Here is a 57,404-nt window from a genome sequence, read left to right as displayed (position 1 = left end):
GGGACGTGGCGCTCGACCTCGATCACGTCGACGCGCATCCAGGCGGGCTCGGGCTCGGCCGCCAGAGCGAGGTCGGCGGGGTCGAGCGGGAGCTCGACGACGATGCCCTCGCCGGGTTCGAGCAGCGAGCCGTGCTGGTCGATCACGAGGCCGGCGATCGTCTCGTAGTCGCCTCGCGGCAGGTCGCGGCCGATCGCGCGCTCGACCTCGTCGATGTGGGTGTCGCCGGGCATGACCCAGATCCCGTCGTCGTCGCGCGGGGCGATGGTCGGTGTCGCAGGGTCGTGCTCGTCGGTGATCTCCCCGACGAGCTCCTCGGCCAGGTCCTCGGCCGTCAGGACGCCCGCGAAGCCGCCGTACTCGTCGATCACGCACGCGAGCTGGTTGTGCGTCTCGGTGAGCTCGCGCAGGGCGTCGGGCAGGCTCATCGCGGTCGGGATCACGACGACGGGGCGCATGAAGTCCTGGGCGCGGACGTCGTCGCCGTGCGTCGTCGTCAGGACGTCGACGAGGTGGACGACGCCGACGACCTGGTCGTCGTCGGCCAGCACCGGGTAGCGCGAGTGGCCGGCCGCCATCCGCGCCCGCACCTCTCCGAGGGTGTCGTCGACGTGCACGACGTCCACGTGGGCGCGGGGGATCATCGCGTGCTCGACGTCACGTTCGGGGAAGTCGAGGATGCGGTCGAGGAGCACCGAGAGCTCGCCCGGCAGGTCGCCGCTCTGGCGCGAGTCGGCGACGATGTGCTCGAGGTCGCGCGCCGTCGCCGAGTGCTCGACGTCGTGCACCGGCTCGATCCGCAGCGCCTTGAGCAGGAGGTTCGAGGCCTGGTCGAAGACCTTGATGAGCCAGCCGAACACGGCCAGGTAGATGGTCGTCGAGCGGGCGAGCCACAGGGCGACCGGCTCGGGCCGTGCGATCGCGAGGTTCTTGGGGAACAGCTCGCCGAAGATCATCTGGACGAACGTCGAGAACACGAGCGCAAGGACGGTTCCCACGGCGATGCCGACGCCGGTCGGGACGCCGACCCCGCCCAGGGCCGTGCCCAGGGACTCACCGACGAGCGGCTCGGCGACGTAGCCGACCAGCAGCCCGGTCACGGTGATGCCGAGCTGGGCGCCCGAGAGCATGAAGGACGTGCGCTTGGTGACGGCCAGGGCACGCTTGGCGCCCGCGTCCCCCGTGCCGGCGCGCGCGCTCAGGCGCGACCGGTCCACGGCCATGTACGCGAACTCCTGGGCGACGAAGTAGCCGGTCACGGCCGTGATCGCGACGATCACGACGACGCCGAGCAGCAGTGTCAACACCCACATCAGATTCTGCACCCCCTCGTCGCAGCATCGGTGGCCGGCACAAGGGGGTTCGTACTGTCTGCGTCCATGTCTCTCTCAGATCGCGGGTGGATTCCGTCAGGTCAACGCGGAAGCGCGCCTGGACGTTCCCGGAATCCCGCACCGATTCTCGCAGCGTCCGGCCCGTGGTTCCAGCAGGGGACTCCCAGGGGACCCCCAGGGGACCACCGGGGGACCACCGTGGCGATCGCCACGGGGACGGGGCGGGCGACGGGACGCGCGACGTAGGGTGGGATCGACGCGCGACGACCAGACCGACGAGACCGACCAGACCGACGAGCAGAGGAGACCGACGTGGCGACGACAGGCGTGGCCGAGGCGACCGTCGACGACGTGCTGGCCGAGCTGGCGGCCCTCGAGGACCCGAAGATCCGAGCGGTCAACGAGCGCCACGGGGACGACCACGGCGTCAACCTCACCAGGCTGCGTGCGGTCGCGAAGTCCCTGAAGACGCAGCACGAGCTCGCGGGGCAGCTCTGGGGGACGGGCGACACTGCGGCGCGCCTCGTCGCGATACTGATCTGCCGCCCCAAGGCCTGGTCGGCCGACGAGCTCGACGCGATGCTGCGTGGCGCGCGCGTCCCCAAGGTGCACGGCTGGCTCGTCAGCTATGTCGTCAAGAAGAACCCGCACGTCGAGGAGCTGCGCGTCGCGTGGTTCGCGGACCCCGACCCGGTCGTCGCGAGCGCCGGGTGGGCCCTGACGACCGACCGGGTCGCGAAGTCCCCTGAGGGCCTCGACCTGCCCGGGCTCCTCGATCGCGTCGAGGCCGACATGAAGGACGCTCCCGAGCGTCTCCAGTGGGCCATGAACGAGTGCCTCGCGAACATCGGCATCCACCACCCCGACCTCCGCGCCCGCGCGGTCGAGATCGGCGAGCGGCTCGAGGTCCTCAAGGACTACCCGACGCCCCCGGGCTGCACGTCGCCGTTCGCGCCGACGTGGATCGCGGAGATCGTCCGGCGCCAGGCCCAGGCGTAGCGGTTCCCGCCCCCGGCCCGACGGCGGAGCGCCCCCCCGCACGAGGTCGCGGTCCGCCGTCGGGCACGGTGGGCGAAGAACCTGACCCGACGAGGAGCTCGAGCGAGGCACCCATGGCGACGACAGCCGACCACGACGCCTACATCGCCGCAGCGTCCGAGGCGTTTCAGCCCGCGCTGAGGCGGTTGCACGCGCTCCTCTCCGGCGCCCTGCCGGACGCCGACGAGATCGTGGCGTACGACATGCCGGGGTTCGCGATCGGCGGCTCGGTCGTCGCGAGCTATGCGGCGTTCAGCAAGCAGTGCGGGCTGTACGTGCTGCCGGGCGCCATCTCCGGGCACGCCGAGGAGATCGCGGCCGCGGGCCTCAAGGTGACCAAGACCGGCATCACCTTCTCGCCCCGCAAGCCGATCCCGGACGACCTCGTCGAACGCCTTGCGCGAGCGTCGCGCGAGGAGGTCGGCACCTGACGCCGCGAGCCGCCTGACACCGCTAACCTGTCCGGTCCGCGTGCCCGACGGCGGAGCGCACCCGCCACACGAGGCCGCGGTCATCCGTCGGGCGTCACGCGACCGGCACGACCTCCCCGGTCACGGTGTCCGCGCGGAACGCCCGCTCGAACCGCTCCGTGCCCGCCTGGACCGCGCACCTGACGACCGCGAAGCCGGCGGCCACGTCCTGCGCGGTCACGGTGTAGGTCGGCGTGAAGTACAGGGTGCCCTCACCGGGCGCGAGGTGCACGGCCGGGAACCCGGCCGCCACGTCGCCGTCGAAGCTGCCGCTCAGCGCGGCCGTGACGGGCTCCGTGCCACGGTGCCGGAAGCGTCCGGTGAACGCGAGGATGTCGCCCGCCCGCAGCCCCGGCGCGGGCGGACCGTAGTTGACGTCCTGCGCCTCGCGCGTGCCGAGGACCTGGTCGCCGTCGTACCCCTGCCCGATCTCCTTCCAGGTGTGCACGCCCCACCCGCCGCCCTCGGCCGAGATGACGTGCGACGCGCCCACCGTGACCCATTCGGCGGGGCGCCCCGGGGTGATCGAGCGCAGCACCATGGTGAAGGCGCCGCCGTCGTCGTCGACGAACGTCTCGGCGGCCTCGGCGAGCGCCGCGGGGGACAGCGCCTCGGCCTCGATGCGGGCGAACACGATCTCGCGGTACCCGTCGCGTTCGTAGAGCACGCCGAGCGACCCGTCGGCGAGCACGGCTCCCGTCGAGTAGGCGCTCGATCCTGCGCAGATCGTGAGCGCGGGCCGCCACGTCGTGCCCTCGTCGTGCGAGACGCTCAGCACGGTGTTGCGGCGCAGGTCGGTGTCGCGGTTGTTGGTCACGAGCAGAGGAGCCGCCGCGTCGGTGACGTCCCCGAGCCGCAGGATGCTGCCGTTGTCGCTCGGGTCGGGCAGGTCCGGCACGGGCGTCAGCGGCCCGTAGGAGTGGCCGCCGTCGGTCGAGACGGCCTGCACCCGGGCGCCCGTGGCGCGCGAGCTCAGCAGGACGCGGCCGTCGCTCAGCTCGACGACCTTGTTCTCGTTGGCCCCGGGCCCCGTGGGCTCACCGAGGGTCCACGTGTCGCCGTGGTCGTCCGAGTAGGCCGACGCCGCGCGGATCTCGCCGTGCAGGAGCAGCACCATCTGCTGGAGCAGGCGCCCCGCGAACGGGCCGGTCTCGAGCTGGATCCCTGCGCCGGCCGCGGCGAAGAGCCCGGTGACGCCCTGCGGCTTGAGCGCGGCCGTCACGCGCCGGTGGGTCCAGGTCAGGCCGTCGTCGTCGGAGAACGACAGGTCGACGTGCTGGACGTCGTCCTCGGGCTCGAGGCCCGGGCCCGCCTCGAAGAACCCCGCGTGGGTCCCCGCGGCGTGGAAGCAGAAGATGCGCCCGGTGACGCGGTCGACGAGCAGGCTCGGGTCGCCGAACCCCTGGAGACCCGTGCCGACGCGCACGTCCTGCTGCGGGCCCCACGTGCGGCCGTGGTCGAGGCTGCGCCGGACCAGGAGGTCGATCGTGTTCGGCAGGTCGTCGAGGTTGGGGCGTCCGTCGTACGCCGCGAGGACCGTTCCGCGCGTCGAGACGGCCAGGGCGGGGATGCGGTACTGGCGGTGCCCGCCGACGCCGCGGGCGGCCAGGACCTGGTGGGTGATTTCGTGGGGGTTCGTGCGCATCCCCTAGATGTACCCCGGCGCGTGCCCGGGACCAAGCTCCCTCGGGCGGCGAGTCCGCGCGCCCGCTCCACGGACCGTGCCCGACGGCGGGGCGCACCTTCGCACGGAAGGCGCGCCCCGCCGTCGGGCAGGTCAGGTGGACCGGGACTTGCTCGCTGCCGTCCACGGGACCGCGCGACCCGCGGCGAGCGAGGCCGGGACCGACAGCACGCGCTGGTTCGTGCTCCCGCGGAACGGGAGCGTGAGGTCGCGGTGCGCGATCTCGAACCGGCCGTCGACCAGGACGTCGACCTCGGCGAGGAGCTCCTGCTTGTCGCCCGAACCGGCGGCCAGCTCCTCGAACGTGTAGCCGGTCCAGCACCACACGTCCTTGCCCCGTCCGTGCTGCTCACGCAGGCGCCGCACGAGGCGCAGGCACACGCCCGTGTTGAGGAACGGCTCGCCGCCGAGCAGCGAGAGCCCCTGCACGGACTCGTGCGCGAGGTCCGCGAGGATCCGCTCCTCGAGCTCGTCGGTGTACGGGGACCCGTAGCGAAAGCTCCACGTCGCCTCGTTGAAGCAGCCCTCGCACGCGAACAGGCACCCGCTCACGTACAGGCTGCAGCGCACGCCCTCGCCGTCGACGAACACGAACGGCTTGTAGTCCGCGACGTGACCCTGGCTGAAACGCTCCGCGAGCCAGTCGGGCTGCGGGTCCCTGGACACGACGCCCTCAGGATTCCGCGGGGCCGACGTCGACCGAGGCGCTCGCGGACCCGGTGCCTTGCGGTGCGCTCAGGCTCACGGACCCCGCCATGTGCTTGACGCGCGAGGAGATCTCGACGTGCCTCCCGTGCACCATGGGGCGCTGCTGCGGGTTCCCGAGGTACCCGCACGTGCGCTTGACGACGTCGCACGTCCGCGGGTCGGTGTTCCCGCACCCCGGGCACGCGAAGCCGCGCGCCGTCGGGGTGAAGTCGCCGGCGTAGCCGCACGCGTAGCACCGGTCGATCGGGGTGTTCGTGCCGAGGTACCCCACCCGGTCGTAGGCGTAGTCCCACACGGCCTCGAGCGCCTTCGGGTTCTGCTGGAGCACCGGGTACTCGCAGTAGTGGATGAAACCGCCCGAGGCGTACTGCGGGTAGTCCATCTCGAAGTCGAGCTTCTCGAACGGCGTCGGGTCCTTGCGCACGTCGTAGTGGAAGCTGTTCGTGTAGTACTCCTTGTCGGTGATGTCGGCCACCACCCCGAACTTCTCCCGGTCGAGCCGCGCGAACCGGTCCGTGAGGCTCTCGCTCGGCGTCGAGTAGACGCTGAACTGGTAGCCGTGCTCGGCCGTCCACGCGGACGTGTGCTCCTTGAGGGTCCGCAGCACGCACAGCGTCATCTCCTTGGCCTCGGGGTCGGTCTCCCACGCGCCGCCGAAGAACGCGGCCGCGACCTCGTAGAGCCCGATGTACCCGAGCGAGACGGTCGCGCGCCCGTCGCGGAAGAGCTGGTCGACGTCGTCGTCCGGGGCCAGGCGCTCGCCGAACGCGCCGTGCACGTACAGGATCGGTGCGTTGCCCGGGACGGCTTCCTTGCAGCGTTCGACGCGGTAGACGAGCGCGTCGTGGACCGTGGCCAGACGTTCCGTCAGCAGGTCCCAGAACACCTCCTGGCTGCCACGGGCCTCCAGGGCGATGCGGGGCAGGTTGAGCGTCACGACGCCGAGGTTCATGCGGCCTTCGACCACGTCGTTGCCGTCCGCGTCTCGCCACCCCTGGAGGAACGAGCGGCAGCCCATGGGCATCTTGAAGCTGCCCGTGAGCTCGACGATCTTGTCGTAGCTCAGCACGTCGGGGTACATGCGCTTGGTCGCGCACTCCACGGCGAGCTCCTTGACGTCGTAGTTCTCGTCACCCGGCTCGAGGTTGACCCCGCGGCGCAGCGTGTAGATGAGCTTGGGGAAGATCGCGGTGCGGCCCTCCGCGCCCAGGCCCTTGATGCGGATCTGCAGGATCGCGCGCTGGATCTCGCGTTCGAGCCAGTGCGTGCCCAGCCCGAAGCCGACCGACGTGAACGGCGTCTGCCCGTTGGACGTGAAGAGCGTGTTGATCTCGTACTCGAGGCTCTGCATCGCGTCGTAGATGTCCTTGGCCGTCTTGGCCCGCGCGTACGCGTCGTGGGCCCGGGCGTCGGGGAGCCAGTGCCCGGCCTCGACCAGGTGCTTGGCGTAGTTGAGCTCGGCGTACGGGGCCAGGAGCTCGTCGATCCGGTTGACCGAGCAGCCGCCGTACTGGCTGGATGCGACGTTCGCGATGATCTGCGTGATCTGCGCGGCCGCGGTCTGGATCGAGCGGGGCGGCTCGACCTGCGCGTTGCCGATGCGGAACCCCTCGGAGAGCATCGTCCGGAAGTCGATCAGGCAGCAGTTCGTCATGGGCGCGTACGGGTGGTAGTCGAGGTCGTGGTAGTGGATGTCGCCCTTCTGGTGGGCGTTCGCGACGTGCGGGGGCAGCATGCGCAGGCCGACCGCCTTGCCGACCGCGCCGGCCGTCAGGTCGCGCTGGGTGTTGAAGACGTCCGAGTCCTTGTTCGCGTTCTCGTTGACGACGGCCGAGTCCTTGCTGATCAGCCCCACGATCGAGTGGTTGAGGTCGGTCGAGCGGCTGCGTGCGAAGTCCCGCTGGACGCGGTAGTCGATGTAGGCGCGTGCCACGTCGTACTCGCGCGAGGCGAGCAGCTCGTGCTCGACCACGGCCTGGATCTCGTAGATCTGCACGACGTCCGTGAAGCGCACCGAGATCTCTGCGACCACCCGCTCGAGCACCGCGTCGAGAGCGCGTTCGTGGAACGGCGTCGCGACCCCGTGGACCTCCTCGTACGCCTTGCTCAGCGCGGCGCGGATCCGTGAGTCGTCGAACGCGAGCGCTCGCCCGTCACGCTTGAGCACCGTGAGGCCGCTCACCGCCCCCGACGTGACGTCCTCGCTCTGCTCGACCCCGACCGGACCCATGCGACCACGACCTCTCTGCGTGACGCCCCGAGCCTGCCGCGAAGGGCAAGCCGGGGCGTCGATGAAGAACTAGATGTAGTAGCAATTACACCCGCGTGGCCCACATGTAGTGGCCAAACTCGGGCGCGCCGGGACCTTCCTCCCTGAGGTCGGGACGTTGGTCACTCCGCCGACGGACCTTCGGGCCCGGCGTGGCGCGACGAGCTCCTGCGGGGGGTGTGTCCGTCCGCCGTCCGCCGCCCGCCGCCCGCCGCCCGCCGCCGGGCGGCGGGCGTGGAGCCGGGTGCACGTCCGCGCCTGCGTCGGGGAAGGCTGGCCAAACATATGTCCTAGGACATATGTTTGCTGCCGAGTCGTCCGCGCGACGCGGGCGCCGTCGCAGGGGCAGGGAGGGGAGCATGGCCGCGATCGACAGGATCCACGGGGCGAGCGCTGACGAGGTGGTCGCGTCCGTCCGTGCGCTCGTGGACACAGGAGTGCTGGCCGCCGGGGAGTCGCTCCCGCCCATCCGGGCGCTCGCGGTCGACCTCGGGGTGAACCGCAACACCGTGGCCGCCGCGTACGCCCAGCTGGTGGCCGCCGGCGTCGTCGAGAGCCGCCGGCGTGGGGGCACGGTCGTGCTCGGCGTCCCTGTCCTCGACCGCGAAGGCCTGGTGCCCACCGACCTCGTGGACCTGTCGAGCGGGAACCCCGACCCGACCCTGCTCCCAGACCTGTCGGGAGCCCTCGACGCGGGCTACGTCCCCTCGCTGTACGGCGGGTCCCCGGTCGACACCGACCTCGCACGGTGGGCGCTCGAGCACCTCGCGCCGGACGTCGACCGCGAGCACCGCGTGGTCCTCGCGCACGGGGCCGTCGACGCGGTCGAGCGCCTCCTCGCCGCACACCTGACGCATGGAGACCTGGTCGCGGTCGAGGACCCGTGCTTCCTGTCGAGCATCGGCACGCTCCGGCTCGGTGGGTACCGCGGAGCTCCCGTCCCCGTCGACGACGAGGGCATGACCGTCGCCGCCCTGCGCCACGCGCTCGCGTCGGGCGCACGTGCCGTGGTGTGCACGCCCCGCGCGCACAACCCCACCGGGGTGAGCCTGACGCCCCGGCGTGCCGCTGCGCTGCGCGAGGTCCTGGCGGAGCACCCGGACGTGCTGGTCGTCGAGGACGACCACTTCTCGGCGGTGTCCACCCGTCCCTACGTGCGGATCACCCCGCCGGGGGCGCCCCGGTGGGCGCTCGTGCGGTCGGTGTCGAAGTTCCTCGGGCCCGACCTGCGCGTGGCCTTCGTGCTCGCCGACGTCACGACCGCAGCACGCCTCGAGACCCGGCTGAGCTCGTCCACCACGTGGGTCAGCCACGTCCTTCAGCGCGTCGTCGCCCACCTGCTCACCGACCCCGGCACGGACGCCCTCCTGGACCGTGCTCGCGCCACGTACGCGCGCCGCAGCGACCGGCTCGCCGCATCGCTCACGGAGCAGGGCATCCCCGTACCGGGACGCGGGGACGGCCTCAACCTGTGGGTGCCGCTGCCCGTGCCAGGTGCCGCCCGGCGGGTGGTGGACGACCTCGCGGCCCGCGGGTGGGCCGTCCGTGCCGGGGAGGACTTCAGCCTCGGCACGGGACGCGCCCCAGCGATCCGCGTCACGACCTCGACCCTGGACGCCCCGCGCGCGGTCGCGTTCGCGACCGACCTGGCCGCGGTCCTCCGGCCCCAGGGCGTCCCGGGGGACCGGGCGCACCGCCGGAGCGCGCCGGTCCGTACCAGGACGGGCGACGAGGAGCAGCGCACCGCCGAGGGGCAGGAGAACCCCACCCCGACCGCCTCCGACCCGTGGGAGAACCTGTGACCGCTCGCCCCCTCGACCAGCCCTACCGCACGGCACGCACCGTCGCGGACTTCACCAGCGCGCTGGACGCCGTGCGCACACGGATCGCGGCCGCCGCCGCGGAGGTCGGGCGCGACCCGGCTGCCGTGCGGCTGCTGCCGGTCAGCAAGACCGTGCCCGAGGACCGGATCCGCCGGGCCGTCGCCGCGGGGCTCGTCCGGCTGGGCGAGAACAAGGTCCAGGAGGCCCGCCGCAAGTCCGAGAACCTGGCGGACCTCGACGTCGAGTGGTCGCTCGTCGGGCACCTGCAGACGAACAAGGCCAAGGACGTCGCGGCCTTCGCGACCGAGTTCCAGGCCCTCGACTCGCTGCGCGTCGCGCAGGCGCTCGACCGGCGACTCCAGGCACTGGGGCGTGGCCTCGACGTCCTGGTGCAGGTCAACACCTCGGACGAGCCCAGCAAGTACGGCCTGGCCCCCGAGGAGGTGCCCTCCTTCGTCCGGACGCTGCCGACGTTCACGGCGCTGAGGGTCCGCGGACTCATGACCCTGGCCGAGCTCACCACGGACCGCGAGCGGGTGCGGGGATGCTTCACCCGGCTGCGAGTGCTCCGGGACCGCCTCCGCGACTCGGCGCCCGACGGCGTGGGGCTCGACGATCTCTCGATGGGCATGTCCGGCGACTACGAGCTCGCCGTCATGGAGGGAGCCACGTGCGTCCGTGTCGGGCAGGCCGTCTTCGGGCCCCGCGCGGTCCCGGACTCGGCCTACTGGCCCACCTGACGGACAGCGCCGGTCGGACCGCGCCCGAGGTCGGCGCCAGGCGGCCTGCGGCGGTGACGACGCGGAGAGGCCGAGGGCCGGTGGGCGGGCGCTGAGGTCGGCTCGCGGTCAGCTCCCGTCGCGCAGGTCGCCGGGCGCGGTGTCCTCGAGCGCGATCCGGTCGAAGACCGCGGTGCACGTCGTGCCCAGGGGGGCCTGCGCGAGGAAGCCCACCCGGACCGGCAGGTCGGAGAAGAGTCGGAAGAGGCGGACGAACTCCCAGGTCTCGCCGTCGCGCGAGGCGTGGAACGCCCAGGCGGGTCCGGTCCGCACGACCCGCAGGTGCACGGTCTCGTCGTCGACGTCCCAGGAGTTGCAGTCGTCGGTGTACTCGTTCGTGACGGTCGAGACGACCATGGTCCGGCCGTCCGGTGCCTGCTCGAAGCAGAGCTTGGCCCAGTGCGAGTCGTCGGCCCACAGGACCAGGGCGCCTGCGTCGAACGTCGTGCGTCCGGTCGTCACCCGGACCCGGGCGGACAGCGCGAGCTCGGCCGGTGCGTCGAACACGAGCGCCGGGGCAGCGTGCTGCGGCGGTGCGCCCAAGGCGTCGTTCGTCCAGTCGGTGCCGGCCGGGGCGGTCAGGGTCACGGCGTCGTCGGCGACCTGACCTGCGCCTTCGTGGGACAACCAGTGCAGCGGGGGGAGGGAGATCTTCGTCACGCCGACACCCTACCCGGGTGGGACCTCGCGAGTGGAAGCGCTCCCGCATGGGTGCGCGACGCCGTCGGGCCGGTCAGCCCGGGGGCTGGACGGGCGCCGCGCCGAGGGCGGCCGAGGGGCGTCCGTCCCTGTGTCGGACGGTCGTGCAGGCGACGGCCCACACGACCAGGCCGAGCCCCGCGCCGAGCACGGGGTGCGTCGCGGCCAGACGTGCGAGGGAGAAGACGGTCACGGCATGGTCGGTCGCGACGAGGCGCACCACCGCCCCGACCGTCCCGACCGCCGCCCCTGCGCCCACGGCGAGCACCGCGGAGCGCAGGTGCTGCGGCGGGGAGACCGGCTCCGCGCGTCGCCACCAGCGCACCGTGAGGACCGCGATCGTCGCGAAGCCGACGAGCGAGCTCCCGTGCTGGAGGTACTTGTAGGCCGTCACGCCTGCGACGGGTGTACGCAGGACGTCCCACGTCTGGACCGCGGTGCCGCGCAGGTGCGTGAAGTCGTCCCAGAGGATGTGCGTGAGCGTGCCGGCCACGGCGAACCCGACGACTGTCCCCACGACAGCGAGCGGGTGCGCCGCGCGGGTCGACGCGTCGGGCACCGGTGCGGACCGGCGGGGGAGCGCGGCCAGGAACGGACCCCGGACGACGAGCACCCACAGCGCGGTGAACGCGAGCGTGAGCGCCAGGTCCACGGTCACCACGCCCAGGAGGCGGTGCGTGGGACGGGCCAGCTCGTCCGTGCCGGGGACCAGGACGTCGAGGAAGAGCGGGGCGTCGGGCACCATCGCGCCGACCGCGAAGGCGGGCAGGGCCCAGAGGAGCAGGTCCGGGGGGAGCGCGCGCCGCGCACGGCGACCGGCGAGGGGGAGGGACACCAGGGCGTGGACGGGGGTGTACGGCACGCGGCACATCATGGCAGCGGCCCAGCAGGGGCGGTCGGTCGGTCCATGCCCGGGACGGTTCGCCCAAGCGTCGGACATCTCACACTTTTCGGGCCCGCCTCTCTGGGGCAGAAATAGTGTGCCAAGCGGACATGTCATCTGCACCCGACCTCCCGTACCCGACTCACCGACCAGCAGGGAAGAACGGGGTCTCGTCCCGGACGGCGAACCGTCGTCGTCCTCCCGTGGAAGGAAGCACCGGACGGCGGTAGTTTCGCTGGGGCGGGACACCCGTCTCGCGACCGACCCGGTGCGAAGGGACGAGCATGGGAATCGACGACGCAAAGGACAAGGCGGCTGCTGCAGGCGACGACGCCAAGGAGGGCCTGGGGGGACTGGTCGACAAGGCCAAGGGCTTCCTGACCGACGACAAGATCGACGAGGTCGCCGGCACGATCAAGGGATTCACGCCGGACACGGTCGACGGGCACGTGGACACCCTGGCCGAGAAGGCCAAGGAAGCGAACGACTGATCGGTCGCGGTACGCACGCGACCGGCCGAGGTCGGTAACATCGAGGGGCGCCGCCGTCTGGTGGCGCCCTTTCCACTGCCCTGTCGAGCCGCTAGGAGCGCGCACCGTGTCAGACGTTCTCTCGTCACCCTTGTCCATCACTCTCGACGGGGAACGGACCACGGTGGAGACGGGGACGACCGGTGTGGACCTGTTCCAGGGCCGCCGCGACGTCGTCGTCCTGCGTGTGAACGGCCACCTCAAGGACCTCGACACGACCGTCGCCGAGGGCGACGAGGTCGAGGGCGTGACGATCGACTCGCCCGACGGGCTCGACGTGCTGCGCCACTCCGCCGCGCACGTCCTGGCCCAGGCCGTCCAGCAGGTCAACCCCGACGCCAAGCTCGGCATCGGCCCGCCCGTCCGCGACGGCTTCTACTACGACTTCGACGTCGAGACCCCGTTCACCCCCGACGACCTCAAGGCCCTCGACAAGGCCATGGCGCGCATCGTCAAGGACGGCCAGACGTTCAAGCGTCGCGTCGTGACCGACGACGAGGCGCGCGCCGAGCTCGCGAACGAGCCCTACAAGCTCGAGCTGATCGGTCTCAAGGGCTCCGGCTCGGCCGATGAGGCCGCGGGGGAGGGCGTGTCGGTCGAGGTCGGCGCCGGCGAGCTCACCATCTACGACAACCTGCGACGTGACGGCTCGGTGGCCTGGAAGGACCTGTGCCGCGGCCCGCACCTTCCCAGCACCCGCCTCATCGGCAACGGCTTCCAGCTCATGCGCAGCGCCGCCGCCTACTGGCGCGGTAGCGAGAAGAACCCCCAGCTCCAGCGCGTCTACGGCACGGCCTGGCCCACCAAGGACGAGCTGCGCGCCTACACCGAGCGCCTGGCCGAGGCCGAGCGCCGCGACCACCGTCGCCTGGGCGTCGAGCTCGACCTCTTCTCGTTCCCGGACGAGATCGGCTCGGGCCTCGCGGTCTTCCACCCCAAGGGCGGGATCATCCGCAACGAGATGGAGGAGTACTCGCGCAAGCGGCACATCGAGGCGGGCTACTCGTTCGTCAACTCCCCGCACATCACCAAGGAGAAGCTGTACCAGGTCTCCGGGCACCTCGACTGGTACGCCGAGGGCATGTACCCCCCCATGCACCTCGACGAGGAGCGCGACGCCGACGGCACGCTGCGCCGTGCCGGGCAGAACTACTACCTCAAGCCCATGAACTGCCCCATGCACAACCTGATCTTCGACGCGCGCGGCCGCTCGTACCGTGAGCTCCCGCTGCGGCTCTTCGAGTTCGGGACGGTCTACCGCTACGAGAAGTCGGGCGTCGTGCACGGCCTGACCCGGGCCCGCGGCTTCACCCAGGACGACGCGCACATCTACTGCACGCGCGACCAGATGAAGTCCGAGCTGACCGACGCGCTCACCTTCGTCCTCGACCTGCTCAAGGACTACGGGCTCGACGACTTCTACCTCGAGCTCTCGACCCGCGACCCCGAGAAGTCGGTCGGCACCGACGACGCCTGGGAGGAGGCGACCGAGACGCTGCGTCAGGTCGCCGAGGAGTCGGGCCTGGCCCTCGTGCCGGACCCGGGCGGCGCCGCGTTCTACGGCCCCAAGATCTCGGTCCAGGCGAAGGACGCGATCGGCCGCACCTGGCAGATGTCGACCATCCAGCTCGACTTCAACCTGCCGGAGAAGTTCGACCTCGAGTACCAGGCCTCGGACGGCACGCGCCAGCGCCCCGTCATGATCCACCGTGCGCTCTTCGGCTCGATCGAGCGCTTCTTCGCGGTGCTCACCGAGCACTACGCGGGCGCCTTCCCGGCCTGGCTCGCGCCGGTCCAGGTCGTGGCCGTACCCGTGGCCGAGCCCTTCAACGACTACCTGGCGGACGTCGTCGCCCAGCTCCGGGCCCAGGGGATCCGCGCCGAGGTCGACTACTCGGACGACCGCTTCGGCAAGAAGATCCGCACGGCCAGCACCCAGAAGGTGCCGTTCGTCCTCATCGCGGGCGGCGAGGACGTCGAGGCCGGCGCTGTGTCGTTCCGGTACCGCGACGGGCGCCAGGACAACGGCGTGCCCGTGGCCGAGGCCATCGAGCGGATCGTGTCTGCGGTCCGCGAGCGCAGCCAGGTCTGACGCGTGACGTCGGACGGCGCAGGGGCCGGGTACTCGGTCGAGGGCCCGGAGGGGCATCCTCGGTTCGACGACGGGATGGACCGGCTGTGGACTCCGCACCGGATGGTCTACATCGGTGGGCAGGACAAGCCGGTCGACGACCGGTCGTCGTCGTGCCCGTTCTGCCGGGTTCCTGCGCTGTCCGACGAGGACGGGTTGGTGGTGGCGCGGGGCACGTGGTGCTTCGTGGTGCTCAACCTGTACCCGTACAACCCGGGGCACCTGATGGTGTGCCCGTACCGCCACGTGTCGGACTACACGGAGCTGACGCCCGAGGAGACCGACGAGCTGGCGCGGTTGTCGCAGCAGGCGATGCGGGTCACGCGTGCGGTGTCGGGGCCTGACGGTTTCAACCTGGGCATGAACCAGGGGGCGGTCGCGGGGGCCGGTATCGCGGCGCACCTGCACCAGCACGTGGTGCCGCGCTGGTCGGGGGACGCGAACTTCCTGCCGATCGTGGCGCACACCAAGGCGGTGCCGGAGCTGTTGGGGGACACGCGGGCCCGGTTGGCGGCAGCGTGGGGTGCGGCGCCCGCTGTGCCTGACCAGGCCGCCGTGGCGGACGAGAACGACGTGGCGCCGGTGGCGCCCACTTCCGAGGAGAGCTAGATGTTCGGTCGGCTGCGCGCCGTCGTGACGAGGTTGTTCACGCCGATCGCGGCGTTCCTGCTGCGCGTCGGGGTGTCCCCGGACGCGGTCACGGTCGTGGGGACGCTCGGGGTCGTGGCGTCCGCGCTGTGGCTGTTCCCGACGGGGCACCTGTTCGCGGGCACCATGGCGATCATGGTCTTCGCGTTCTCGGACGCTCTGGACGGTGTGATGGCGCGCTTGTCGGGGCGCTCGGGTCCGTGGGGGGCGTTCCTGGACTCGACGCTGGACCGGCTGGCCGACGCCGCGATCTTCACGGGGCTGATCGTGTGGTTCGTGCGCACGGAGAACACGTGGGGCATCACGGTGGGGCTCGCGTGCCTGGTCCTGGGGTCGGTGGTGCCGTACGCGCGGGCCAGGGCCGAGGGGCTGGGCATGACGGCTGCCGTGGGGATCGCGGAGCGTGCGGACCGGCTGGTCGTGACGCTCGTCGCGGCGGGTCTCGTGGGTCTGGGGCTGCCGGTGACGGTGCTGGTCGTGGTCCTGGGCCTGCTCGGGGCCGCGAGCGCCGTGACGGTGGTGCAGCGGATGGCGACGGTGCGTCGTCAGGCGGTTGCTGCTGCGGGGGGGTCGTCGTCGGAGGGCGCTGCAGCGTCCGAGGGTGGTGCGTGAGGTGGGGGTGAGTGCGGACAAGGCGTTCACGTTCGCGTGGCGCAACGCGCACAAGGTGCCGGAGCCGGTGCTGCGTGGGGTGTTCACGGTGATCGCGGACGTGGTGTGGGCGTCGCGCAAGGGGGGCGTGCCGCAGCTGGAGAGGAACCTGGCGCGGGTGCGTCCGGACCTGGATGCGCGGGGGTTGCGCCGGTTGAGCCGTGCGGGCATGCGGTCGTACATGCGGTACTACCGTGAGGCGTTCACGTTGCCGGCGGCGTCTCCTGCGCAGGTCGAGGCGCGGGTGCGGCTGGAGGGGTTCGAGAACTGCCTGCGGTTCACGTCGCAGGGTGTGACGCCGTTGTTGGCGTTGGGGCACATGGGTAACTGGGACCTGGCGGGGGCGTTCGCGACGCCGCACATCGCGCCGGTGCTGACGGTCGCGGAGCGGCTGAAGCCTGAGGAGCTGTTCCAGGAGTTCTTGGCGTTCCGCAACTCGTTGGGGATCGAGATCCTGGCGTTGGGGGACGGGGACGTGTTCCGTGAGCTGATGCGTGGTGCGCGGGGGCCGGGGAGGTTGATCCCGTTGCTCGCGGACCGTGACCTGACGGAGCGGGGCGTGGAGGTGGACCTGTTCGGTGAGCGGGCCCGGGTGGCGGCGGGGCCGGCGGCGTTGGCGGTCTCGACGGGTGCGCCGTTGTTGACGGCGTCGATCCGGTACGAGCGGTTGACGGGGCCTCGGCGGCGGGCGGCGGGGACGCCGTGGGGGATCGTGATCCGGTTCTTCCCGCCGGTCGTCGTCCCGGAGGGGGTGCCGCGCAGCGAGCGGGTGGCGGCGGTGACGCAGGCGTGGGTGGATCAGCTGGCGGAGGGCATCGCGGCGGACCCGGAGGACTGGCACATGCTGCAGAAGGTGTTCGTGGCGGACCTGGACCCGGACCGGTACGCCCGGACGCGGGCGAAGGACGCGCAGGGTTCGACTGGTGGAGGGGCGGTGGGCTCGGCATGAGCCTGAAGGTCGGGATCGTGTGCCCGTACTCGTTCGACGTCCCGGGGGGTGTGCAGTTCCACATCCGGGACCTGGCGGAGGCGCTCATGGCGCAGGGGCACGAGGTGTCGGTGCTGGCCCCTGCGGACGAGGACACCCCGATCCCGGACTACATCACGTCTGCGGGTCGTGCGGTGCCGGTGAAGTACAACGGGTCGGTGGCGCGCATGACGTTCGGCCCGGTGACGGCGGCGCGGGTGCGCCGGTGGTTGGACGCGGGCCAGTTCGACGTGCTGCACCTGCACGAGCCGGTGACGCCGAGCTTGAGCATGCTGGCGCTGTGGATCGCGCAGGGGCCGATCGTGGCGACGTTCCACACGGCGCTGATCCGTTCGCGGGCGCTGCAGGTGGTGTACCCGTTGGTGCGGCAGAGCCTGGAGAAGATCTCGGCGCGCATCGCGGTGTCGGAGGATGCGCGGCGCACGCTCGTGGAGCACATGGGTGGTGACGCGGTCGTGATCCCGAACGGGGTGTACGTGGACACGTTCGCCGACGCGGAGCCGTCCGCGACGTGGCAGGGGACCCCGGACGCGCCGACGATCGCGTTCCTGGGCCGTCTGGACGAGCCGCGCAAGGGACTGCCGGTCCTGACGGCCGCGATCCCGCGCATCCTGGAGCAGGTCCCGGGGGCGCGCTTCCTGGTCGCGGGGCGCGGGGACCAGGGGCGTGCGGACGCGCTGGAGGCTCTGGGCGAGGCCGCGAGCGCCGTGGAGTTCCTGGGGTCGATCTCGGACGAGGAGAAGGCGTCGCTGCTGTCGTCGGTGGATCTGTACATCGCACCGCAGACGGGTGGGGAGTCTTTCGGGATCGTGCTGGTGGAGGCGATGAGCGCGGGGGCGTGCGTGGTGGCCTCCGACCTGGGGGCGTTCCGCCGGGTCCTGGACGAGGGGGAGGCGGGGGCGTTGTTCCCGGTGGGGGACTCGGTCGCGTTGGCGGAGACGGTGGTGCGGGTGCTGGCGGACCCGGCGGGTCGGGAGAGGTACTGCGAGCGGGCGATCTCGTTCGTGCGCCGGTTCGACTGGTCGACGGTGACGGCGGAGGTGCTCGCGGTGTACGAGATGGCGTTGGCGGCGTCGGATGCGGTGATCCCGGTGCACGAGGATCCGGCGTCGTTGCGTGGCGGTCGCCGGTTGGGGTTGTGGCCCCGCCCGGAGCAAGAGAGGAGCCCGTCGTGACGTGGTCGGAGATCGCCATCATCGTGGTGGCGGTGGTGCTGGTGGCGGGGTGGGCCTTGTGGGTCGCGGCTTCGCGCCTGGACCGGTTGCACCGCAAGGTCATGGCGTCGCGGTTGGCGTTGGACGCGCAGCTCGAGCGGCGGGCGTCGTCGGCGCTGGACCTGGCGGGGGCGGGGGAGCTGGACCCGGCGAGCTCGGTCCTGGTCGCGGAGGCGGCGTACGCGGTCCTGGACGACGACCTGCGCATGCGGGAGGTCGCGGCGGCGGTGCCGGGTCTGGCGGAGCTGGTCGCGGCCCCGGAGGGGGTGCGCAGGCCCGACGGCGGTACGCCCGTGGTGCGGGCTCCTCGCCTCCTGGCGGGGTTGGGGATGCAGCGGGCGATGGCGGAGAGCGACCTGTCGGCGACGTTGCGTGCGGCGCTCGAGGACCCGCAGGAGGTCGCGGAGATCCGGGCGTCACCGGCGGGCGCGGAGCTGCTGGCTGCGCTGGCGGGGGCCTGGTACCGGGCGCAGATCGCCCGCCGGTTCCACAACGAGGCGGTCGCGCAGACGCAGCGCCTGCGCCGGACCTGGTACGCGCGGGCGTTCTCCTTGGCGGGGCACGCGCCCATGCCGGTCACGGTCGAGCTGGACGACGCGTGGCCTCCGGCGCTGGACCGCAACCCCTGAGGGGCTCTCTGGTGCCCGAGGGGTGAGCGGGCCTCCGTAGACTGGGGGTGACGTGCAAGCATGTCGGCGGCACGAGCGTGACCCCTGCTCGTGCGTCCCAACGTGAAGATTCGAGGTTTCGCGGTGTCCGTGGAGAATTCCGGCGAGAACAGCCCCCAGGTGACCGACGTCGTCGGCTCGGCCAAGGTCAAGCGTGGCATGGCCGAGATGCTCAAGGGCGGCGTCATCATGGACGTCGTCACCCCTGAGCAGGCGAAGATCGCGGAGGACGCCGGCGCGGTGGCCGTCATGGCCCTCGAGCGCGTCCCGGCGGACATCCGCGCCCAGGGCGGGGTCTCGCGCATGAGCGACCCCGACATGATCGACGGCATCATCGCGGCCGTGTCGATCCCCGTCATGGCCAAGGCGCGCATCGGCCACTTCGTCGAGGCGCAGGTGCTGCAGGCCCTGGGCGTCGACTACATCGACGAGTCCGAGGTCCTGACCCCGGCCGACTACGCGAACCACATCGACAAGTGGGCGTTCGACGCACCGTTCGTGTGCGGGGCGACGAACCTGGGCGAGGCGCTGCGCCGCATCACCGAGGGCGCCGCCATGATCCGCTCCAAGGGTGAGGCCGGCACGGGCGACGTGTCGAACGCGACGACGCACATGCGCACCATCCGCGCCGAGATCCGCCGCCTGACGTCCTTGCCCGAGGACGAGCTGTTCGTCGCCGCGAAGGAGCTCCAGGCGCCGTACGAGCTCGTCAAGGAGATCGCCGCGACGGGCAAGCTGCCCGTGGTCATGTTCACCGCGGGCGGTATCGCGACCCCGGCCGACGCCGCCATGATGATGCAGCTCGGCGCCGAGGGCGTGTTCGTCGGCTCGGGCATCTTCAAGTCCGGCAACCCCGCCCAGCGTGCCGCGGCGATCGTGAAGGCCACCACGTTCTACGACGACCCGGCCGTCCTCGCGGACGTCTCGCGCGGCCTGGGCGAGGCCATGGTCGGCATCAACGTCGACGACATCCCCGTCCCGCACCGCCTCGCCGAGCGCGGCTGGTGACCCCGCGGGCCGGTCGAGGCGTCCCGGAGCCCGGGGGCACACCCCTGTGACCTCCTCATGACGAGCACCCCCGGCCGGTCCCTCGGCCACACCCCGGCCGGGGTGGACGCACCCGCTGCGCCCGCCCCGGCCACGGCCTCACCTGCCGGTCCTGCCGACCCCACGCCCGAGGCCCCCGGCGCGCTCGGCCCCGACTGGGTCCTCGGACCCGACGGCCTGCGCCACCGGCGCGGCGCCCGCGTCCTGCTCCTCGACGCCGCGGACCGCGTCCTGCTCGCGCGCGGCCACGACTCCGACCAGCCCGACCGCTCCTGGTGGTTCACCATCGGCGGCGGCATCGAGCCCGGCGAGAGCGACCTCGACGCCGCGGTGCGCGAGGTCCTCGAGGAGACCGGGCTGCACCTGGACCCCGCCATGCTCGAGGGCCCCGTGTGGACCCGCTCCGCCATCTTCGACTTCTACCGCGAACGCTGCCGCCAGGACGAGGTCTTCTACCTCGCCCGCCTCACCGACGAGCACACGAGCCGCCCCCTGACCCGCGACGGCTGGACCGAGATCGAGCACGACGTCGTCGACGAGATGCGCTGGTGGACCCTGCCCGAGCTGCGCACCGTGACCATCGAGGTCTTCCCCGCCGCCCTGCCCGACCTCCTCGCACCCCTCCTCGACGGGTGGGACGGGCAGACCCGGCACCTCGGCGAAGCCACCGAACAGGCCCTGAGTAGCCCCGAGTAGCCCCCGGCCCAGCCCTGCCCGGGCCCATGGCGCCCCGGCCCCCGCGAGCCGGGCACCGCCGTCGGGCACCTCGCACCCCGCCCACGCGCAGCACGTACGATGGGCGATCGTGAAACCGGTCATTGGAGTCCTCGCCCTGCAGGGCGACGTCCGCGAGCACGTGGCCGCCCTCGAGGTGGCCGGCGCCCGCGCCGTCACCGTGCGGCGCCCCACCGAGCTCGGCGGCCTCGACGGCCTCGTACTCCCCGGCGGGGAGTCGACCACGATCGACAAGCTGCTGCGGATCTTCGAGCTGTTCGACCCGCTGCGCACCGCGATCGGCGCCGGGCTGCCCGTGTACGGGTCGTGCGCCGGCATGATCCTGCTCGCCGACCGCGTCCTGGGCGCCACGCACGACCAGCAGACCCTCGGCGGGCTGGACGTCACGGTGCGCCGCAACGCGTTCGGGCGCCAGGTCGACTCGTTCGAGTCGTCCGTCGAGATGACCGGCGTCCCCGGCGGGCCCGTGCCCGCCGCGTTCATCCGCGCCCCCTGGGTCGAGGAGACCGGCCCCGGCGTCCAGGTCCTGGCCCGCACCCGCCACCGCGGCGCGGCCGCGCGCGCACGCTCCGGCGACGGGCCGGACGCCGGTGCCGCGGGGACGGGTGACGCCGCAGGTAGAATCGTCGCAGTACGTCAGGGAACGTTGCTCGCCACCTCCTTCCACCCCGAGATCACGGGCGATGCGCGGGTGCACGAGCTCTTCGTCGCAATCGTGAAGGAGTAACAGGGGTATGTCAGGACACTCCAAGTGGGCTACGACCAAGCACAAGAAGGCCGTGATCGACGCCAAGCGCGGCAAGCTGTTCGCCAAGCTCATCAAGAACATCGAGGTCGCGGCCCGCACGGGCGGCGGGGACCTCGCCGGTAACCCCACGCTCTTCGACGCCGTCCAGAAGGCCAAGAAGTCCTCGGTCCCCAACGACAACATCGACCGCGCCCTCAAGCGCGGCTCGGGCCAGGAAGCCGGCGGGGCCGACTACCAGACCATCATGTACGAGGGCTACGGCACGGGCGGCATCGCCGTCCTCGTCGAGTGCCTCACCGACAACAAGAACCGCGCCGCCGCCGAGGTCCGCATCGCGTTCACGCGCAACGGCGGCCAGCTCGCCGACCCCGGCTCGGTGTCCTACCTGTTCTCCCGCAAGGGCGTCATCGTGGTCCCCCAGGAGGGCACCACCGAGGACGACGTCATGGAGGCCGTCCTCGAGGCGGGCGGCGAGGAGGTCACCGATGAGGGCGACACGTTCGAGGTCCTCACCGAGGCCACCGACCTCGTCGCGGTCCGCACCGCGCTGCAGGACGCCGGCATCGAGTACGACTCCGCCGACGTCGTCTTCCACCCCTCCATGGAGGTCGAGGTCGACGCCGAGGGCGCCCGCAAGATCCTGCGCCTCATCGACGCCCTCGAGGACAGCGACGACGTGCAGAACGTCTACGCGAACTTCACCGCGAGCCCCGAGGTCATGGCCGAGCTCGAGAACGACGACTGACCCACCCCGGTGTGACGAAGGGCTCCGGCGCGCACGCACGCGTGGGAGCCCTTCGCCGTGGGCGGCCCGTGAGAAGGTGAGCGCGTGCGCGTGCTCGGAGTGGACCCAGGACTGACCCGCTGCGGGATCGGCGTCGTCGACTCGCTGCCCGGCCGGCGCGCCCGCATGGTCGCGGTCGGGGTCCTGCAGAGCCCGCCCGACCAGTCCGTCGACCTGCGCCTGCTCACCATCTCCCAACGCCTCGACGCGTGGATGGACGAGCACGTCCCCGACGTCGTGGCCGTCGAACGCGTCTTCGCCCAGCACAACGTCAGCACCGTCATGGGCACCGCCCAGGTCGCGGGCCTCGCGATGGTCGCCGCCGCGCGCCGCGGGGTGCCCGTCGCGATGCACACCCCGAGCGAGGTCAAGGCCGCCGTGACCGGCACCGGGCGCGCCGACAAGATCCAGGTCCAGCGCATGGTCGCGCGCATCCTCGAGCTCGCGGAGCTGCCCAAGCCCGCCGACGCCGCCGACGCCCTGGCCCTCGCGATCTGCCACCTGTGGCGCCCCGCGGGCGCCCTGCAGGGCGGCGACCGGCACCAGCTCACCCCCGCACAGCGCGCGTGGGCCGCGGCCGAGCAGGCCTCGCGCGGCCCCCGCCGCTGACCCCAGGCCGGTGCCCACGGCGAGGCTCGCCCGGGACCCCCGCCGCCCGTTGCTAGAGTGACCCGAGGTTCGTACAGGTGTTCGGGGCCGGCCGCGCGCGGCCGGGACCCGCGAGGAAGCATGGAGGCACAGTGATCGCTTCGCTGTCGGGCACGGTCGCGGACGTCCGCCTGGACCGCGCCGTCATCGACGTGGGAGGCACCGGGGGAGCCGTGGGCTACCTCGTCCACGCGACCCCCGCGACCCTGTCCGCGCTGCGCGTGGGCGAACCCGCCCGCCTGGCCACGAGCATGGTCGTCCGCGAGGACTCCTTCACGCTGTTCGGCTTCGCCGACGACGACGAGCGCACCGTGTTCGAGGCCGTGCAGACCGTCAGCGGCGTCGGCCCGCGCCTGGCCCTGGCCATGCTCGCGGTCCACACCCCCGACGCCCTGCGCCGCGCCGTCGCAGGCGAGGACATCGCCGCGCTCATGCGCGTGCCCGGCATCGGCCGCAAGGGCGCCCAACGCATCGCGCTCGAGCTCGGCGACAGGCTCGGCGCCCCCACGGGCACGGACCCGGACCAGACCCCGGGCACCCCGGGCACCCCCGTGGTCGACGACCAGCGCGACCAGGTCGTCCAGGCGCTCGTCGGTCTCGGATGGAACCCCAAGGCCGCCGAGGACGCCCTCGCCACGGTCCTGACCCAGGCCGGGGCCGACGCCGTCGCCCCCGACGAGATCGCCGGCGCCCTGCGAGCCGCGCTGCGTGTCCTGGGCGGCCCCCGTGGCTGACTTCGACAGGGTGGGTTTCGGGCCGGACCACGCACCCGGCCACGAGCCGTTCACGTCCGAGCGCATCGTGACCTCGACCGCGGACGACCTCGAGCGTGCCGCCGAGGCAGCCCTGCGACCGCGCCGCCTCGAAGAGTTCGTCGGGCAGCTCGTCGTGCGCGACCAGCTCTCCCTCGTCCTGCAGGCCGCGCTCGCCCGCGGCGCCACCCCCGACCACGTCCTGCTCTCGGGCCCGCCCGGGCTCGGCAAGACGACCCTCGCGATGATCATCGCGGCCGAGCTCGGCACCTCGCTGCGCGTCACGTCGGGCCCCGCGATCCAGCACGCGGGCGACCTCGCCGCCGTCCTGTCCTCCCTCGAGGAGGGCGAGGTCCTGTTCATCGACGAGATCCACCGCCTCGCACGCCCCGCCGAGGAGCTGCTGTACGTCGCGATGGAGGACTTCCGGGTCGACGTCGTCGTCGGCAAGGGAGCCGGGGCCAGCGCCATCCCGCTGTCCCTGCCGCCCTTCACCGTCGTGGGCGCCACCACGCGCGCAGGCCTCCTGCCCGCCCCGCTGCGCGACCGCTTCGGGTTCACCGGCCACCTCGACTTCTACTCCGCCGAAGAGCTCGAACGCGTCATCATCCGCTCGGCCGGGCTCCTCGGCGTCGAGATCAAGCACGCCGCCGCCCACGAGATCTCCGGCCGCTCGCGCGGCACGCCCCGCATCGCCAACCGTCTCCTGCGCCGCGTGCGCGACTGGGCGCAGGTGCGCGGCGACGGGACCATGGACCTGCGGGCCGCACGCGCAGCCCTGGAGGTCTACGAGGTCGACGAGCTGGGCCTCGACCGCCTCGACCGCGCGGTGCTCGGCGCCCTGTGCACCCGGTTCGGGGGAGGGCCCGTGGGCCTGAGCACCCTCGCCGTGACCGTGGGCGAGGAGTCCGAGACGGTGGAGACCGTCGCCGAACCCTTCCTCGTGCGCGAGGGCCTGATCGGGCGCACCCCGCGCGGGCGCGTGGCCACCCCCGCGGCCTGGGCCCACCTCGGGCTCACCCCGCCCGACCCCCTGACGCCCCGCGGTCCCGGCGCCGGGCTCGGGGCCGGGAACGGGCAGCGGGCCGGCTCCGGGCGGTCGGGCGGAACCCTGTTCGACACGGGGGCCTAGACTGAGGGAATCTGAGCGGCGGAACTCCACGGCCGGACGGTTCGTTGTTGATCCGTACGCGTGCGCCTAGACTGCCGCGCAGATCCCAGCACAGAACAGGAACCGGTTACCCCGTCATGGACTTCAGCCTCATTCTCATCCTCGCTCTCGCCGCCGGAGCGATGTTCCTCATGACCAACCGGTCGCGCAAGGCACAGAAGGAAGCGGCTGCCTTCCGGACCAACCTGGCCCCCGGCCAGGAGGTCATGACCGGGTCGGGCCTGTTCGGCACCATCGTCGACGTCGACGAGGAGAAGGACATCATCACGATCGAGTCCACACCCGGCACCCAGACACGCTGGCTGCGTGCAGCGATCGCCAAGCTCGTCGAGCCGCCCGTCGAGGACGACAGCACCGACGAGCAGGGCGAGAGCACCGAGGAGGACGCGGTCCACGGCGACGCAGCCCGCACCTCGTCGGTGGACGACGTCCTCGACGTCCCGGACGACCTGTCCGGGCTCACGGACAAGCCGGGTGACAAGCGGGACGACGGCACCGACAGCAAGTGACATCACGTCGCACCCCGATCCCGGGGTGCGACGTCGACCCGCGCCATCTCGCGATGTCGCGCGCACGAGAAGAGACGGATAGTTGGCCACCTCCAACACACGACGCGCCAGGCCCGTACGCACCCTGGTGACCCTCGCTGTACTGATCCTCGCGCTGTTCGCGTCGATCTTCGCCGGCACCAAGTGGTCGGACGCGAGCACCACGCCAGGGCTCGCCCTCGACCTGGAGGGCGGCACGCAGATCATCCTGACGCCGATCGCCTCCGAGGGTGAGGTCACCGACGAGACGATCACCCAGGCGATCAACGTGATCCGCCAGCGCGTCGACTCCTCGGGGGTGAGCGAGGCCGAGATCACGAGCCAGGGCAAGAACATCGTCGTCGGGCTGCCCGGCACCCCGAGCGACGAGACGCTCGACCTCGTGCGCAAGTCCGCGCAGATGCGGTTCCGGCCCGTCCTGACCGTCGGCGCCCCCACCCCGGTCGAGTCCGAGACCCCGGCCGAGGCACCCACGGAGCCCGAGACCCCCGTCGTCCCGGCCAACCCGAGCGACCTCGCCCAGATCACCCCCGCGATCCAGGCCGAGTTCGACGCGCTCGACTGCACCGCCCCCACGAACCTCACCGGCGGCCTCGGGGACGACCCCGACGCGCCCCTGGTCACGTGTGCCGACGACGGCACCGCGAAGTACATCCTGGGGCCGGTCGAGATCGAGGGAACCGAGATCGCCAACGCCAGCTCGGGCATGGGCACCACGGCCCAGGGCGTGAGCACCGGCCAGTGGGTCGTCAACCTCGAGTTCAACAACGCGGGCACCGAGGCGTTCCGGGACACGACGACGCGCCTGGTCTCCCTGCCCGCACCGCAGAACGCGTTCGCGCTCGTCCTCGACGGTCTCGTGATCTCCGCCCCGACCGCCAACGACGCCATCACGGACGGCAAGGCCGAGATCTCCGGCAGCTTCACCCGCGAGAGCGCCGCGCTGCTCGCCAACCAGCTCAACTTCGGCTCGCTCCCGCTGACGTTCGAGGTCCAGAGCGAGCAGCAGATCTCCGCGACCCTCGGCAGCGAGCAGCTCGAGAAGGGCCTCATCGCCGGTGCGATCGGCCTCCTGCTGGTCGTCGTCTATTCGCTCTTCCAGTACCGGGCCCTGGGCATGGTCACCGTCGCCTCGCTCGGCATCGCTGCGGTGCTCACCTTCGGGGTGATCCTGCTGCTGTCCTGGACGATCGGGTACCGGCTCTCGCTGCCCGGCGTCGCCGGCATCATCGTCGCGATCGGCATCACCGCGGACTCGTTCATCGTGTACTTCGAACGCATCCGTGACGAGCTGCGTGACGGCCGCACCCTGAACTCGGCCGTCGAGAAGGGCTGGGACCGTGCACGGCGCACCATCCTGGCCTCCGACGCGGTCAACTTCCTCGCCGCGGTCGTGCTGTACTTCCTGGCCGTGGGCGGCGTCCGCGGCTTCGCGTTCACGCTCGGGCTGACGACCCTGATCGACCTGGTCGTGGTGTTCATGTTCACCCACCCGGTCATGCAGCTCCTCGCGAAGACCAAGTTCTTCGCCAACGGGCACCCCGCCTCGGGGCTGGACCCCCGCCGCCTCGGTGCGACCGCCCGCTACGCGGGACGTGGCCGCGTCAGCCGCCCCGCAGACGCCTCCGACAAGGACGCGTCGACCGCCGACGCGCCGCTCGACGAGCCCTTCGCCAGCCCCGCACGCGAAAAGGTGGGCGCCGGCGCCAGCCTCGGTACCGCCTCCACGGGCGACGGCTCACGCATGACGATCGCCGAGCGTCGTGCCGCGGCCCGACGTGCGGCCGGGCCCGACGCCACCACCACCGACTCCTCGACCGAGGGCGACAAGAACGAGGAGAACCTCTGATGGCGCAGGGATTCGCCCAGTGGGGCAACGACCTCTACACCGGACGCAAGTCCTACCAGATCGTCGGCAACCGCCGCCGCTTCTACATCGTCGCGATCGTCATGGTCGTCCTGTCGTTCGGGGTCCTGCTCACCAAGGGGTTCAACCTCGGCATCGACTTCCGCGGCGGCTCCGAGTTCGTCGTCTCCAACGTGAGCGACACCAGCCAGCAGCCCGCGATCGACGCCGTGGCCGAGGTCGCCCCGGCCGAGGTCCCGCGCGTCACGACCGTCGGCGGCGCCGCGATCCGCGTCCAGACCGACCGCCTGACCACGGAGGAGGTCACCGAGGTCCGGGACGCCCTCGCGGGCGCCTACTCCGTGACCGAGGACGACGTCACGACCGCGTTCATCGGCCCGAGCTGGGGCAAGGACGTGTCGCAGAAGGCCATCACGGGCCTCATCGTCTTCCTCGCCCTCGTCGGGCTCGTCATGACGATCTACTTCCGCAACTGGCGCATGGCCGCCGCGGCGCTCATCGCGCTCTTCCACGACCTCATCATCACGGTCGGGATCTACGCGGCGATCGGCTGGGAGGTCACCCCGGCGACCGTGATCGGCTTCCTGACGATCCTCGGCTACTCGATCTACGACACCGTCGTGGTCTTCGACAAGGTCCGTGAGAACACGCACGGCATCCTCGACCAGACCCGCAGCACGTACGCCGAGCGCGCGAACCTCGCGGTCAACCAGACGCTGGTCCGGTCGATCAACACCTCGGTCGTGGCCCTGCTGCCCGTGAGCGCCATCCTGTTCATCGGCGCCTTCCTCCTCGGAGCGGGCACGCTGCGCGACATCTCGCTCGCACTGTTCGTCGGCATGGCCGTCGGCGCGTACTCCTCGATCTTCCTGGCCACGCCCCTGGAGGTCACGCTGCGCGAGCGCGAGCCCGCCATCAAGGAACACACCACGAAGGTCCTCGAGAAGCGTGCGGCGCTCGTCGCGCAGGCTGCCCAGTCGACGGGAGACGCGGCGGGTGACGCCGTCCTGGCCGCCGCAGGGGTCCAGGGAGCCGGCCAGCTCCAGCCCGGATCCCACCAGGGCAACAAGGCTCAGCCGCGCCGCAAGCGGGGGCACTGACCTCTCATGAGCACCAGCAGCATCCTTCCCGTCGGCCTGACGGGCCTGGGGGACGAGCGCGCCGCCGAGGTCCTCGGACTGATCCGTGACGTCCCGGACTACCCCCAGCCCGGTGTCACGTTCCGTGACATCACCGGCCTGCTCGCCGACGGCAGGGCACTCGGCGACGTGGTCGACTCCCTCGCGGCCTTCGCCGCAGGGGGCGTCGACCTCGTCGCCGGTCTGGAGGCCCGCGGCTTCCTCATCGGCGCCCCGCTCGCGACCCGCCTTGGCGTCGGCTTCCTGCCGTTGCGCAAGGCGGGCAAGCTCCCGCCGCCCACCGAGACCGTCACCTACGACCTCGAGTACGGCACCGCCTCGATCGAGCTGCGCACCGGCACGCTCGCGCCCGGGGCACGGGTCCTCGTGGTCGACGACGTGCTCGCCACGGGCGGGACCGCCTCGGCCGGTGCCGAGCTCGTGGAACGCTGCGGCGGCGTCGTCGTCGGCCTCGCGTTCCTGCTCGAGCTCGACGGCCTGGGGGGCCGCGAACGGCTCGCGGGCCGTCAGGTCGACACGCTCCTGCGCGTGGAGTCGTAGGATTGCCACTCCGACGGACGTCGAGATTCTCCGGCGATCAGGGTGAGGAGGCACGCGTGAGCGAAGAGACACGGACCGGTCGGTCCACGAGCGACAGCGGGCAGTCCTCGGCAGCACGGGTACGGTCGCGGTTGGTGAGGTTCGGGGTCCGGGGGAGCCAAGGAGGCATCCCGGCGCTCGAACCCGTGCTCCAGGCCGTGCGCACCAACCACCCCAAGTCCGACCTGTCGGTCATCGAGCGCGCCTACGCGACCGCGGAGAAGGCCCACCGCGGTCAGATGCGCAAGAGCGGCGACCCGTACATCACGCACCCCGTGGCCGTCGCGACCATCCTCGCCGACCTCGGCTTCGACGGCGCGACGCTCGCCGCCGCCCTGCTCCACGACACGGTCGAGGACACCGAGTACTCGCTCGACCACCTGACCCAGGAGTACGGCGAGGAGATCGCCATGCTCGTCGACGGAGTCACCAAGCTCGACAAGGTGACGTACGGCGACGCGGCCCAGGCCGAGACGGTCCGCAAGATGGTCGTGGCCATGGCCCGCGACATCCGTGTCCTGGTGATCAAGCTCGCCGACCGCCTGCACAACGCCCGGACGTGGAAGTTCGTCCCCTCGTCGTCGGCCGAGCGCAAGGCACGCGAGACGCTCGAGATCTACGCACCCCTCGCGCACCGCCTCGGCATGAACACGATCAAGTGGGAGCTCGAGGACCTGTCGTTCGCGACCCTCTACCCCAAGGTGTACGAGGAGATCGTGCACCTGGTCGCCGAGCGCGCCCCGGCCCGCGAGGAGTACCTCGCCGTGGTCCGCGAGCAGGTGACCGCGGACCTGCGCACCGCGAAGATCAAGGCGACCGTGACCGGGCGCCCCAAGCACTACTACTCGATCTACCAGAAGATGATCGTGCGCGGGCACGACTTCGCGGAGATCTACGACCTGGTCGGCGCGCGCGTCCTCGTGGACACCGTGCGCGACTGCTACGCGGCGCTCGGCGCGCTGCACGCGCGATGGAACCCCGTCCCCGGGCGGTTCAAGGACTACATCGCGATGCCGAAGTTCAACATGTACCAGTCGCTGCACACCACGGTGATCGGCCCCGGCGGCAAGCCCGTCGAGATCCAGATCCGCACGCACGACATGCACCGCCGCGCCGAGTACGGGGTCGCGGCGCACTGGAAGTACAAGGAGGTCGCCAAGTCGAGCGGCGCTCCAGACACCGCGTCGACCGACATGCAGTGGCTGCGCCAGCTCGTCGACTGGCAGCGCGAGACCGCGGACCCCTCGGAGTTCCTCGACTCGCTGCGCTTCGAGATCGGCGGCGCGGAGGTCTACGTCTTCACGCCCAAGGGCGACGTCATCGCGCTGCCCGCGGGCTCGACGCCCGTCGACTTCTCCTACGCGGTGCACACCGAGGTCGGCCACCGCACCATGGGTGCGCGCGTCAACGGGCGTCTCGTCCCGCTCGACTCCACGCTGGAGAACGGCGACGTCGTCGACGTCCTGACGTCCAAGTCGGAGACCGCGGGCCCCAGCCGTGACTGGCTCGCGTTCGTCTCCAGCCCGCGCGCCCGCAACAAGATCCGCCAGTGGTTCTCCAAGGAGCGCCGCGAGGAGGCCGTCGAGCACGGCAAGACCGCGATCGCCAAGGCCATGCGCAAGCAGAACCTGCCGATCCAGCGCCTGCTCAGCCACGAGTCCCTCGTGGGTCTCGCGAACGAGATGCGCTACCCCGACGTCTCGGCGCTCTACGCGGCGATCGGCGAGGGCCAGGTCTCGGCCGCGAGCGTCGTGAGCAAGCTCGTGCACGCCCTCGGGGGCGAGGACGGCGCGTCGGAGGACCTGGCGGAGATCACGCGCCCCGGGCACACGGCCCGCCGCCCCCGCACGGGCGACCCGGGCGTGGTCGTCAAGGGCGTGGAAGACATCTGGGTCAAGCTCGCCAAGTGCTGCACCCCGGTGCCGGGCGACGAGATCATCGGCTTCATCACGCGCGGGCAGGGCGTCAGCGTCCACCGCGCGGACTGCGCCAACGTCGTGGGGCTGCGCAACCAGCCCGAACGCATCGTCGACGTCGACTGGACCACGGGCAGCAACGCGCTGTTCCTGGTGCAGATCCAGGTCGAGGCGCTCGACCGAGCCCGCCTGCTCTCGGACGTGACGCGGGTCCTGTCGGACCACCACGTCAACATCCTCTCGGCGACGGTGTCGACCTCGAACGACCGGGTCGCGATGTCCCGCTTCGTGTTCGAGATGGCCGAGCCGGGCCACCTGGCCACGGTCCTGTCCGCGGTGCGCAAGGTCGACGGCGTGTTCGACGTCTACCGCATCACGGGCTCCAAGGCCGAGGAGCGGCCGCAGCTCCCGGCGTGAACCCTTCCTGCCCTGAGGAGCAGTGCGCGGGGCCGGCCGGGCTCGACAGGTGCCCGGGCGCCCCCGGTGGCAGCATCGGGGGATGGACCTGCCCGTGCTGCCGCCCACGCTGCCCATGCTCGCGAAGTCCGTCTCGGGCATCCCGGACCCCGTCGCGGTCGAGGGCGGCCTGGTGTTCGAGCCCAAGTGGGACGGCTTCCGGGCGATCGTCTACCGGGACGGGGACGAGGTGCGCCTCGACAGCCGCAGCGCCAAGCCCATGGAGCGGTACTTCCCGGACGTCGTGGCGGCCGTGCTCGACGCCCTGCCCGAGCGGTGCGTCGTCGACGGGGAGATCGTGCTCGCGCAAGCGGGGCGGCTCGACTTCGAGGCGCTCCAGCAGCGCATCCACCCCGCAGCCTCGCGCGTCGGACGCCTGGCCGAGGAGACCCCGGCGAGCCTCGTGGTGTTCGACCTGCTGGCCCTGGGCGACGACGACGTCACGGCCGAGCCCCTGAGCCGTCGCCAGGAGCTGCTCGAGGGCCTGCGGCTCGGCGGCCCGCACGTGCACCTGACCCCGCGCACGACCGACCGTGCGGTGGCCCAGGAATGGTTCGCCGTCTTCGAGGGGGCGGGCCTCGACGGGGTCGTCGCCAAGCCGCTCGCGGCGCCCTACCAGCCGAACAAGCGCGTCATGCTCAAGGTCAAGCACGAGCGCACGGCCGACGTCGTGCTCGCGGGGTACCGCCTGCACAAGACCTCGACCCCCGAGGAACCTCTCGTGGGCTCGCTGCTCCTGGGGCTGTACGACGACGCGGGGGTGCTGCAGTTCGTCGGGGTCGCGGCGTCGTTCCCCCGGGCGCGCCGCGCCGAGCTCGTCACCGAGCTGGCCCCGCTCGTGGTCGACCCGGACAGCGCAGGGGCGGCCGAGCACCCCTGGGCCGGGTGGGAGAGCCCCGGCACGGGCCGCATGCCCGGCGCACAGTCGCGGTGGAGCGGCACGAAGGACCTGTCGTTCGTCCCGTTGCGGACCGAGCAGGTGCTCGAGGTTGCGTACGACCACATGGAGGGCAGCCGGTTCCGGCACACCGTCCAGCTCCGGCGCCGACGCACGGATCGCGAGCCGTCGTCGTGCACGTACGACCAGCTCGAGGAGCCCGTGAGCTACCGCCTCGACGAGCTGCTGCCGGGGGCGCCGGGCGTGGCGTGAGCGGGCACCCGAGACCGACGGCCCGCGACATCACCCCGCGACGGCGATGCGCGCGCCGCAGGAGGCGCTCCAGGCCCCCTTCTCGGCCCGACCGGGCCGGGCAGGGGTCAGGCGTCCTGGGTCTCCTCGTCGTGCCGTGAGGCGTCCTTGCTGGGCTGCACGCGCTTGGGCTCGCCGGGCATCTTGGGGTGCTCGGGCGGGTAGGGCAGGTCGCCCAGGCCGTGGTCGCGCTCGTCGCGCGCAGCGAGCTCGAGGGTCTGGTCGAGCGAGCACCGTGGCTCGGGGGCCGCCGCGTCGAGGCGCGCGTGCAGGTCGCCCACGTCCGCGAAGCGCGCAGGCATGGTCAGCACGTCGAAGTCGTCCGGCCCGACGTCGGGCACCTCCTCCCAGCGCAGCGGCGCCGAGACCGTGGCCCGGGCGTTGGAACGGATCGAGTACGCCGAGGCGATCGTGCGGTCGCGCGCCATCTGGTTGTAGTCGACGAAGATCTTGACCCCGCGCTCCTCCTTCCACCACTTCGTCGTGACCTGGTCGGGCAGGCGGCGTTCGAGCTCGCGCCCGATCGCGATCGTCGCCCGGCGCGCCTGCACGAAGCTCCACCGCGGCTCGACCGGGACGAACACGTGCAGCCCGCGGCCGCCCGACGTCTTGGGGAAGCCCTCCAGCCCGAGCTCTCCCAGCAGCTCGCGCAGGTGCGGGGCGACGCGCGCGGCGTCGGAGTAGTCGGTGCCGGGCTGCGGGTCCAGGTCGATGCGGAGCTGGTCGGGGGACTCCACGTCCGCGCCCGTCACGGGCCAGGGGTGGAAGGTCAGGGTGCCGAGGTTGGCCGCCCACAGCACGACCGCGAGCTCGGTGGGGCACACCTCGTCGGCCGTGCGGCCGCTCGGGAACGCGATCCGGGCCGTCTCGACGTAGTCCGGGGCCCCCTGAGGGATGCGCTTCTGGTAGAACGCGTCGCCGCTGCTGTCCGTGCGGGTGCTCAGGCGTGCACCCTCGAAGACGCCCTTGGGCCAGCGTTCGAGCGTCGTGGGACGATCGCGAAGCGCCGCGAGGATGCCCGGCCCGACCGACCGGAAGTACGTGACGACGTCGAGCTTGGTCAGCCCGCGGCCGGGGAAGACGACACGGTCGGGGCTCGTGACGCGCACGGTGCGCCCGTCGACGTCGAGCTCGACCGCCGGGGTCGTGGAACGAGGCATCCCCTCACGGTAGGCGCGAGGCCGCCCTGGCGCCCGCCGACGATCCGGCACCCTGCGCTGCGGACGCGACCGACAGGTCCGTGAGGAGCGCCCGCGCCCGTGGGCGCCCCGTGCGCCGGTGACGCAGGTCCAGGACACGCAGAGCCGCCCCGACGTCCAGGCCGGCCTGCTCCACCAGGGCCCGCAGGACGGGGACAGCGAGCCCCGGGTCCGTCAGGCACGCGACGTCCACCGCGGTCCGTTCGACGGTCGTCACGAGGACGGTCCCGAGCTCGACCGTCTCGGGGCGCAGCAGGGCGCTCTGGCGCGCGACCCGGCCGTGGCGCGGCGGCGGACGGTGCACGCCGAGCGGGTGGACGACCTCGACCACGGCATCGACCGGGACCCCGCAGTGGACCCACGCGGCGCTCACCCCACCGACCACGGTGCGCGGGGGAACGAGGGGAGCCAGGGAGAGCGCGCGGAGCACGGGGGTGAGCATCGTCGTCGGGCGGACCGCGACGTCACCCCGGACCCGGACGAGGGCACCGCACCGGACCAGGTCCGTCCAGGCGACACGACCACCCACGTGCTCGGGGCGGACCAGGAGCGGGGCGTCCTCGACGTGCACGTCCATGGCGAGGTCCGCAGGCGTGCGCGCACGGACCGGGGGAGCGGCGGGGGACTCGACAGGGGGCGGCGTCGTCACGGAAGCAGCCTGACGTGCCCGACAGGCATGCGCGAGGGGCCCGCGCCGGCCTGTGGACAAGGCGTTCGTCCACAGGCCTGCACGGACCCCTCGGGTGACGCGGATCAGCCGCGCGAGTCCTCGGCAGCCTTCACGACCTGCTCGAGCCACGCACGACGAGCCGTGATCGCCGACTCGATCTCGGCGACCTTGCGCTTGTCGCCCTTGGCCGTCGCGGCAGCCAGGTCCTCCTCGAGCCCCGCGATCGCGGACTCGAGCTGAGCAGCAGCCCCCTCGGCGCGGGCCCGCGTCTCGGGGTTCGAGCGGGACCACTGCGACTGCTCGGCGTCACGGACCGCGGTCTCGACCGCACGCAGGCGCGCCTCGACGCGCTGGACGTCGGCACGCGGCACCTTGCCCGCGTCCTCCCACTTCTCCTGGATGTCGCGCAGCGCGACCTTGGCCTGGGCCAGGTCCGTGACCGGCACGAGCTTCTCGGCCTGCTCCAGCAGAGCCTCCTTGACCACGAGGTTCTGCGCGTACTCGGCATCCGTGGCGGCGTTGAGCTCGTCACGAGCCTGGAAGAACGCGTCCTGGGCCGCACGGAAACGAGCCCACAGGGCGTCGTCGTCGCGACGGTTGGCGCGCCCCGCAGCCTTCCACTCGGTCATGAGGTCGCGGAAAGCACCCGCCGTCGCACCCCAGTCCGTGCTGTTCTGCAGGGCCTCGGCACGCTGGACCAGCTTCTCCTTGACCTCCTTGGCCGAGGAGTTGCGCTGCTCCAGCTCGGCGAAGTAGTGCCGGCGCTCGCGGTCGAAGGCCGTCCGGGCGTGGCTGAAGCGCTTCCAGAGCGCCTCCTCGCTGGTCCGGTCGATCCTGGGGCCGTTGCGCTGGGCGTCCTTCCACTGGTCGAGGAGCTTGCGCAGCTCCTCGCCCGCAGGACGCCACTGGATGCGCGACGGGTCGGTCGAGGCGATCTTCTCGGCGGCCTCGATGATCTCGGTGCGTGCCGCGAGCGCCGCCTCCTTGGCCGCGTTGCGCTCGGCCTCGAGCTCGGCGCGGCGCGAGGCTGCGACGGTGCGCAGGGACTCGACGTGCGCGCGCAGGCCGTCGAGGTCGCCCACGGCGGACGGCTCGGTGGTCTCCTCGGTGAGCTTGGCGAGGGTCGAGTCGATCTCCTTGACGGACAGGTCCGTGCCGGTCAGTCGTGCCTCGAAGAGCGCGACCTTGGCGTGGAGGTCGAGGTAGCGGCGCACGTACAGCGCGAGCGCCTCCTCGGGGGTGACGCCGGGGAACTGTCCGACGCTGCGCTCGCCTGCGGCCTCGGTCACGTAGACCGTTCCGTCCTCGTCGACGCGGCCGAAGCCTGCGGCGGCCTTGGCGGCCGCGCTGTCGTCGGGGATGACGGCGGCGGCCGCTGCCGGGGCGATGGTCGCCGCGGCAGGGGCGGCGGGGGCCGGGGTCCCGGGCTTGGGGGGACGCGGGACCGGGATCGCGCGCGGCTTGGGTGCGGCCGAGGGCTTGGGCACGGCGGCCGGCTGGGGGGTCGGTGCGGCCTCGGTCCCGGCGGGAGCCGGGGCGTCGGGCGTCTCGGCAGGAGTCTCGTCCGTGACGGGCGCGGCGTCCTCGTCGCTCGCTGCGGGCGCGTCCGTCGTGGCCTCGGGCGCGTCGGTCGCGGGCGCTGCCTCGGTCGGTTCAGCGACCGCCGGCACCTCGACCTGCTCCGTCGCGGGGGCCTCCTCGGATGCCTGCGCCGGAGAGTTCGCGTGGTTCTCGGTGCTCTCGCTCACTGGGTCTCAACTCCTTCGATGGTGACCGGGGTGGCGGGGGAGCCGTTGCCGGTTCCCTCCGCTGTGCCCGCGTCAGCGACTGCTCGGACGACGTCCAAGCCGGATGTGATCTTGCCGAAGACGGTGTACCCGCCGGTGTTCGTCGGCAAGGTGGTGTCCTCGTAGACGAGGAAGAACTGGCTGCCGTGGGAGTCCGTGGTCTGTGCACGGGCCATGGCGATGGTGCCGGCGGGGAAGAACCCGTCCTCGGGGGTGTTCTCGACGGGCCCGAACTCGTAGCCCGGTCCGCCCGTGCCGGTGCCTGTGGGGTCCCCGCACTGCAGGATGAAGATGTTCGCCGTGGTCAGGCGGTGGCAGTCGGTCCCGTCGAAGTACTTCTCGCGGGCGAGCGAGACGAAGTTCGCGACGGCCTGCGGGGCGGCCTTCCCGTCGAGCGTGAAGGCGATGTCTCCCGCGCTGGTCCGCAGCTCGCCGGTCCACTCGCGGTCCTGGGCGGCCGAGGCCGGGGCGAGCGTGTACGTCTTCTCGGGGGGGTTGGCGTTGACGGCGAGCGCGGTCACGCCGGCGACGAGCGCGACCCCGGAGACCGCCGCGGCGACGGTCCATGCCCGACGTCTGCGGGCGCGGGCGCCGGCCTGGCGCTGGGTCCACTTCTGCTCACGCAGGCGGGCACGCTCGCGGTCGCGCTTGCTCGTTGACACCCCAACTCCTTCGTCTCACGCCACGGGCAGGTCCGCGTGCCGGCGCGAAGGCGCGTACTCGCACGGGTGATCCACGGTTTCAGAGGACAGTCTAGGCATCGGGAGCGGTCCGGCGCGGTGACTTTCCGCCTTTCAGGTCACGGTCCGGTATCAGGTGTCCTGTTTGTGACGTCGGTACTGTCGGTGCTCATGGACATCTTCCTCGTGGTCGCCCCCGTGTTCGGGACCAACTGCACGATCGTCGCGCCCGGGTCGCGCGACGCCCTGCCCGACGGCGTCGCGCGCCCGTGCGTGATCGTCGACGCGGGGGCAGGGGTCGTCCCGGGCGTCACGGCGCTCGTGCGCGAGCACGGCCTGTCACCGACCGCGGTCCTCGCGACGCACGGGCACGCCGACCACACGTGGGACGCCGCGGAGCTGTGCGACCTCTACGGGGTGCCGCTGTGGATCCATGCGGCCGACGCGTACCGGCTCGTGGACCCGCTGGGCACGATCGAGCACGGGACCTCGGCGGACGGACCTCTCACGAGCGGGCCGCTGGCAGCCGCGCTCGCGGCAGGCGGCGCCCGTGCCGAGGACTACCGGGAACCGGGCGAGGTCCGCACGTTCGGCTCGGGCGGTGGGTCCGGCGCCTCGGTGGCCCCCGGTCCCGGTGGCGCCTCGGTGGCCGACCCGCGCGTCCGGCTCGACCTGGGCGGCGTCCTGGTCGACGCCCTGCACGCGCCGGGCCACACCCAGGGGTCCACGCTCTACCTCCCGGTCGTCGCTGGCGACGAGGACGGCGGCGGCGCGGGCGACGGACAGGTGGCCGGGGTCGTCCTTGCGGGCGACGTCCTGTTCGCCGGGTCCGTGGGGCGGACCGACCTGCCCGGAGGAGACGGCGAGACGATGCAGCGCACCCTGCGCGACGTCGTCGGGCACCTCGACGACGCCCTCCAGGTGGTCCCCGGCCACGGCCCGCTCACCACGGTCGGCCGCGAGCGCCGCACCAACCCGTACCTGCGCGGTCTGTGAACCGATTGCTCGTCCGGTCCGGGAGTCTGGAAAGATCGGGTCCCATGGCCCGACCTACACCTCTCTCCGGTTTCCCTGAATGGCTCCCTGCTGGACGCGTCGTGGAGCAGCACGTGCTCGACACGCTGCGTCGCACGTTCGAGCTCCACGGGTTCGCGGGGATCGAGACGCGGGCCGTCGAGCCCCTGGACCAGCTGCTGCGCAAGGGGGAGACCTCCAAGGAGGTGTACGTGCTGCGCCGCCTCCAGGAGGAGGGCGACCCGTCGGACGGAGCCGCGGGGGACCGGGGTGGCAAGGGCGACAAGCAGCTCGGTCTGCACTTCGACCTGACCGTGCCCTTCGCCCGGTACGTGCTGGAGAACGCCGGGCACCTGGCGTTCCCGTTCAAGCGGCACCAGATCCAGAAGGTGTGGCGCGGTGAGCGCCCGCAGGACGGGCGCTTCCGCGAGTTCGTGCAGGCGGACATCGACGTCGTGGGTGCGGGCGAGCTGCCCTACCACTTCGAGGTCGAGCTGCCGCTGGTCATGGCCGAGGCGTTGGGCGAGCTGCGCTCGATCGGCGTGCCCGAGGTCCGCATCCTGGTGAACAACCGCAAGGTCGCCGAGGGCTTCTACCGCGGGCTGGGCCTGGGCGACGTCGAGGGCGTGCTGCGCAGCATCGACAAGCTCGACAAGGTCGGGCCGGACAAGGTCGCGGCGCTGCTGGTCGCAGAGACCGGCGCGACGCCCGAGCAGGCGGCCGCGTGCCTGGCGCTCGCGGCGATCTCCGGCTCGGACGCGAGCGTCGCGGAGCGGGTGCGGGCGCTCGCGGACGAGCACGGTGTGACGTCGGAGCTGCTCGAGGAGGGACTGGGAGAGCTGTCGGCGCTGATCGACGCGGCGGCCGTGCGGGCGCCGGGCGTCGTGGTCGCTGATCTCAAGATCGCGCGCGGCCTGGACTACTACACGGGCTCGGTCTACGAGACGGTGCTGGTGGGGCACGAGCAGCTCGGGTCGATCTGCTCGGGCGGGCGCTACGACACCCTGGCCTCCGACGGCGCGAACACCTACCCGGGCGTGGGGCTCTCGATCGGGGTCTCGCGCCTCGTCTCGCGGCTGCTGAGCGCGGGCCTGGTCCGTTCGACGCGGTCGGTGCCGAGCGCGGTCGTGGTCGCGGTGACGAGCGAGGAGACGCGGCCCGCGTCGGACGCGGTCGCGGTCGCGCTGCGCTCGCGCGGCATCCCGGTCGAGGTCGCGCCGAGCGCGGCGAAGTTCGGCAAGCAGATCAAGTTCGCGGACCGCCGCGGCATCCCGTTCGTGTGGTTCCCCGCGGGGATCGGCGCGGACGGCGAGGTCGTGCCGCACCAGGTCAAGGACATCCGATCGGGCGAGCAGGTCGCCGCGGACCCGGCGGTGTGGGCGCCGTCGGCGGAGGACCTGTGGCCGCGCGTGGTCCCCGCGGGGGAGTGAGCCCGCAGCCCGGGCGCTGACCCGGACGGACGTGAGGCCCGGCAGGGGGTTCCCTGCCGGGCCTCATGCGTGCGCGCCGGGGCGTGCGGGCGACGGTTCAGGCCTCGGGGATCTCCCGGCGGCCCAAGGCCGTGCCGCTGGCGACCGCGTCGACCATCTGATCGAACATGTGTTCGAATGGTGCGATGAGGTGGGACGGGCAGGCGATCACGGCGGACGACGGCGCGCTGCCCGGGCTCGGCCGCATCGCGGGGCTCGTGCGCACGGTGCGCACACCGGAGTTCGCCGGGGTCACGTTCCACGAGGTGCTCGCCAAGAGTGCGCTGTCCAAGGTGCCGGGGGAGTCCCGCATGCCGTTCACCTGGACGATCAACCCGTACCGCGGATGCTCCCATGCGTGCTCCTACTGCTTCGCGCGCCCCTCGCACCGCTACCTCGACATGAACCCCGGCGAGGACTTCGACAGTCAGATCGTCGTCAAGATGAACGTCGCCGACGTGCTGCGCACCGAGCTCGCCAAGCCGTCCTGGGCGGGCGACGCGGTCGCGCTCGGCACCAACACGGACCCGTACCAGCGCGCCGAGGGTCGCTACCGGCTCATGCCGGGGATCATCGACGCGCTCGAGGCCTCGCGCACGCCGTTCTCGATCCTCACCAAGGGCACGCTCCTGCGCCGCGACCTGCCGCGCCTGACGCAGGCGGCCGAGCGCGTCGACGTCGGCATCGGCGTCTCCCTGGCCTTCGTCGACGAGGACCTCCAGCAGGCCGTCGAGCCCGGCACACCCACGCCGCGCGCCCGCCTCGACCTCGTCCGCGCCGCCCGGGCGGCAGGGCTGCCGTGCGGGGTCATGATCGCCCCCGTGCTGCCGTGGCTGACGGACTCGACCGACCACCTCACGCGCCTGCTCGACGCGGTCCACGAGGCGGGTGCGACGGGCGCCACGGTGCTCCCGCTCTTCCTCAAGCCCGGCACCCGCGAATGGTTCATGGCCTGGCTGCGCCGCGACCACCCCGAGCGGGTCGCGGGCTACGAGCGCGTCTACGCGGGCGGGTCGTACGCGAGCCGCGCGTACCGCGACTGGCTGTGGGAGCGGGTGCGGCCGCTGCTCGTCGAGCGCGGTTTCGCGAGCGCCGGTCACCGGGCGCAGGCGCTCGCGTCCGGACGCACGAGCCCGAACGCAGCCGCGAGCGCCGAGCAGCTGCTCTTCTAGGCCTCGGGCGTGGTCCTCGGCGCTCAGTCCTGTGCGAGCCGTGCCGGGAAGCCGCCCGTGGCCACGGGCCCCCAACCCGTGATGGTCACGCGCAGCAGCGACTTGCCCTGCGCGACCATGGCCTGGCGGTACTCGTCCCAGTCGGGGTGCTCCCCGGCGACCGACCGGTAGTACTCGACGAGGGGCTCGACCGAGTCGGGCAGGTCGATGACCTCGGCCGTGCCGTCGACCTGCACCCAGGCGTCGTCGAAGTCCTCGCCCAGGACGCACAGCGACGCGGCGGGGTCGCGCCGCAGGTTCACGGCCTTGGCACGGTCGGGGTAGGTCGAGACGACGACGCGCCCCTCGCCGTCGACCCCGTACGTGACGGGGCTCATCTGCGGGGCGCCGTTCGCGCGCCGGGTGAGCAGCACCGCACGCCGGTCGGCGCGCAGGAACTCGACGAGCTCGGCGCGCCCGAGCCGTTCGGTGGTCGCGATCCGCCTGGCCATGCGTGCCTCCCGGTGGGTTCTCCTGAACGTGGTCCGCCCACAGACTAGACTCGTCCGAGTGCGTCGTCTGCGCACCCCCCACTCCCATCCCGGGACGCCACTGTGCGCCCCGGCATGTTCCGGAAGGACTCTCTCCGTGCTTCGCACCCACACAGCCGGCTCCCTGCGGGCCGAGCAGATCGGTCAGACCGTCACCCTCACCGGTTGGGTCGATCGTCGCCGCGATCACGGTGGGGTGGCCTTCATCGACCTGCGCGACGCCTCGGGCATCGCCCAGGTCGTCATCCGCGACGAGTCGATCGCGCACCCGCTGCGCGCCGAGTTCGTGCTCCAGGTCACCGGTGTGGTCTCCCGTCGCCCCGAGGGCAACGAGAACAAGAACCTCCCCACGGGTGAGGTCGAGGTCGTGGTGAGCGACGTCGTCGTGCTCAACGAGTCCGCGCCCCTGCCGTTCCAGGTCTCCACGGCCCTCGAGGGCACCGAGGTCATCGGCGAGGAGGCGCGCCTCAAGCACCGCTACCTTGATCTGCGCCGCCCCACCCCGGCCCACGCCCTGCGCCTGCGCGCCAAGGCGAACCAGGCCGCGCGCCGCGTGCTCGACGAGCAGGACTTCGTCGAGATCGAGACCCCGACCCTGACGCGTTCGACGCCCGAGGGGGCCCGTGACTTCCTGGTGCCCGCGCGCCTGGCCCCCGGCTCCTGGTACGCCCTGCCGCAGTCGCCGCAGCTGTTCAAGCAGCTGCTCATGGTCTCGGGCATGGAGCGCTACTACCAGATCGCCCGCTGCTACCGCGACGAGGACTTCCGCGCGGACCGTCAGCCCGAGTTCACGCAGCTCGACGTCGAGATGAGCTTCGTCGAGCAGGACGACGTGATCGCGCTCGGCGAGAAGATCCTCGTTGCGCTGTGGGACCTCATCGGGTACGAGATCCCCACGCCGATCCCGCGCATGACGTTCCACGACGCGATGCGCCTGTACGGGTCGGACAAGCCGGACCTGCGCTTCGGCAACCCGCTCGTCGAGCTCACGGACTACTTCAAGGACACCCCGTTCCGCGTGTTCCAGGCCGAGTACGTGGGCGCCGTCGTCATGGCGGGCGGGGCCTCGCAGCCGCGCCGCCAGTTCGACGCCTGGCAGGAGTGGGCCAAGCAGCGCGGGGCCAAGGGCCTGGCGTACGTGACGTTCCAGGAGGACGGGACCCTCGCGGGCCCGGTCGCCAAGAACCTGTCCGACGCCGAGCGCGAGGGCCTGCGCGACGCGACCGGCGCGCAGCCGGGCGACGCGGTGTTCTTCGCCGCGGGCCGGACCAACGAGTCGCGCGCCCTGCTGGGCGCGGCCCGCCAGGAGATCGCCAAGCGCACCGGGCAGATCGACGAGAACGCCTGGGCGTTCGTCTGGATCGTCGACGCCCCGCTGTTCAAGCCCACGGGTGAGGCCGCCGACGAGGGCGACGTCGCCCTCGGCAACTCGGCCTGGACCGCGGTGCACCACGCGTTCACCTCGCCCACGCCCGAGTGGATCGACACGTTCGAGCAGAACCCGGGCGAGGCGCTCGCGTACGCGTACGACATCGTGTGCAACGGCAACGAGATCGGCGGCGGCTCGATCCGTATCCACCGCCGCGACGTCCAGGAGCGCGTGTTCGCGGTCATGGGCATCGGCGAGGAGGAGGCGCAGGAGAAGTTCGGCTTCCTCCTCGACGCCTTCGCGTTCGGCGCCCCGCCGCACGGCGGCATCGCGTTCGGCTGGGACCGCATCGTGGCGCTGCTGACGAAGTCGGACTCGATCCGCGACGTCATCGCGTTCCCCAAGTCGGGCGGCGGGTTCGACCCGCTGACGCAGGCGCCCGCGCCGATCACGGCGCAGCAGCGCAAGGAGGCGGGCGTCGACGCCAAGCCCAAGGCCGCGCCCACCGACGAGCCGGTCGCCGCGGCTGACGCTGCCGCCGCCGGGAAGGCGTGAGCGCCCCGGACACCCGCACGCAGGCAAGGACGCTGGGAGGCTCGACCGGTCTGAGGGACCGGTGGGCCTCCCACCCCTTTGTCCTGGTGGACCTCCCCGAGTGGGACGTGCGCGGGGTGTGGCAGGACGAGCACGCGTGCGTGCTGAGCGTGGCGGCGTCGGCTCCCCTGGGAGAGGGCGGGGTGCCCGACGGCGGCGCTCACCACCAGCGCCTCGGCCTGTGGGGCATGGGCTCGCCCGAGGCGACCGCGAACCTGCTGGCGCGCGTGGCGCAGGACGGCGAGCTCGGTGAGCACGTCGTGAGCGCGGGCCTGCCGCGCGGAACCCTCGCGGTCCTGGGGGACCGGTGCAGGGACCGGCGCGGAGACCTGCCGGCGATCCTGAGCGACCCTGAGCGTGAGCGCTCGGTCTCGACGTGGGACTTCTTCGCGACCCGTGAGGCCCCCGCCGCCCAGCCGGGCGAGGAGCACGTCGAGGCGCTGACCGGCCCCTCGGTCGCGGCCGAGGTCCGGGCGTGCCTGGACGTGGCGAACCCGCTCGCCGAGACGAGCCCCGAGGACCCGCTCGTCCGATGGTGGGGCTGGCGGGACCCTCAGGGCGTGCTGCGCGGGGTCGTCGGCGCCCGCCAGGCAGCACCGGGTGCGCCGTGGTCGCTGGGCAGCGTCGCGACCGACCCGGCGTGGCGCGGGCACGGCATCGCCGCGGCGACCACGGCCGTCGTGACCCGTGCCGGGCTCACCGAGTCCGACTGGGTGACGTTGGGCATGTACGCCGACAACGACGCGGCCCGCCGCGTCTACACGCGCCTGGGCTACGCCGTCGTGCAGGAGTTCGAGAGCCGGCACTGACCCCGGTCCGCCACCCACGCCGCCCCTCGAGTGCGGAGTTCTTGCGCGACACGCCGGGCGTGTCGCGCAAGAACTCCGCACTCAGCGGACGGGAGCGGGGGTGGGGAGCGGGGGCGTGCGTCAGTGGGTGATCGAGAAGCGCTCGTACACGCGCCGCATGGGCCGCGGCGCCCACCAGTTCGCGCTCCCCAGCAGCGTCATCGTCGCTGGGACGAGCAGGATCCGCACGATCGTCGCGTCGATGAAGACCGCCACGGCCAGCGCGAACCCGACCTCCTTGATGACCAGCAGCTCGCCGAACACGAAGCCCGCGAACACCACGATGATGATGGCCGCGGCCGACGTGATGATGCGCCCCGACCGCTGCAGCCCCAGGCGGACCGCCTCGTCGTTCGTCGCGCCAGCGTCGTGCAGCTCCTTGATGCGGGACAGCAGGAACACCTCGTAGTCCATGGCCAGCCCGAACGCGAACGCAATGACCAGGGCCACGACGTACGTCTCGATGCCGCCCGCCGACGCGAAGTTCAGCACCCCCTCCAGGTGCCCCTCCTGGAACACCCACACCAGCACGCCCAACGACGCGGCCAACGACAGGGCGTTCGTCAGGAGCGCCTTGACGGGGATGAGCACGGACCCTGTCATGAGGAACAGCAGCACGAACGTCGCGACCACCACGATCCCCACGGCCCACCACACCCGGTCCGCGAGCGCCGCCCGGAAGTCGACCTGCCCCGCGGCCTGCCCGGTGACGTAGAACGTGAACCCGGGGTCCTGGGCGCGCAGCTCCTCGACGACGGCCACCGCCTCGGGGCTGCCCGCGTCGGCGGTGTCGAGGTGGACCCCGACGAGCGCGTGGTCGTCGCCGACGGGGACCGCGGGGTCCACCCGCTCGACGCCGTCGAGGCCCGCGGTCTCGTCGGCCCAGGCCTGGGCGTCCTCGGTCGTGGAGTCGGTCACGACGCGCACGTCGGCGCTCGCGGACGCGGGGAACTGGGCGGAGAGCTCGTCGACGAACTCGCGCTGGGGGGAGCTCTGGGGGAGCAGCTCGATGCCGGAGTTGCGCATCTGCAGGCCGAGGACGGGCAGCGCGAGCACCACCAGGACGGCGACGGTGGCGAGCATGACCCACATCGGGTGGCGTTGGACGCGGCCGGTGAGCCGGGAGAAGAAGCCCTCGTCGGACTGGACGTCGGCGGTGCGGGCCAGGACGGCGCGCAGCCCGGGGACCTTGCTCAGGACGCCGGGCCGGACCAGCCGGTGGCCCGCGAGCGCGAGCAGGGCGGGCACGAGGGTCATGGCGGTCGCGACGGCGATGAGGATGACGGCGAGCCCGGCGGCGCCGATGGCGCGCAGGATGTCGGGCTCGAAGACCATGAGGCCTGCGATCGAGATCGCGACGGTCAGCGCGGAGAAGGCCACGGTGCGCCCGGCGGTGGCCATGGTGCGCACGACGGCGACCGTCACGTCGGGGTCGTGACGTCGCGAGCGTCGGGTCCTGCGGGTCGTCCGGGACGCAGCCGCCGTGTCGGGCCCGGCCGCCGCGGCCGGTGTGGCGTCGGGGGACGTCGCGCGCCCCGGCGCCGCGTCGTCGAGGGCGTGCAGCTCCTCGCGGAAGCGGGACACGATGAGCAGCCCGTAGTCGATCGAGAGTCCCAGGCCCAGCAGCGTGACGACGTTGACGACGGACGCGTCGATGGTCAGCGGGTAGGACAGGACGAGCAGGACGCCGAGCCCGGCGCCGATCGAGGCGACGGCCCCGGCCATGGGCATGGCGGCCGCGAGGAACCCCCCGAAGACCAGGACCATGACGAGCAGCGCGATGGGCAGGGCGATCATCTCGCCCGTCGTGAGGTCCTTCTCGACCTGGGACGTGATGGCCTCGACGATCAGGTCGTCGCTCGACACGAGCCCGGTCGCGTCCGGGGCCACGTCGGCGAGGTCCGCGGGGACGGCCTCGAGGATCTCGACGACGTCGCTCGCCGCCGCGGCCCCGGCGTCCTCGTCGAGTCCCGGCTCGAGCGTCACGGACAGCACGAACCCGTCGCCGTCGGCGGCGACGAGCGACTGCGCGGCCTCGGTCGCGACGCCGCCGGGGACCACGAACGGGTCGACGACCGTCTCGACGCCGGCGACCGCGGCGAGCTCGGCGTGCACGGGGTCCATGGCCTCGGCGAGGGCCGGGTCCGCGGGGTCGACCCCGCTCACGAGGAGGGAGACGGTCTGGCCCGTCTCGGTCTGCTCGGTGAGGATCTGCGTGCCGCGCTCGCTCTGCGAGCCGGGGACCGCCGGCTCGCCCGTGGTCAGGCGGTCGAACAGGCTCTCGCCGTGGACGCCCACGACGGCGAGGGCGAACCCCAGGGCGGTCAGCACCACCCACACGGCGACGGTCAGGCGGGGACGGTGGGCGACGGCGCGGCCAAGGCTCTCGAACACCCCGTCAGCATGGCACCTCGCGCGGTGCGGCGCCGAGCCGCGCGCACCGTGTGGGTGGGGGTGCGTAGGCTCGGGGCATGCTTCCCGGGATGGACCTGTTCGACGCCGCGACCTCAGGCACCCAGGGGACTCCTCGACCGGGACCGGGTGCGCCGCTGGCGGTGCGTATGCGTCCGGCCGCGCTCGACGAGGTCGCCGGCCAGGAGCACCTGCTCGTCGCCGGGTCGCCGCTGCGCCGCCTCATCGAGGTGGACGGTCCGGGGGCCTCGCGTGCGGCGCCGGGCTCGGTCATCCTGTGGGGCCCGCCGGGCACGGGCAAGACGACGCTCGCGTACCTCATCGCGACGACCTCGGGCCGGCGCTTCGTCGAGCTCTCGGCCGTGACCGCGGGCGTCAAGGACGTGCGCCAGGTCATCGACGACGCGCGCCGTCGCCTCGCGACGGGCGGCGAGGAGACGGTCCTGTTCATCGACGAGGTCCACCGCTTCTCCAAGTCCCAGCAGGACGCGCTGCTGCCCAGCGTGGAGAACCGCTGGGTCACTCTCGTGGCGGCCACGACCGAGAACCCGAGCTTCTCGGTCAACTCCCCGCTGCTCTCGCGCTCGCTCCTGCTCACCCTCAAGCCCCTCACGTCGGGCGACGTGCGCGCCCTGGTGCACAGGGCGCTCGTCGACGAGCGCGGGCTCGGCGGGGCCGTCACCCTCGCGGACGAGGCCGAGGAGCACCTGGTCCGCCTCGCGGGCGGTGACGCCCGCAAGGCGCTGACCATCCTCGAGGCCGCGGCAGGGGCCGCGCTCTCCGAGGTCCCGGACGCCCCCGTCCGCACCACCGCCCTGCCCGACGACGACGCGACGGACGCGAGCGACGCCGTCGGGCGGGGCGACGCACCGGGGGAGGGCGAGGCGCCCGGGGAGGGCGAGACCGCCGGGGCGCCCGACGAGGAGACCGAGGCCGCGGCCACGGACGAACCCGCTCCGGTGGCCGAGGCCGTGGTCGTCGACCTCGAGACCATGGAGCGCGCGATCGACGTCGCCGCCGTGCGCTACGACCGTGACGGCGACCAGCACTACGACGTCACCAGCGCGTTCATCAAGTCGGTGCGCGGCTCCGACGTCGACGCCTCGCTGCACTACCTCGCGCGCATGATCGCCGCGGGGGAGGACCCCCGGTTCATCGCCCGGCGCATCGTCATCTCGGCTGCGGAGGACGTCGGCATGGCCGACCCCAGCGCGCTGCAGACCGCGGTCGCCGCGGCCCAGGCCGTCGCGCTCATCGGCATGCCCGAGGCCCGCATCATCCTCGCGGAGGCCGTCGTGCACCTCGCGACCGCGCCCAAGTCCAACGCGGCCTACCTCGGGATCGACGCGGCGCTCGCGGACGTGCGCGCGGGCAAGGTCGGGACGGTGCCCGCGCACCTGCGCGACGCGCACTACGCGGGCGCCAAGGAGCTGGGGCACGGCAAGGGGTACAGGTACGCGCACGACGCCCCGCACGCGGTCGCGCGCCAGCAGTACCTGCCCGACGTCCTGCAGGGCACGCGCTACTACACGCCGACCGACCGCGGGTTCGAGCGGTCCGTGACCGAGCGCCTCGACCGGATCCGGCAGATCCTCGGGGACTGAGCCGGGCACCCACCCGTCCCGGACGGGCCATGGCGCACCGTGCGGTAGACTTCTCAGGTTGTCTCCGCCCGTCAGGGCAGGGGCGACCGCCTGGGACCTCGGCCCCGCAGCCCCGCAGGACACCCTCGACGCACGTCGAGGGGAGTCGCATCCTCACGGATCACGGCGGCGGCTCATCGGCTGGTCCCGCACCCGGCAATCCGCACGGGTGTGACGTCAAGTACACACGACAGGACAGGAACACACTGTGTCTTCAGTGACTCGTTCGCGCCGCCAGGTTCGCCTGAGCCGCGCGCTGGGCCTCGCGCTCACGCCCAAGGCCGTCAAGCACTTCGAGAAGCGCCCCTACCCGCCCGGTGAGCACGGCCGCGCCCGTCGCCGCACCGAGTCGGACTACGCGGTGCGTCTTCGCGAGAAGCAGCGTCTGCGCGCCCAGTACGCGCTCCGCGAGAAGCAGATGGCTCGCGCCTACGAGGACGCTCGCAAGGACGCCGGTCTGACCGGTGAGGCCATGGTCGAGAACCTCGAGATGCGTCTCGACGCGCTCGTGCTGCGTTCGGGCTTCGCCCGCACCATCCTGCAGGCGCGCCAGGCCGTCGGCCACCGCCACATCCTCGTCGACGGCAAGATCGTCGACCGCCCCTCGTTCAAGGTGAAGCCGGGTCAGACGATCCAGGTCAAGCCCAAGAGCCAGGCCACCACGCCGTTCCAGGTCGCCGCTGCCGGTGCGCACCGCGACGTCCTGCCGGCCGTCCCGGCCTACCTCGACGTCCAGCTCGAGAAGCTGAGCGCCGTCCTGGTGCGTCGCCCCAAGCGCGTCGAGGTCCCCGTGACCTGCGAGGTCCAGCTCGTCGTCGAGTACTACGCTCGCTGATCCTCCAGCGCGGCCGCTGCCGCGCGCCGTGCACGAACGCCTCGCTCACCGCTTCGACGGGGAGCGGGGCGTTCGTGCATCCGGGTAAGGTTTCGCGAGGCGTGCCGTCCGTCGCGTCGCGCCGTCGAAGGAGGAGCAGGAGATGTCCGTAGGAGATGTGGCCGGGCTGATCGCCGCCATCGCATTCGTGCTGCTGGTGGGGGTCCTCGCGGTTCCTCTGGTCAAGCTCGGCCGGGTGCTCGACGAGGCCCGCGTGAGCATCAAGGAGGTCACGGACCACTCGGTGCCGATCCTCGACGAGGCCGCCACGACCGTGGCCACGACGAACAGCCAGCTCGTCAAGGTCGACACGATCACGACGTCCGCGGCGCAGGTCAGCGAGAACGTCTCGGCCCTCACGGGCCTGTACGCGGCGACCTTCGGGGCGCCCCTCGTGAAGGTCGCGGCGTTCACGTACGGCGTGCGCCAGGCGTTCGCCCGGGCCTCGGGCCGCTCGTCCGGGCCTCGGACCGGTCGCTGATGCGTCGGGTCTTCTGGGTCGGCGTCGGCGTCGCCATCACCGTGGTCGTCGTCGTCAAGGGGCGGCAGGTGATCGCGCGCTACGCGCCTGCCTCGCTCGTCGACCAGGCCACCGACCAGGTCAACTCGATCGGGGAGAAGGCCACGAGCTTCGTGTCCGTCTTCCGCGAGGAGTTCCGCACCGCGCGTGACGCGCGCGAGGCCGAGCTGCTCGCGTCCCTGCTCGCCGAGGGCCAGCCGGACCCCGACGACGTGCGTACGGCCCGTGCGGCGCGCCGTGCGCGCGCGGGGGAACCCGGCGTCGACGACGACGAGGACCTGCTCGGGTACTCGTTCTACTGATCCACCCCCCGGGCCTGCTTCCGCCCGCGCGACGAGCGTCGCGCGCACCGGGGGGAAGCACGCCGGGAACATACTTGTTCTAGCCGGTGCCGCCCGCCTCCAGCGGTGCGCCCGGGCCGTTCCCTCTTCCGACTTCCGAAGGACATCATGCGTACCGCCGAGATCCGCAAGCGTTGGCTCGACTACTTCGCCGCCCAGGACCACACCGTCGTGCCCTCGGCGTCGCTCGTCTCGCCGGACCCCTCGACGCTGTTCACCATCGCGGGCATGGTGCCGTTCATCCCGTACATGACGGGCGAGCAGACGGCGCCGTGGGCCCGCGCGACGAGCGTGCAGAAGTGCGTGCGCACCCTCGACATCGACGACGTGGGCAAGACCACGCGCCACGGCACGTTCTTCCAGATGAACGGCAACTTCTCGTTCGGGGACTACTTCAAGGAAGGCGCGATCACCTACGCCTGGGACCTCATCACGCGGTCCCAGGACGAGGGTGGGTACGGCATCCCCGAGGACAAGATCTGGGTCACCGTCTTCCACGAGGACGACGAGGCGCGCCAGCTCTGGAAGAAGATCGCCGGTCTGCCGGACGAGCGCATCCAAGGCCTCGGCATGGGACCCAACTACTGGTCCACGGGGGCCCGCGGGCCTGCCGGTCCCTGCTCGGAGATCTTCTACGACCGCGGCCCGGCCTACGGCCCCGACGGCGGTCCCGCGATCGACCTCGCGGGCGACCGGTTCCTGGAGATCTGGAACCTCGTCTTCATGCAGTACGAGCGCGGTGACGGCGGGACCAAGGAGTCCTTCCCCATCCTGGGCGAGCTCACCAAGAAGAACATCGACACCGGCATGGGGCTCGAGCGTGTCGCGTTCGTCCTGCAGGGCGTCGACAACATGTACGAGATCGACGAGGTCTTCCCCGTCATCGCCGCGGCCCAGGAGCTCTCGGGCAAGCGCTACGGCGCCGACGCCGACGACGACGTGCGCATGCGCGTGGTCGCCGACCACGTCCGCTCGGCCCTGATGATCATCAGCGACGGCGTGCGCCCCTCGAACGAGGGCCGCGGCTACGTGCTGCGTCGTCTGCTGCGCCGCTCGGTGCGTGCGATGCGCCTGCTGGGCGTCGAGGACCCCGCGCTGCCTCAGCTGTTCCCCGTCTCGCGCGACGCCATGCAGGCCTCCTACCCGGAGGTCGGCGCCGACTTCGAGCGCATCTCGCAGATCGCCTACGCCGAGGAGGAGGCGTTCCGCCGCACCCTGACCTCGGGGACCACGATCCTGGACACCGCGGTCGCGGCTGCCAAGACGAACGCGGGCACGGGCGGCACCCCGGTCCTGCCCGGCGACCAGGCCTTCGCACTGCACGACACGTACGGCTTCCCGATCGACCTGACCCTCGAGATGGCCGCCGAGCAGGGCGTCCAGGTGGACGAGAAGGCGTTCCGCGCCCTCATGCAGGAGCAGCGCACCCGTGCGCGCGCCGACGCGCTCGCCAAGCGCACGGGCGGCGTCGACACCGCGGCCTACGAGGCCCTGCAGGGCGAGCTCGCCCGTCCGGTCGAGTTCCTCGGCTACACCGACGCCTCGGCGTCCGTCAACGTCGTGGGCCTCCTGGTCGACGGCGTGCCCTCCCCGGCCGCGACGGCCCCGGCCGACGTCGAGGTCGTCCTCGACCGCACGCCGTTCTACGCCGAGGCCGGCGGCCAGCTCGCCGACCACGGCACGATCGTGCTCGACGGCGGCGCGACCATCGAGGTCGACGACGTGCAGCGCCCCATCAAGGGCTTCTCGGTCCACCGCGGGCGCCTCGTCGAGGGCGTCGTGGCGCTGGGTGACCCCGGCACCGCGCAGATCGACACGGCGCGCCGCAAGGCGATCAGCCGCGCCCACACCGCGACGCACATGATCCACAAGTCCATCCAGGAGGCCCTGGGCAAGGACGCGACGCAGGCCGGGTCGGAGAACGCACCGAGCCGCATCCGCTTCGACTTCCGCGCCTCGAGCGCGGTCCCCGCAGGGGTGCTGTCCGAGGTCGAGGAGCGCGTCAACACCCAGCTCGCCGAGAACCTCGAGGTCACGGACAAGGTCATGCCCATCGCTGAGGCCAAGGCGCTGGGCGCCATGGCGCTGTTCGGCGAGAAGTACGGCGACCAGGTGCGCGTGGTCTCGATCGGCGGCGACTGGTCGCGTGAGCTGTGCGCGGGAACGCACGTCAAGCAGTCCGGTCAGCTCGGTCTGGTCACGCTGCTCGGCGAGTCCTCGATCGGCTCGGGCGTGCGCCGCGTCGACGCGCTCGTCGGCGACGGGGCCTACGGCTTCCAGGCCAAGGAGCACGCGCTCGTCGGACAGCTCACGGGCCTGCTGAACGTGCGCACCGAGGAGCTCCCCGACCGGGTGGGTTCGCTCGTGGCGCGACTGCGCGACGCCGAGAAGGAGCTCGCGGCGCTGCGCCAGGCCCAGCTCCTGGCTGCGGCCGAGAACCTCGCGGCCGGTGCGCAGACCGTGGGCACCACGCGCGTCGTGGTGCACGACGCGGGCGAGGTCGCCTCCGCGGACGACCTGCGCGCCCTCGCGCTCGACGTGCGCGGCCGTCTCGCGGACTCGGCGCCGAGCGTCGTCGCCGTCGGAGGTGTCAGCAAGGACCGTCCTCAGGTCGTCATCGTGACCAACGCACCGGCCCGCGAGGCCGGCCTGCGTGCAGGCGCCCTCGCGAAGAAGGCCTCGGGCGTGCTCGGCGGCGGCGGCGGCGGCAAGGACGACATGGCCCAGGGCGGCGGCACCGACGTGTCCGCCCTCCCGGCCGCGCTCGCGGGCATCCGCGACGACGTCGCCTCGGCGCTCTGAGCGCGCCCCCGATGACGGTCGACGGCCACCAGGCGGGCACCCCTCTCCCGAGGGGCGCCCGCCTGGGCGTCGACGTGGGCAGCGTGCGCGTCGGGCTCGCCGCGAGCGACCCCGACGGCCTCATCGCGACCCCCGTCGAGACCCTTCCCCGGGACACCAGGACGACGCCCTCGGCCCCCGACGACGCGGTGGCGACCTTCCCGAGCGACGTCGCGCGGATCGCGTCGGAAGTGGAGGAACGGGGTGCACGTGTGGTGTACATCGGGCTTCCTCGACACCTTTCCGGCGCGGAAGGTGCCGCCACCGCGTCCGCACGTGCGTACGCTGGACTGGTGGCACGTGCCGTCGCACCGGTCCCGGTGCACCTCGTCGACGAACGCATGACGACCGTGAGCGCCCACCAGGCGCTGCGGGCGTCGGGGCGTGCCGGGCGCAAGCAGCGCTCTGTCGTCGACCAGGCGGCGGCAGTTATCATCCTCCAGACCGCTCTGGACCGCGAGCGGAGCGCGGGGGCGCGCGCTGGAGAGTTCGTAGAACGTTGATCGTTGCGTCGCGGCAAGGACCGCCGCGCGCACACCCGTCAGGAGGCAGCCTCCCGTGACCGACCTATTCGACCGCCCGCCGGTGCAGCACCAACCACCGTCGCGGGCGACCCGTTCGGGGAACCGAGACCGTCGCGCCGCGAAGAAGCGTGCGCAGCGCCGGCGTCGGCGCACCCTGATCGTGGTGCTCGCGCTGGTCCTCGTGGGCGGGGCCGGGTACTACCTGGTCAACAACGCCTCGAGCCTGCTGGGCTTCGAGAACCCTTTCAGCGCCTCGGACTACGAGGGGCAGGGGGTCGACCCCGTCGACGTGACGATCGAGCCGCAGTCGACGGGTGCGGACATGGGCCAGACGCTCGTCGAGGCGGGGGTCGTGAAGTCGGCCAACGCGTTCGTCAAGGCCTTCAAGGCGAACCCGGACGCCGGCAAGATCCAGCCTGGCAACTACACGATGCTCACCGAGATGAAGGCGTCCGCGGCGGTCACCCTGCTGCTGGCCAAGACGAGCAAGAACGAGATGAAGCTGACCGTGCCCGAGGGGTTCACGGCGGCGCAGGTCATCGAGCGCGCCGTCTCCGTGACGGGCAAGTCCCAGGAGGAGTTCCAGGCCGCGATGGCGGACCCGGCCGCGGTCGGCCTGCCGGCCGAGGCGGGCGGCAACTTCGAAGGGTGGTTCTTCCCGAGCACGTACGTCCTCGAGCCCAACGACTCGGCGGCCACCATCGTGGCCAACATGATCGCCACGACCGTCGCCAACCTCGACTCGCTCGGCATCCAGCCGGCCGACCGTCAGACGGTCCTGGTCAAGGCCTCGCTCATCGAGCGTGAGGCGAAGGCCGAGGAGGACCGCCCCAAGATGGCGCAGGCGATCGAGAACCGTCTGACGCGGGAGATGACCCTCGACATCGACGCGGCCGTCGCGTTCGGCCTGGGCAAGCCGGGCACCGAGATCACCAACGCCGACAAGGCGAACACCGACAACCTGTACAACCTGTACAGGCACAAGGGGCTGCCGCCCGGCCCGATCGCGTCGCCCGGGATGAAGTCGATCGAGGCCGTGCTGAACCCGGAGCCGGGTGACTGGATCTTCTGGGTCGCCGTCAACCTGGACACCGGTGAGACCAAGTTCTCCTCGACGCTGCCCGAACACCAGAAGTACGTCGACGAGCTGCGTGCATGGCAGAAGGAGAACCCGTGACGGTGGGCACGGTGCGTCGCGCCGCCGTCCTGGGCCACCCCGTCGCCCACTCGCTCTCACCCGTCCTGCACTCGGCCGCCTACCGGACGCTGGGTCTGGACGGGTGGGAGTACACCGCCATCGAGGTCACCGAGGAGCAGCTGGCCGGCTTCGTCGAGGGGCTCGACGAGAGCTGGGCCGGGTTGAGCCTGACCATGCCGCTCAAGCAGGTCGTCCTGCCTCTCCTCGACCACGTCGAGCCGCTGGCCCAGGTCGTGGGGGCCGTGAACACGGTCCTGTTCCAGCCCACGGGCTCGGGACGAACGCTCGTGGGCGCCAACACCGACGTCCACGGCCTGGTGGCGGCGCTGCGGGAGGGCCTGGGCGACCGTCCGGTCGGCTCAGCGGTGGTGCTCGGGGCGGGGGCCACCGCGGCCTCGACCCTGGCAGCGCTCGCCGAGCTCGGCTGCACGACGCCGACCGTCCTGGTGCGCTCGCTCGGGCGCACGGGCGGCCTGCAGCGCGCCGCGCACCGCATGGGGGTCGCGCCGCGGTTCGCGGTCCTCGACCCCTCCTCGCCGCTCGTGACGCAGGCCGACGTCCTCGTCTCGACACTGCCCTCCCGGGCCGCCGACCCGGTGGCCGAGGCGGTCGCGGCACGCGTCGGCGAGGGCTGCCCGCGCCCGCGCGGGGTGCTGCTCGACGTGGTCTACGACCCCCGCCCGACGGCGCTCTCCCGGGCCTGGGCGGCCGCCGGCGCCACGGTGGTGGGCGGCGAGCGCATGCTCCTGCACCAGGCCGCCGAGCAGGTACGGCTCATGACGGGGCTGGTCGTGCCGGTGACCGCGATGGCCGAGGCGCTCGAGGCGGCCCTCGCGCCGAGCGCCGCCAGGACCTGAGCCCGGGGCCGCGGCCCCGGTGGTCGCCCACGCTCAGCCCAGCAGCAGCGCCTCACCGAGCACCGCGGGACCTCCGGCCGCACCGACGAGCGCGCCCGCGAGCATGAACGGGCCGAACGGGATCGCGGTCCGTCGTCCTGCCCGCCCCGCGGCGAGCAGGACGACGGACCAGGCGCCGCCCAGGAAGAAGGCCGCGCTCGCCCCCACGGCGAGCTCGGCCCAGCCGCACCAGGCGAGCACCGCGCCGATCAGCCCGGCCAGCTTCACGTCGCCGAAACCCAGGCCCGAAGGGGCCAGGGCCAGCAGGAAGTACGCGCCGTAGAGCGCCAGACCACCGGCCAGGGCGCGGACGAACGCGCCGCCGTCGGGCACCACGACGCTCGCCAGACCCAGCAGCACCGCCAGGACGGGGTAGGACGGCAGGACCAGGGCGTCCGGAAGGCGGTGCGTGCGGGCGTCGATCACGGCGAGCGCCGACCCCAGCACGGCGAGGTAGCAGGCCGCGGGCAGCAGCGCGACGGGCTGGCCCGCGCCCACCACCCCGACGACCGTCGCGGGCAGGGCCACTGCCGCGACCGCGAGGACCGCACGACGGTGCGGCCGCACCTCCGCCCCGGCCCGGTGCCAGGTTCGGACCGGCAGCAGTGACGCCCGCGGGTCCGGCGGGTCCACCGGGCTCCGCGTGGCCCCTCCGGCACCGTCCCGACCCGGCACGCTGACCGGGCCCCTGCCCCCTGCGTCGCTCACCGGGCGAACCTAGCGCAGCGGGCCCGGGCAGGTGCGTCGTCGTCCACAGGCGGAGTCGCGCCGGCTCCGTCCATGCCCGACGCTCCTGCCCGGTGTGCAGGCGCCCGAGCGACCGTGCACGTCGGCGCGGTCCGCACTGCGGTCGGGTTCGGGGACGTGCCGGGTGACGTGGGAGGATTCTGCTCATGCTTCGTTGGTTGACATCGGGTGAGTCGCACGGTCCGGCGCTGGTCGGCATCCTGGAAGGGCTGCCCGCAGGGGTCGAGCTCGTGACGAAGGACGTGCAGGACGCGCTCGCGCGCCGCCGCCTCGGGTACGGGCGCGGTGCGCGCATGAAGTTCGAGCAGGACGAGGTCCGCATCCTCGCGGGGCTGCGCCTGGGCCTGACGCAGGGCGGCCCGCTCGCGATCGAGATCGGCAACACCGAGTGGCCCAAGTGGGTCGACGTCATGAGCGCGGACCCCGTGCCCGCCGAGGCGCTGCAGGTCGACGCCGGGACGGGCGACGTGCGGGAGATCGCCCGCAACCGCCCCCTGACGCGCCCGCGTCCCGGGCACGCGGACCTGATCGGCATGCGCAAGTACGCGTTCGACGACGCCCGCCCCGTCCTGGAGCGCGCCTCGGCGCGCGAGACCGCGACCCGCGTCGCGCTCGGCGTGGCCGCCGCCAAGTTCCTCGAGCAGGCCGTCGGGATCCGCCTCGTCTCGCACGTCGTGGGCATCGGCACGGTCGACGTCCCCGAGGGCGCGGCCCTCCCGCAGCCCGACGACGTCGCGCGCCTCGACGCCGACCCGGTGCGCTGCTTCGACCCCGCGAGCTCCGCGGCGATGGTCGCCGAGATCGACGAGTGCCACAAGGACGGCGACACCCTCGGCGGCGTGGTCGAGGTCCTGGCGTACGGTGTCCCGTCGGGGCTGGGCACCTACGTGCAGTCCGACCGCCGGCTCGACGCGCGCCTCGCGGCCGTCCTCATGGGCATCCAGGCCATCAAGGGCGTCGAGGTCGGCGACGGCTTCCGCACCGCACGCCGCCGCGGCTCGCAGGCCCACGACGAGATCGTGCGCGGCGAGGACGGGCACCTGCACCGCCTGAGCAACCGCGCGGGCGGTGTCGAGGGAGGCATGTCCAACGGCGAGGTGCTGCGCGTGCGTGCCGCCATGAAGCCCATCTCGACGGTGCCGCGCGCGCTCGCGACGGTCGACGTCTCGACGGGCGAGCCCGCCAAGGCCCAGCACCAGCGCTCGGACGTGTGCGCCGTGCCGCCCGCGGCCGTCGTCGCCGAGGCCATGGTCGCGCTCGTCCTCGCCGAGGCCGTCCTCGAGAAGTTCGGCGGGGACTCGGTCACCGAGGTCCGCCGCAACGTCGAGGGCTACCTGGCGTCGGTTCCCGAGCTGCTGCGCTGAGATGACCACGAGCACCGGCCCCCGCGTCGTCCTCATCGGCCCTCCCGGCAGCGGCAAGTCCACCGTCGCGAACGTCCTGGCCGAACGACTGGGCCTCGCGGCCCGCGACACCGACACCGACGTGGAGGTCCTCGCAGGCAAGACCGTCGCCGACGTCTTCCTCGAGGACGGCGAACCGCACTTCCGCGACCTGGAGCGCGAGGCCGTGACCCAGGCGCTCGCGGTCCACGAGGGAGTCCTCGCCCTGGGCGGCGGCGCCGTCCTCGACGAGCACTCCCAGGTCGCGCTCGAGGCCTACTCGGCCGCAGGGGGAACTGTGGTCTTCCTCGACGTGTCCCTGGCCCACGCGGGCCCGCGGGTCGGGTTCAACCAGGCGCGGCCCCTGCTGCTCGGGAACCCCCGGGCCAGGTGGCAGGCGCTCATGGAGCAGCGCCGTCCCGTGTACGAGCGGCTCGCCACCGTGCGGGTCGTGACGGACGCGCGCACCCCCCGCCAGGTGGCGGGGGAGATCGAAGCAGCACTCGGCGGCACGTCCCAGGACGCCGCGGCCGACCGGACGAGGAGCGAGCAGTGAACGACCAGCAGACGACCGGGACCGACGGGCCGTCCGTCAGCG

General features: G+C 72.4%; 53 protein-coding genes (2 of these 53 running past the window's edge). 40 read left to right on the top strand and 13 right to left on the bottom strand.

The window, feature by feature from the left end:
• Window positions 1-1,313: the 5' portion of a hemolysin family protein gene (locus IE95_RS0109740; protein WP_051702959.1), read on the bottom strand. It extends 112 nt beyond the left edge of the window; the window shows 1,313 of its 1,425 coding nt (coding positions 1-1,313); it begins with the start codon at window positions 1,311-1,313; its stop codon lies off the left edge, out of view.
• 333 nt (window positions 1,314-1,646) lie between these two features.
• Between IE95_RS0109740 and IE95_RS0109735 the strand changes: the two genes are divergently transcribed.
• Window positions 1,647-2,333: a DNA alkylation repair protein gene (locus IE95_RS0109735; RefSeq protein WP_240666268.1), complete on the top strand. Its 687-nt coding sequence runs from the start codon at window positions 1,647-1,649 to the stop codon at window positions 2,331-2,333.
• A gap of 113 nt (window positions 2,334-2,446) precedes the next feature.
• Complete coding sequence (locus IE95_RS0109730) at window positions 2,447-2,803, top strand: iron chaperone (RefSeq protein WP_030151437.1); 357 nt, start codon at window positions 2,447-2,449, stop codon at window positions 2,801-2,803.
• Between the two features lie 94 nt (window positions 2,804-2,897).
• Here IE95_RS0109730 and IE95_RS0109725 read toward each other — a convergent pair whose 3' ends face one another.
• The 3 genes from IE95_RS0109725 to nrdD form a co-directional block, all read right to left on the bottom strand.
• Window positions 2,898-4,487 (bottom strand): sialidase family protein, encoded by a 1,590-nt coding sequence (locus IE95_RS0109725; RefSeq protein WP_030151436.1) that lies wholly within the window; start codon window positions 4,485-4,487, stop codon window positions 2,898-2,900.
• 132 nt (window positions 4,488-4,619) lie between these two features.
• On the bottom strand, window positions 4,620-5,192 hold the full coding sequence (gene nrdG, locus IE95_RS0109720; RefSeq protein WP_030151435.1) for an anaerobic ribonucleoside-triphosphate reductase activating protein: 573 nt from the start codon (window positions 5,190-5,192) through the stop codon (window positions 4,620-4,622).
• A gap of 7 nt (window positions 5,193-5,199) precedes the next feature.
• Window positions 5,200-7,464 carry an anaerobic ribonucleoside-triphosphate reductase gene (gene nrdD / locus IE95_RS0109715; protein ID WP_051702958.1) on the bottom strand — a complete coding sequence of 755 codons (2,265 nt, stop codon included), beginning with the start codon at window positions 7,462-7,464 and terminating at the stop codon, window positions 5,200-5,202.
• Window positions 7,465-7,862: 398 nt separating this feature from the next.
• Here nrdD and IE95_RS0109710 point away from each other — a divergent pair, with 398 nt between their 5' ends.
• Window positions 7,863-9,305, top strand: a complete 1,443-nt coding sequence (locus IE95_RS0109710) for an aminotransferase class I/II-fold pyridoxal phosphate-dependent enzyme (protein ID WP_084690058.1) — start codon at window positions 7,863-7,865, stop codon at window positions 9,303-9,305.
• The gene (locus tag IE95_RS0109705; RefSeq protein WP_030151432.1) at window positions 9,302-10,066 is read left to right on the top strand and encodes a YggS family pyridoxal phosphate-dependent enzyme; all 765 of its coding nucleotides are present in this window, start codon (window positions 9,302-9,304) and stop codon (window positions 10,064-10,066) included. Before IE95_RS0109710 ends, IE95_RS0109705 begins: the two co-directional genes overlap by 4 nt.
• A gap of 108 nt (window positions 10,067-10,174) precedes the next feature.
• On the opposite strand, the gene IE95_RS0109700 is transcribed toward IE95_RS0109705, so the two are convergent.
• The gene (locus IE95_RS0109700; protein WP_030151431.1) at window positions 10,175-10,765 is read right to left on the bottom strand and encodes a DUF1349 domain-containing protein; all 591 of its coding nucleotides are present in this window, start codon (window positions 10,763-10,765) and stop codon (window positions 10,175-10,177) included.
• 73 nt (window positions 10,766-10,838) lie between these two features.
• Window positions 10,839-11,666, bottom strand: a complete 828-nt coding sequence (locus tag IE95_RS19600) for a DUF4184 family protein (protein WP_164984124.1) — start codon at window positions 11,664-11,666, stop codon at window positions 10,839-10,841.
• A gap of 305 nt (window positions 11,667-11,971) precedes the next feature.
• Here IE95_RS19600 and IE95_RS0109690 point away from each other — a divergent pair, with 305 nt between their 5' ends.
• The 20 genes from IE95_RS0109690 to IE95_RS0109595 all read left to right on the top strand — a co-directional run bounded on the left by IE95_RS0109690 (window position 11,972) and on the right by IE95_RS0109595 (window position 32,057).
• Window positions 11,972-12,178 (top strand): hypothetical protein, encoded by a 207-nt coding sequence (locus IE95_RS0109690; protein ID WP_030151429.1) that lies wholly within the window; start codon window positions 11,972-11,974, stop codon window positions 12,176-12,178.
• A 106-nt stretch (window positions 12,179-12,284) separates the two neighbouring features.
• On the top strand, window positions 12,285-14,309 hold the full coding sequence (gene thrS / locus IE95_RS0109685; protein WP_030151428.1) for a threonine--tRNA ligase: 2,025 nt from the start codon (window positions 12,285-12,287) through the stop codon (window positions 14,307-14,309).
• A 75-nt stretch (window positions 14,310-14,384) separates the two neighbouring features.
• Window positions 14,385-14,957, top strand: coding sequence for an HIT family protein (locus IE95_RS0109680; RefSeq protein ID WP_051702966.1), 573 nt, complete (start codon window positions 14,385-14,387; stop codon window positions 14,955-14,957).
• A complete protein-coding gene (pgsA, locus tag IE95_RS0109675) occupies window positions 14,958-15,608 on the top strand; it encodes a phosphatidylinositol phosphate synthase (protein ID WP_030151426.1) in 651 nt (216 codons plus the stop codon). It begins immediately after the preceding gene.
• A 1-nt stretch (window position 15,609) separates the two neighbouring features.
• Window positions 15,610-16,596, top strand: a complete 987-nt coding sequence (locus IE95_RS0109670) for a phosphatidylinositol mannoside acyltransferase (RefSeq protein ID WP_030151425.1) — start codon at window positions 15,610-15,612, stop codon at window positions 16,594-16,596.
• 2 nt (window positions 16,597-16,598) lie between these two features.
• Window positions 16,599-17,810 (top strand): glycosyltransferase family 4 protein, encoded by a 1,212-nt coding sequence (locus IE95_RS0109665; RefSeq protein ID WP_169741403.1) that lies wholly within the window; start codon window positions 16,599-16,601, stop codon window positions 17,808-17,810.
• Window positions 17,807-18,478 carry a hypothetical protein gene (locus IE95_RS0109660; protein WP_030151423.1) on the top strand — a complete coding sequence of 224 codons (672 nt, stop codon included), beginning with the start codon at window positions 17,807-17,809 and terminating at the stop codon, window positions 18,476-18,478. The genes IE95_RS0109665 and IE95_RS0109660 overlap by 4 nt, the downstream gene beginning before the upstream one ends.
• A gap of 123 nt (window positions 18,479-18,601) precedes the next feature.
• Window positions 18,602-19,525, top strand: a complete 924-nt coding sequence (gene pdxS / locus IE95_RS0109655; RefSeq protein ID WP_206053308.1) for a pyridoxal 5'-phosphate synthase lyase subunit PdxS — start codon at window positions 18,602-18,604, stop codon at window positions 19,523-19,525.
• Between the two features lie 57 nt (window positions 19,526-19,582).
• The gene (locus IE95_RS0109650; RefSeq protein WP_084690054.1) at window positions 19,583-20,260 is read left to right on the top strand and encodes an NUDIX hydrolase; all 678 of its coding nucleotides are present in this window, start codon (window positions 19,583-19,585) and stop codon (window positions 20,258-20,260) included.
• A 106-nt stretch (window positions 20,261-20,366) separates the two neighbouring features.
• Window positions 20,367-21,026, top strand: coding sequence for a pyridoxal 5'-phosphate synthase glutaminase subunit PdxT (pdxT, locus tag IE95_RS0109645; RefSeq protein ID WP_030151420.1), 660 nt, complete (start codon window positions 20,367-20,369; stop codon window positions 21,024-21,026).
• A gap of 7 nt (window positions 21,027-21,033) precedes the next feature.
• A complete protein-coding gene (locus tag IE95_RS0109640) occupies window positions 21,034-21,792 on the top strand; it encodes a YebC/PmpR family DNA-binding transcriptional regulator (protein ID WP_030151419.1) in 759 nt (252 codons plus the stop codon).
• Window positions 21,793-21,876: 84 nt separating this feature from the next.
• Entirely contained in the window at window positions 21,877-22,440 is a 564-nt protein-coding gene (gene ruvC / locus IE95_RS0109635; protein WP_030151418.1) for a crossover junction endodeoxyribonuclease RuvC, read from the top strand.
• Window positions 22,441-22,571: 131 nt separating this feature from the next.
• Window positions 22,572-23,213: a Holliday junction branch migration protein RuvA gene (gene ruvA / locus IE95_RS0109630; protein WP_030151417.1), complete on the top strand. Its 642-nt coding sequence runs from the start codon at window positions 22,572-22,574 to the stop codon at window positions 23,211-23,213.
• Between the two features lie 64 nt (window positions 23,214-23,277).
• Complete coding sequence (ruvB, locus tag IE95_RS0109625) at window positions 23,278-24,363, top strand: Holliday junction branch migration DNA helicase RuvB (protein ID WP_240666274.1); 1,086 nt, start codon at window positions 23,278-23,280, stop codon at window positions 24,361-24,363.
• Window positions 24,364-24,479: 116 nt separating this feature from the next.
• Window positions 24,480-24,911, top strand: a complete 432-nt coding sequence (gene yajC, locus IE95_RS0109620) for a preprotein translocase subunit YajC (RefSeq protein WP_030151415.1) — start codon at window positions 24,480-24,482, stop codon at window positions 24,909-24,911.
• Between the two features lie 127 nt (window positions 24,912-25,038).
• The gene (secD, locus tag IE95_RS0109615) at window positions 25,039-26,799 is read left to right on the top strand and encodes a protein translocase subunit SecD (RefSeq protein WP_240666267.1); all 1,761 of its coding nucleotides are present in this window, start codon (window positions 25,039-25,041) and stop codon (window positions 26,797-26,799) included.
• Window positions 26,799-27,917, top strand: coding sequence for a protein translocase subunit SecF (gene secF / locus IE95_RS0109610; RefSeq protein ID WP_030151413.1), 1,119 nt, complete (start codon window positions 26,799-26,801; stop codon window positions 27,915-27,917). The genes secD and secF overlap by 1 nt, the downstream gene beginning before the upstream one ends.
• A gap of 6 nt (window positions 27,918-27,923) precedes the next feature.
• The gene (locus IE95_RS0109605) at window positions 27,924-28,496 is read left to right on the top strand and encodes an adenine phosphoribosyltransferase (protein ID WP_030151412.1); all 573 of its coding nucleotides are present in this window, start codon (window positions 27,924-27,926) and stop codon (window positions 28,494-28,496) included.
• A 56-nt stretch (window positions 28,497-28,552) separates the two neighbouring features.
• The gene (locus IE95_RS0109600) at window positions 28,553-30,868 is read left to right on the top strand and encodes a RelA/SpoT family protein (protein ID WP_030151411.1); all 2,316 of its coding nucleotides are present in this window, start codon (window positions 28,553-28,555) and stop codon (window positions 30,866-30,868) included.
• A gap of 82 nt (window positions 30,869-30,950) precedes the next feature.
• Window positions 30,951-32,057 (top strand): ATP-dependent DNA ligase, encoded by a 1,107-nt coding sequence (locus IE95_RS0109595; RefSeq protein ID WP_030151410.1) that lies wholly within the window; start codon window positions 30,951-30,953, stop codon window positions 32,055-32,057.
• A 107-nt stretch (window positions 32,058-32,164) separates the two neighbouring features.
• On the opposite strand, the gene ligD is transcribed toward IE95_RS0109595, so the two are convergent.
• The 4 genes from ligD to IE95_RS0109575 all read right to left on the bottom strand — a co-directional run bounded on the left by ligD (window position 32,165) and on the right by IE95_RS0109575 (window position 36,414).
• On the bottom strand, window positions 32,165-33,256 hold the full coding sequence (gene ligD, locus IE95_RS0109590) for a non-homologous end-joining DNA ligase (protein ID WP_030151409.1): 1,092 nt from the start codon (window positions 33,254-33,256) through the stop codon (window positions 32,165-32,167).
• A 4-nt stretch (window positions 33,257-33,260) separates the two neighbouring features.
• A complete protein-coding gene (locus IE95_RS0109585; RefSeq protein WP_129429577.1) occupies window positions 33,261-33,944 on the bottom strand; it encodes a hypothetical protein in 684 nt (227 codons plus the stop codon).
• Window positions 33,945-34,048: 104 nt separating this feature from the next.
• Window positions 34,049-35,713 carry a DUF349 domain-containing protein gene (locus IE95_RS0109580; RefSeq protein WP_084690050.1) on the bottom strand — a complete coding sequence of 555 codons (1,665 nt, stop codon included), beginning with the start codon at window positions 35,711-35,713 and terminating at the stop codon, window positions 34,049-34,051.
• Window positions 35,710-36,414 carry a peptidylprolyl isomerase gene (locus IE95_RS0109575; RefSeq protein WP_030151406.1) on the bottom strand — a complete coding sequence of 235 codons (705 nt, stop codon included), beginning with the start codon at window positions 36,412-36,414 and terminating at the stop codon, window positions 35,710-35,712. Before IE95_RS0109575 ends, IE95_RS0109580 begins: the two co-directional genes overlap by 4 nt.
• Window positions 36,415-36,579: 165 nt before the next feature.
• On the opposite strand from IE95_RS0109575, the gene IE95_RS0109570 reads away from it, so the two are divergent.
• From IE95_RS0109570 to IE95_RS0109560, 3 genes are all read left to right on the top strand, one after another.
• Window positions 36,580-37,428 carry an MBL fold metallo-hydrolase gene (locus IE95_RS0109570; RefSeq protein ID WP_338068451.1) on the top strand — a complete coding sequence of 283 codons (849 nt, stop codon included), beginning with the start codon at window positions 36,580-36,582 and terminating at the stop codon, window positions 37,426-37,428.
• 44 nt (window positions 37,429-37,472) lie between these two features.
• On the top strand, window positions 37,473-38,876 hold the full coding sequence (gene hisS / locus IE95_RS0109565) for a histidine--tRNA ligase (RefSeq protein ID WP_030151404.1): 1,404 nt from the start codon (window positions 37,473-37,475) through the stop codon (window positions 38,874-38,876).
• A 185-nt stretch (window positions 38,877-39,061) separates the two neighbouring features.
• Window positions 39,062-40,087 carry an Rv2578c family radical SAM protein gene (locus IE95_RS0109560; RefSeq protein ID WP_051702956.1) on the top strand — a complete coding sequence of 342 codons (1,026 nt, stop codon included), beginning with the start codon at window positions 39,062-39,064 and terminating at the stop codon, window positions 40,085-40,087.
• 23 nt (window positions 40,088-40,110) lie between these two features.
• Here the strand turns inward: IE95_RS0109560 and IE95_RS0109555 are convergent, their stop codons facing one another.
• Window positions 40,111-40,578: a PPOX class F420-dependent oxidoreductase gene (locus tag IE95_RS0109555; protein ID WP_030151402.1), complete on the bottom strand. Its 468-nt coding sequence runs from the start codon at window positions 40,576-40,578 to the stop codon at window positions 40,111-40,113.
• 136 nt (window positions 40,579-40,714) lie between these two features.
• On the opposite strand from IE95_RS0109555, the gene aspS reads away from it, so the two are divergent.
• Together aspS and IE95_RS0109545 are read left to right on the top strand one after the other, a co-directional pair.
• The gene (aspS, locus tag IE95_RS0109550; RefSeq protein ID WP_030151401.1) at window positions 40,715-42,541 is read left to right on the top strand and encodes an aspartate--tRNA ligase; all 1,827 of its coding nucleotides are present in this window, start codon (window positions 40,715-40,717) and stop codon (window positions 42,539-42,541) included.
• 86 nt (window positions 42,542-42,627) lie between these two features.
• Window positions 42,628-43,389 (top strand): GNAT family N-acetyltransferase, encoded by a 762-nt coding sequence (locus tag IE95_RS0109545; protein WP_051702955.1) that lies wholly within the window; start codon window positions 42,628-42,630, stop codon window positions 43,387-43,389.
• A gap of 120 nt (window positions 43,390-43,509) precedes the next feature.
• Here IE95_RS0109545 and IE95_RS0109540 read toward each other — a convergent pair whose 3' ends face one another.
• Window positions 43,510-45,822 (bottom strand): MMPL family transporter, encoded by a 2,313-nt coding sequence (locus tag IE95_RS0109540; protein WP_030151399.1) that lies wholly within the window; start codon window positions 45,820-45,822, stop codon window positions 43,510-43,512.
• A gap of 89 nt (window positions 45,823-45,911) precedes the next feature.
• On the opposite strand from IE95_RS0109540, the gene IE95_RS0109535 reads away from it, so the two are divergent.
• The 8 genes from IE95_RS0109535 (at window position 45,912) to IE95_RS0109500 (ending at window position 54,638) form a co-directional block, all read left to right on the top strand.
• A complete protein-coding gene (locus IE95_RS0109535) occupies window positions 45,912-47,444 on the top strand; it encodes a replication-associated recombination protein A (RefSeq protein WP_030151398.1) in 1,533 nt (510 codons plus the stop codon).
• 247 nt (window positions 47,445-47,691) lie between these two features.
• Complete coding sequence (gene rpsD, locus IE95_RS0109530; protein WP_030151397.1) at window positions 47,692-48,318, top strand: 30S ribosomal protein S4; 627 nt, start codon at window positions 47,692-47,694, stop codon at window positions 48,316-48,318.
• Between the two features lie 142 nt (window positions 48,319-48,460).
• Window positions 48,461-48,838 (top strand): DUF948 domain-containing protein, encoded by a 378-nt coding sequence (locus tag IE95_RS0109525; RefSeq protein WP_030151396.1) that lies wholly within the window; start codon window positions 48,461-48,463, stop codon window positions 48,836-48,838.
• On the top strand, window positions 48,838-49,179 hold the full coding sequence (locus IE95_RS0109520; protein WP_030151395.1) for a hypothetical protein: 342 nt from the start codon (window positions 48,838-48,840) through the stop codon (window positions 49,177-49,179). Before IE95_RS0109525 ends, IE95_RS0109520 begins: the two co-directional genes overlap by 1 nt.
• 147 nt (window positions 49,180-49,326) lie before the next feature.
• The gene (alaS, locus tag IE95_RS0109515) at window positions 49,327-52,020 is read left to right on the top strand and encodes an alanine--tRNA ligase (protein WP_030151394.1); all 2,694 of its coding nucleotides are present in this window, start codon (window positions 49,327-49,329) and stop codon (window positions 52,018-52,020) included.
• A gap of 11 nt (window positions 52,021-52,031) precedes the next feature.
• Window positions 52,032-52,562 (top strand): Holliday junction resolvase RuvX, encoded by a 531-nt coding sequence (gene ruvX / locus IE95_RS0109510; RefSeq protein WP_030151393.1) that lies wholly within the window; start codon window positions 52,032-52,034, stop codon window positions 52,560-52,562.
• A 55-nt stretch (window positions 52,563-52,617) separates the two neighbouring features.
• Window positions 52,618-53,760: an endolytic transglycosylase MltG gene (mltG, locus tag IE95_RS0109505; RefSeq protein ID WP_030151392.1), complete on the top strand. Its 1,143-nt coding sequence runs from the start codon at window positions 52,618-52,620 to the stop codon at window positions 53,758-53,760.
• Window positions 53,757-54,638: a shikimate dehydrogenase gene (locus IE95_RS0109500; protein ID WP_030151391.1), complete on the top strand. Its 882-nt coding sequence runs from the start codon at window positions 53,757-53,759 to the stop codon at window positions 54,636-54,638. The genes mltG and IE95_RS0109500 overlap by 4 nt, the downstream gene beginning before the upstream one ends.
• 33 nt (window positions 54,639-54,671) lie before the next feature.
• On the opposite strand, the gene IE95_RS18870 is transcribed toward IE95_RS0109500, so the two are convergent.
• Window positions 54,672-55,385, bottom strand: coding sequence for a prepilin peptidase (locus IE95_RS18870; RefSeq protein WP_129429578.1), 714 nt, complete (start codon window positions 55,383-55,385; stop codon window positions 54,672-54,674).
• A 185-nt stretch (window positions 55,386-55,570) separates the two neighbouring features.
• Between IE95_RS18870 and aroC the strand changes: the two genes are divergently transcribed.
• The 3 genes in view from aroC to aroB are tightly spaced (at most 1 nt apart) and all read left to right on the top strand, a layout consistent with a single transcriptional unit that may run on beyond the window.
• On the top strand, window positions 55,571-56,788 hold the full coding sequence (gene aroC, locus IE95_RS0109490; protein WP_030151389.1) for a chorismate synthase: 1,218 nt from the start codon (window positions 55,571-55,573) through the stop codon (window positions 56,786-56,788).
• A gap of 1 nt (window position 56,789) precedes the next feature.
• Window positions 56,790-57,362: a shikimate kinase gene (locus IE95_RS0109485; RefSeq protein WP_030151388.1), complete on the top strand. Its 573-nt coding sequence runs from the start codon at window positions 56,790-56,792 to the stop codon at window positions 57,360-57,362.
• Window positions 57,359-57,404, top strand: partial view of a 3-dehydroquinate synthase gene (gene aroB, locus IE95_RS0109480; protein ID WP_084690048.1) — the 5' portion only. It continues 1,163 nt past the right edge of the window; the window shows 46 of its 1,209 coding nt (coding positions 1-46); the start codon lies at window positions 57,359-57,361; its stop codon lies off the right edge, out of view. The genes IE95_RS0109485 and aroB overlap by 4 nt, the downstream gene beginning before the upstream one ends.

This window comes from Oerskovia turbata, from assembly GCF_000718325.1.
Lineage (GTDB): Bacteria > Actinomycetota > Actinomycetes > Actinomycetales > Cellulomonadaceae > Oerskovia > Oerskovia turbata.
Note: the sequence above shows the minus strand (reverse complement) of the source record. Positions and strands in the feature narration are given on the sequence as shown.

Coding starts and splice junctions, on each gene's coding strand:
- IE95_RS0109710 (WP_084690058.1), top strand. CDS start 7,863: ATGGCCGCGATCGACAGGATCCACGGGGCGAGCGCTGACGAGGTGGTC.
- IE95_RS0109650 (WP_084690054.1), top strand. CDS start 19,583: ATGACGAGCACCCCCGGCCGGTCCCTCGGCCACACCCCGGCCGGGGTG.
- IE95_RS0109520 (WP_030151395.1), top strand. CDS start 48,838: ATGCGTCGGGTCTTCTGGGTCGGCGTCGGCGTCGCCATCACCGTGGTC.
- IE95_RS0109725 (WP_030151436.1), bottom strand. CDS start 4,487: ATGCGCACGAACCCCCACGAAATCACCCACCAGGTCCTGGCCGCCCGC.
- pgsA (WP_030151426.1), top strand. CDS start 14,958: ATGTTCGGTCGGCTGCGCGCCGTCGTGACGAGGTTGTTCACGCCGATC.
- IE95_RS0109640 (WP_030151419.1), top strand. CDS start 21,034: ATGTCAGGACACTCCAAGTGGGCTACGACCAAGCACAAGAAGGCCGTG.
- alaS (WP_030151394.1), top strand. CDS start 49,327: ATGCGTACCGCCGAGATCCGCAAGCGTTGGCTCGACTACTTCGCCGCC.
- IE95_RS0109555 (WP_030151402.1), bottom strand. CDS start 40,578: ATGGCCAGGCGGATCGCGACCACCGAACGGCTCGGGCGCGCCGAGCTC.
- IE95_RS0109560 (WP_051702956.1), top strand. CDS start 39,062: ATGAGGTGGGACGGGCAGGCGATCACGGCGGACGACGGCGCGCTGCCC.
- secF (WP_030151413.1), top strand. CDS start 26,799: ATGGCGCAGGGATTCGCCCAGTGGGGCAACGACCTCTACACCGGACGC.
- IE95_RS0109690 (WP_030151429.1), top strand. CDS start 11,972: ATGGGAATCGACGACGCAAAGGACAAGGCGGCTGCTGCAGGCGACGAC.
- yajC (WP_030151415.1), top strand. CDS start 24,480: ATGGACTTCAGCCTCATTCTCATCCTCGCTCTCGCCGCCGGAGCGATG.
- IE95_RS0109730 (WP_030151437.1), top strand. CDS start 2,447: ATGGCGACGACAGCCGACCACGACGCCTACATCGCCGCAGCGTCCGAG.
- IE95_RS0109525 (WP_030151396.1), top strand. CDS start 48,461: ATGTCCGTAGGAGATGTGGCCGGGCTGATCGCCGCCATCGCATTCGTG.
- ligD (WP_030151409.1), bottom strand. CDS start 33,256: ATGCCTCGTTCCACGACCCCGGCGGTCGAGCTCGACGTCGACGGGCGC.
- nrdD (WP_051702958.1), bottom strand. CDS start 7,464: ATGGGTCCGGTCGGGGTCGAGCAGAGCGAGGACGTCACGTCGGGGGCG.
- IE95_RS0109680 (WP_051702966.1), top strand. CDS start 14,385: ATGGACCGGCTGTGGACTCCGCACCGGATGGTCTACATCGGTGGGCAG.
- ruvX (WP_030151393.1), top strand. CDS start 52,032: ATGACGGTCGACGGCCACCAGGCGGGCACCCCTCTCCCGAGGGGCGCC.
- IE95_RS0109595 (WP_030151410.1), top strand. CDS start 30,951: ATGGACCTGCCCGTGCTGCCGCCCACGCTGCCCATGCTCGCGAAGTCC.
- IE95_RS0109535 (WP_030151398.1), top strand. CDS start 45,912: ATGGACCTGTTCGACGCCGCGACCTCAGGCACCCAGGGGACTCCTCGA.
- IE95_RS0109485 (WP_030151388.1), top strand. CDS start 56,790: ATGACCACGAGCACCGGCCCCCGCGTCGTCCTCATCGGCCCTCCCGGC.
- hisS (WP_030151404.1), top strand. CDS start 37,473: ATGGCCCGACCTACACCTCTCTCCGGTTTCCCTGAATGGCTCCCTGCT.
- aroC (WP_030151389.1), top strand. CDS start 55,571: ATGCTTCGTTGGTTGACATCGGGTGAGTCGCACGGTCCGGCGCTGGTC.
- IE95_RS0109605 (WP_030151412.1), top strand. CDS start 27,924: ATGAGCACCAGCAGCATCCTTCCCGTCGGCCTGACGGGCCTGGGGGAC.